The organism is Streptomyces sp. NPDC048604, assembly GCF_043199435.1.
GTDB lineage: Bacteria > Actinomycetota > Actinomycetes > Streptomycetales > Streptomycetaceae > Streptomyces.
Map to the genome: position 1 here is coordinate 230687 of NZ_JBICVX010000001.1, position 55158 is coordinate 285844.

Sequence of the window (55158 nt, forward strand, 5' to 3'; positions counted from 1 at the left end):
GATCACGGTCGCGGTGTCGGCGGCGGCCATCAGTGCCTGGCCGGACAGGCCCCCGCCCTCCCGGGCGAGCCGGTCGGACCAGGGGAGCCGCAGGACCGCCTCGCCCGCTTCGGTGGAGACCACCGACAGGCCGAGATCCAGTACCCAGGGCGCGAAGTTGTCGGCGAGGACCTGCTGCGCGGCGGCGAGTGTCAGTGGCTGGTCGTTTCTCACCCGGTCATTGTGGGGTCCGGGCGGCCGGGCTGGACAGAGCGTGGCGGCGCGGCCTGCTGTAGCCGGGCAGACAGCCGCTGAGGGTGCGCAGCGCGTAGTGCGAGCGGGACTTGACGGTGCCGGCCGGGATGCCGAGGTCGTCGGCCGCCTCCTTGACGGTGAGCCCGTGGAAGTAGATCCGCTCCAGGACCGCGCGGTGCTCGGGGCTGAGTCCGCGGACGGCGGCGCGTACGTCGAGCGCGGCGACGGCGGACTCGGTGGCGTCGGCCGGGTCGGGGGTGGCCGCCAGCGCGTCGTCGCCGATCTCGGCGGGCCGGGCCAGCCGGGAGCGGCGGGCGTCGATGGCGAGCCGGCGGGCCACGGTGAACAGCCAGGGGCGCATCGACTCGTACGGGCCGTGGAAGGCCTCGGGGTGGAGCCAGGCCCGGACCAGGGTCTCCTGCACCAGGTCCTCGGCGCGCTGCCGGTCCCCGTAGGTCAGGCCGAGCAGAAAGCCGTGCAGGGCGGTCCCGTGCTCGCGCTGCAGTTCTTCCAGGGCCCGTTCGTCGGTCGTCGCCGTCGTCATGCTCACACCTCTTCCTCCCTCGGCCTCCGGCCGGGGGACCCCGCTCGGCGGCTCGTCGTTCCGCGCCGTATCCGAACGCATCCCGACGGGAAGCGACAGGCGGCGCACAGCGGTCTGCGCCGAGCGGTCGCACCGAGCGACGAATGGTGCGATGAACGGTCAACCGGAGGCGTCGGGTCCGTTCCGGTGCGATTCAGGGCTTGTGCGGCCTTGACCCTTGACTGCCCGAAATTCCCGTGCAGAGCTAGATCGGCGGAATGTAAGTCGGATTGTCATACCGCAACGGTCATCGTCACGGTGACCGCCACCGTCGAGCCCACGGAGCCCGCACGATGTCCCAGCGCACCCGACCCGGCGCGGTCGCCGTCGCCGCCCTGCTCCTCGCCGCGGCGACCGGCTGTGCCGCCGACGACCGCCCGCCGCGGTCCCCCGCCGCTCAGCAGGACACCGAGCGCCCCGGCGTCCCCTCGGCCGCCGCCGGCGGCGCCTCCGCCGAAGCCGGCTTCACCCTCGTCGCATCCGGCGACGTCCTGCCGCACGCCTCGATCATCCGCCAAGCGGCCGCCGACGCCCACGGCTCGGGCTACGACTTCCGGCCCATGCTGGCCGGCGTCGAGCCCCTCGTCTCCCGCGCCGGCCTGGCGCTGTGCCACATGGAGACGGTGTACGGCGAGAAGGGCGGCCCCTACACCGGCTACCCCGCCTTCAAGTCCCCGCCCGAGGTCGCCGCCGCGCTCCGGGCCACCGGCTACGACGGCTGCTCCACCGCCTCCAACCACACCCTCGACGACGGCGCCGCCGGGATCGCCCGCACCCTCGACGCCCTCGACCGGGCGGGGGTCGCGCACGCCGGCTCCGCCCGTACCGCGCAGGAGGCCGCCCGGCCCACGCTGCTGAAGGCCGGCACCGCCACGGTCGCCCATCTCGCCTACACCTACGACACCAACGGTTATCCGCTCCCGCAGGGGCAGCCCTGGGCGGTGAACCTGCTCGACGAGCAGCGGATCGTCGCCGACGCGCGGGCCGCCCGCAAGGCCGGCGCCGACATCGTCGTCGTCTCCCCGCACTGGGGCTCGGAGTGGCAGACGGCGCCCGACGAGCGGCAGCTCGCCCTCGGCCGCGCGCTCACCGCATCCCGCACCGGCGGCCGGCCCGACATCGACCTGATCATCGGCACCCACGCCCATGTCCCCCAGGCGTACGAGAAGGTCAACGGCACCTGGATCGTGTACGGGATGGGCGACCAGATCGCCGGCGACATGGTCAACCACTCCGGCGCGCACGACCCGCGCGGCAACCAGAGCACCCTCGCCCGGTTCACCTTCGCCCCGCCCCGGACGCCCGGCGGGCGCTGGGAGGTCGGCCGGGCCGAGTTCGTGCCGCTGTGGTTCGACACCGCGGCCGGCCGGGCCGTCAACCTGAACGCCGCCATCGAGGACGGCGCCCCGCTCACCGCCGTACGCGACCGGATCCGCGAGGTCGCCCTCTCCCGCGGCGCGGCGAAGGACGGTCTGACGATGGGCCGGTAGAGCCGTCCGGCCGCGTTCGTGCTCCGCGCGGGTGGATTCGGGGGCCCGGCCGGTGTCGCGGGGGCCGTCGGGGCGACGGCCGTGCGAGCCATTGGTCATGAAAAAGGATCAGATGCCCACGGGTCGGCGGCCGGTGCTGCGCCTCCTCGCCGCGCTCGGGGCCACCGCCACCGTCGGAGTCTTCGCGGCGGACCGCCTCGGCGCGCCCGATCGGTCCGCCCCCACGGCCGGGACCCCGCCCCGCCCCACCCCCGCGCCCGCCGCGGGTCCCGCTGCGGGGCCTGCCGGGCGGCCCGTCCCCGGGGCCCCCGCGGCCGCCCGGCTGGGGCCGAGCACGTACCGGCTGCAGCCCATGACCGCCGCCGCGCCGCCGGCCTACCGCAAGGCCCTGCCGCCGATCCGCCGCAGGCCCTTTCTGCGCCTGTCCGGCGTCGGCCGCTCGATGGTGCTCACCTTCGACGACGGGCCCGACCCGCGCTACACCCCGGAGATCCTGCGCACCCTGCGCAGGTACGACTGCCGGGCGATGTTCTTCGTCTGCGGCGAGATGGCCGTCGAGAACAAGGACCTGCTGCGGGAGATGGCCGACGACGGACATGTGGTCGGCAACCACTCCTGGTCGCACCCGCTCATCCCGAAACTGGCCCCGTCCCGGATCCGCGACGAGCTCGGCAGCACCAGCGAGGTCGTCGAGAAGACCCTCGGCGCGGCCCCGCTCTGGTACCGCGCGCCCTTCGGCGCCTGGAACCGGCACTCCTTCGAGATCGGCGCCGAACTGGGCATGGAGCCGCTCGCCTGGACCGTCGACACCCTCGACTGGAAGGAGCCCGGCACCGGCACCATCGTGGACCGGGTCCTGGACGGCGCCGCCCCGGGCGTCGTGGTGCTCTCGCACGACGCGGGCGGCAACCGCTCGCAGAGCGTCGCCGCCCTCAAGCGGTACCTGCCCGAACTCCTCGACGCGGGCTATCGCATGACCGTGCCCCGGCGCTAGGGGGTGCCTCGCCGATCAGGCCGGATCAGGGAGCGGCGTCTGGTGCGTGCGATCGCAAGGCGGAGGAGGGAGGCAACGCGGAGCGTTGACGACTGACGACAACGCGGCGAGCGTGCGTGCCAGACGCCGCGAGCCCGGCATGATCGGCAAGACACCCCCTACGACTTGGTGGCGCCGGCGGTGAGCCCGGAGACGAGGTGGCGCTGGACGATGCCGAACACGACCGCGGCCGGGGCGGCGATGAGCACGGCCGCGGCGGTGAGCGAGCCCCAGTCGGCGGTGTACTGGTTGACGAAGGTCTGCAGACCGCCGGCGAGCGTGAGGTTCTCCTCGCCGGTCATGAACGCGGAGGCGTAGGCGACCTCGGCCCAGCCGGTGATGAAGGTGTAGAACGCGGTGACCGCGAGGCCCGGCTTGGCCAGCGGCATGATCAGCCGCCAGAAGGTGCCGAACGGGCTGAGCCCGTCCACCCGGCCGGCCTCGTCGATCTCGGCCGGGATGCCGTCGAAGTAGCCCTTCATCATCCAGGCGCAGAAGGGCACGGCGACGGTGAGGTAGGTGACGACCAGGCCGACCGGCTGGTTCAGCAGGCCGAGGCTCGCCAGCAGGTTGTACAGCGGGACGATGAGCACCGCGACCGGGAACATCTGGGTGATCAGCAGCATCCACATCAGCGGGCGCAGGCCCGGGAAGCGGAAGCGGCTGACGGCGTAGCCGGTGGTGGCGGAGATGAACACGCCGATGACGGTGGTCAGTCCGACGACGAGCAGCGAGTTGCCGAGCCAGGCGAGGAACTGGGTGTCGCCGATGACATGGGTGTAGTTGCCGAGCGTGAAGTTCTTCACCAGGGAGGTGTCGAAGGCGTCGGTCTTCGGCTTGAAGGACGTGATCACCAGCCACAGCGGCGGGAAGACCGCGACGACCGTGGCGAGGATCAGCGTGAGGTGCAGGCCGGCGGAGGCCAGCGGCGAGCGCTCGCCGCGCGCCCGCACCTTGCGCGGAGGGGTCATGGTCTCGTCGCTCACCACTGGTCTCCCTGCTTCTTGAGCGCGCGGCGGTAGACGACCGCGAACAGCGACAGGAGGAGCAGGATCACCACGCCCCAGGCGGCGGAGGCCGCGAAGTCGCGCGGGCTGTTGATGAAGGAGACCCGGTACGCGTACGTCACCAGGATCTCGGTGGAGTCGCCGGGTCCGCCTCGGGTCAGGAGGAAGATCACCGGGAACATGTTGAAGGTCCAGATGGCGCTGAGCAGGATCACCGTGGAGGCGACCGGGCGCAGTCCGGGCATGGTGATGTGCCGGAAGCGCTGCCAGGCGCTCGCGCCGTCCATCTCGGCGGCCTCGTACAGCTCGCCGGGGATGGACTGCAGGCCGCCGAGGACGGCGACGAGCATGAAGGGCACGCCGAGCCAGACGTTCACCGCGATCACGGAGACCTTGGCCCAGGTGGGGTCGTTCAGCCAGGCGATGGCGTCGATCCCGCCGCCCTGGAGCAGCTTGTTGAACAGGCCGTTTCGCTCGTTGAAGAGCAGCCGCCAGGTGAAGACGGAGACGAAGGCGGGCACGGCCCAGGGCAGGACCAGGGCCATGCGGTAGAAGCCGCGGCCCTTGATCTTGCGGTTGAGCATGTTGGCCAGGACGAGTCCGAGGCCGAAGGAGAGGGCGACGCAGACCACGGTCCACACCAGCGTCCAGCCGAGCCGGTCCCAGAAGACCTCGTCGGTGAGGACCGCCTTGTAGTTGTCGAGACCGACGAACTCGTAGGTGGCCGGGATGTGGTTGACGCCGATCGTGCGCTCGACGTTCGCCTCGTTGGCGTTCGTCAGCGACAGGTAGACGCCGCGCACCAGCGGATAGCCGATGATCACGCCGATCACGGCCACCACCGGGGCGACCATGCTCCACGCGTACCAGTGGGTGGACAGCGCGCGGCGCAGCCTGCCCGGGTGCTTGTCAGTGCGGCGGCCGCGGCCGCGGGCGCTGTGCGCGCCCGCGGCCTTCGCCACCGACTGGCTGGTGTCGACAGCCATGGGTCGGTCAGCCCTTCTCACTCTTTACTTGTAGTCCTTGAGGAGCTTGCGGTACGCCTCGCCGGTGTCGGCGGCCGCCTTCTCCGGAGTGGTCTTGCCGCCCAGGACGTTGGCCATCTGCAGCTTGATCGGCTCGAAGAGCGAGTTGCCCTGCGGGATCCAGGGGCGCTCGACGGCCTTGTCGACGGCCGGCTTGAAGAACTGCACCATCTCGTTGCCGGAGACGGTCGGCTGGGCGTAGACCGAGATGCGGGTCGGCAGCAGGCTGAGCTTCTCGGTCGTCTGCTGCTGGACCTTGGCCGAGCTCATGTACTTGGCGAACTCGTACGAGGCGTCCAGGTTCTTGGAACCGGCGTAGACGGAGAGGTTCCAGCCGCCCTGCGGGGAGCCCTGCTTGGCGCTGCCGGCCGGGACCGGGGCGATGCCGAGGTTCTTCGGGTCCTTGAACTCGGCGCCGGCGCGGGAGTCCTGGATGGCCCACGGGCCGTTCAGCATCATCGCGACCTTGCCGGACTTGAACGCGTTCTGCATGTTGTTCCAGCCGTCGGAGGCGTCGGTGATCGCCGCCTTCGAGTCGACCAGGTCCTTGATGGTCTTGTACGCCTTGACGCCGGACGGGTCGCCGATGCTGACCTTCTTGTTCTTGGCGTCGACCATGTCGCCGCCCTCGCCGTACAGGAAGGAGAGGAACCAGTACGGGTCGTCGCCGCGCAGGTAGAGACCGGACTTGCCGGGGAACTTGGCGCTGATCTTCGCGGAGGCGGCCTTCAGCTCCTCGATGGACTTCGGGGCCTCGGCGACACCGGCGTCCTTGAGCATCTTCTTGTTGTAGAAGAGCGCCATGGTGTCGATGACCTGCGGGACCGCGTAGGTCTTGCCGTCGAACTTGGTGGAGGCCGCGGCCTGCGGCAGCCAGTCGTTCGAGGTCTCGATGGCCGGGGTCTTGTCGAGGGGGGCGAGGTAGCCGAGGCTGGCGAAGTCGGCGACCCAGGCGACCTCGGTGCGCATGACGTCGGGGGCGCCGGAGTTGCCGCCGGCGGCGTTCTTGAACTTGGCGTTGGCCTCGCCGAAGGGAACGTTGACGTACTTGACCTTCACCTTGGGGTGGAGCTTGGTGAAGCCCTCGGCGAGCGCCTGGTACGTGCCCTTCTCGGCCTCGTTCGAGGTGTCCCAGTAGGTGACGGTGCCGGAGAGCTCGCCCGAGCTCTTCTTGGCGTCGTCCTGGCCGTCGCCGCTTCCGCACGCCGCAACGGTCAGGCCCAGGGCCGCGACCAGCGCGGTGGCCGCTATGCCACGCCGCATGTGAACTCCTTCAACAGATCCCGGGGGGAAGAGGGGCGAAGACCTGACCTCTGCGACCGCTCCCTCGCGGCGCTCCGGGTTGCCAGGAACGTAACAGGGATGAAAACGAGCCGAAAGAGCTTGCGAGAACTTTCTGCAAGGGCAGCGGATCGTTACATCCACGTGTCCTTACAGTTGCCGACGGGTCGCTTGACACCCCGTCCCGACTGCGCCGATGCGCCCTTGCCGAGGCGGCCGGGGCTCTGAAAGGCTTTTCACAACAGCTTGCAGGACCGTTTCACGACCGCCCTGACCTCGTTGGACGTCTCGGCGCTCGTCATCCGACCACGCGAGAGGGACACCGCACATGGCCCAGGAGCTCACCTCCCCGTCGCCGGCACCGCTTGCAAGCCCTTGCGGCGACCGTTCCAGAGGCGCAGCGCAGTGGTGGCGGGACGCCGTGATCTACCAGGTGTACGTCCGCTCCTTCGCGGACGGCGACGGGGACGGCGTCGGCGATCTTCGCGGGGCCCGGGAGCGGCTGCCGCACCTGGCCCGGCTCGGCGTGGACGCGGTCTGGCTGACGCCGTTCTACGCCTCCCCGCAGGCCGACGGCGGCTACGACGTGGCCGACCACCGGGCCGTCGACCCGCTCTTCGGCGACCTGCAGGACGCCGCCGACCTGGTCGGGGCCGCGCACGGACTCGGCCTGAAGGTGATCGTCGACGTCGTCCCCAACCACACCTCCGAGCGGCACCCCTGGTTCGAGGCCGCCCGGCGGGGCCCCGGCCCGGAGCGCGACCGCTACGTCTTCCGGCCCGGCCGCGGCCCCGGCGGAGCCGAGCCGCCCAACGACTGGGAGTCCGTCTTCGGCGGCCCGGCCTGGACCCGGGTCGCCGACGGCGCCTGGTACCTGCACCTGTTCGCCCCCGAGCAGCCCGACCTGAACTGGCACGACGCCGAGGTCCGCGCCGACTTCGACGCGGTGCTCCGGTTCTGGCTGGATCTGGGCGTGGACGGCTTCCGGATCGACGTGGCCCACGGCATGGTCAAGGCCGAGGGCCTGCCCGACATCGGGCACGGCCGGCAGGCCAGCCTGATCGGCGCCCAGCGGCTGCCGTTCTTCGACCAGGACGGCGTCCACGAGATCCACCGCGGCTGGCGGCGGCTCCTGGAGTCGTACGGCCCCGACCGCATCGGGGTCGCCGAGGCGTGGGCCCCGACGCCGGAGCGGCTCGCCCTGTACGTACGGCCCGACGAACTGCACCAGGCCTTCAACTTCCAGTTCCTGAACTGCCCCTGGGACGCGACGGCGCTGCGCCGCGTGATCGACGACTCACTGCGCGCCACCTCCGCCGTCGGCGCGCCCACGACCTGGGTGCTCTCCAACCACGACGTGGTCCGCCACCGCACCCGGTACGGCGGGCTCGCCCGGGCCCGGGCGGCGGCGCTGCTGATGCTGGCGCTGCCCGGCTCCGCCTACGTGTACCAGGGCGAGGAGCTGGGCCTGCCCGAGGTCGCCGACCTGCCGGACGAGCTCCGCCAGGACCCGGCGTTCTGGCGCGGCGACGGGCAGGACGGGCTGCGCGACGGCTGCCGGGTGCCGCTGCCGTGGACGGGCACAGGCCCCTCGTACGGCTTCGGGCCCGGCGGCGCCTGGCTGCCGCAGCCGTCCGCGTGGGCGGGCCTGAGCGTCGAGGCGCAGAGCGGCGACCCGGCGTCCGTCCTGGAGCTGTACCGCCGGGCCCTCACGCTGCGGCGGGCGCATCCGGCGCTCGGCGCGGGCGAGGACGTGGAGTGGCTGCCGGCCCCGGAGGGTGTGCTGGCGTTCCGGCGGACCTCGGCCGCGGGCGACGTGTTCGTCGTCCTGAACACCGCCGCGAAGCCGGAGGAGGTGGCGCTGCCGCTGCCGCGGCGCGTGCTGCTCACGAGCGGCGGCGACGCCCCGGAGGACTCCGCCGCCGATGCTCGGCTCGTCCGGGTTGCCCCCGATTCCTGCGTGTGGTGGGCAATCTGACGTGCGACCGGTACAGTCCAACCCCATGACCGCGCGGCTTTCCGACATCGCAGCCCAGGCGGGGGTCAGTGAAGCCACGGTCAGCCGCGTACTCAACGGCAAGCCCGGTGTGGCTTCGGCCACCCGCGAGTCCGTGCTTGCCGCGCTCGACGTCCTCGGTTACGAGCGGCCGGTCCGGCTGCGCCGGCGCAGCGCCGGCCTCGTCGGGCTGATAACCCCCGAACTGGACAACCCGATCTTCCCCGCGCTCGCGCAGGTCATCGGGCAGGCCCTGACCCGGCAGGGCTACACCCCCGTCCTCGCCACGCAGACCCCCGGCGGGTCCACCGAGGACGAGCTCACCGACATGCTGGTGGAGCGGGGCGTCTCCGGGATCATCTTCGTCTCCGGACTGCACGCCGACACCACCGCCGACATGGGCCGCTACGACCAGCTGCGCGGCAAGGGCGTCCCGTACGTCCTCATCAACGGCTTCTCCCCCAAGGTGCAGGCCCCGTTCGTCTCGCCGGACGACCGGGCCGCGATGCAGCTGGCGGTCACCCACCTCGCGGCCCTCGGCCACACCCGGATCGGGCTCGCGGTCGGGCCGAAGCGGTTCGTGCCGGTGCTGCGCAAGATCGAGGGCTTCCGGCGGGGCATGAAGGAGCGCCTGGGGCTGACCCCGGAGGAGTCCGAGGAGCTGATCCAGCACTCGCTGTACACCCTGGAGGGCGGCCAGGCCGCGGCGGGCGCGCTGATAGGGCGGGGCTGCACGGCGATCGTCTGCGCCAGCGACATGATGGCGCTCGGCGCGATCCGCGCGGCCCGCGAGAAGGGCCTGCGGGTGCCGAAGGACGTCTCGGTGGTGGGTTTCGACGATTCGCCCCTCATAGCGTTCACGGACCCGCCGCTGACCACCATCCGGCAGCCGGTGCAGGCGATGGGCCAGGCGGCGGTACGGGCGCTGCTCGAGGAGGTCGGGGGCACCCCGGCCCCGCACAGCGAGTTCGTCTTCATGCCGGAGCTGGTGGTTCGCGGATCAACTGCCTCGGCCCCCTCGCCGGAACGGGGAAACCCCTGATAGAACCGTGGTTCCGTCTCCACCTGGAGACGGACCGCGTGCGCCGGGAACCCGTCGGAGGGATGATCGGTCGTAGGGCGTGAATCTGGCAGACTCTCCTCCTATGGGTGAAACGACCGTGAAGCGTTCGGCAGGCCGCGAGCCGGCCCCTCTGTCACCCCCGTCACCCATCACGACCGGTGCCGGAGTGCGGGCCCGGCTGCGCGCACCACGACGTCCCCGGATCTGGTTCGAGATCCTTCTGATCCTGGTCAGTTACTGGACGTACTCGCTGATCCGCAACGCCGTGCCGGAGCAGAAGGCGCAGGCGCTGAAGAACGCCGACTGGATCTGGCAGGTGGAGAAGTCGCTCGGGCTGGCCTTCGAGGAAGCGGTCAACCACGCCGTGAACTCGGTGACCTGGCTCGTCGTGTCGATGAACTACTACTACGCCACCCTGCACTTCGTCGTCACGATCGGTGTGCTGGTGTGGCTGTACCGTCGGCAGCCGGGCCGTTACGCGGCGTCCCGCACGGTCCTGTTCGCCACCACCGGTGTGGCACTGGTCGGTTACTACCTGTATCCGCTCGCACCGCCCCGGCTGATGAACGGGCAGAGCTTCGTCGACACCGTGCTTGTGCACCAGACCTGGGGCTCGATGGCCTCGGGCAACCTCAAGCACATGTCGAACCAGTACGCGGCGATGCCGTCGATGCACATCGGCTGGTCGCTCTGGTGCGGACTGATCATCTTCTTCCTGGCCTCCGCCCCGTGGGCGCGGATCCTGGGCCTGCTCTACCCGGCGGCGACGCTGGTGGTCATCGTGGCCACCGCCAACCACTTCTGGCTGGACGCGGTCGGCGGCATGATCTGCCTGGGCTTCGGCTTCCTCGTCTCGTACCTCTGGTACGGCGCGCTCCCGCAGCGGCTGCCGAAGCAGGTGGAGAGCAAGCGGGTCCAGGTGTCCGGGGGCGCTCCGGCGCCCGAGGCGAAGCCGGGCGCGGACCGGGACTCCGAGCCGGAGCGCATCGGCTCCGGCCGGTGACGACCGCTCACGCCCGGTAGAAACAGCCCCGCTCACGCCCCGTAGAACAGCTCCTCCACGACCGCGCGGGCGCGCCGGGTGATGCGGCGGTAGTCGTCGACCATCTCGCCGACGTGGCCCGGCTCGTACCCGAGGTAGCGCCCCACCGCGGCCAGCTCGCGGCCGTCGGACGGGAAGGTGTCGCCCGGGCGGCCGCGGACCAGCATCACCGCGTTGCGCACCCGGGTGGCCAGGACCCACGCCTCGTCGAGGATCTGCGCCTCGTCGACCGGGATCAGGTCAGCGGCGTGCGCGGCGGCGAGCGCCTCGCGGGTGCGGGTCGTGCGCAGTCCGGGCAGCCGCCAGCCGTGCTGGAGCTGGAACAACTGGATCGTCCACTCCACGTCCGACAGGCCGCCGCGGCCCAGCTTGGCGTGCAGGGTCGGGTCCGCGCCGCGCGGCAGCCGCTCGCTCTCCATGCGGGCCTTGAGCCGGCGGATCTCGCGCACGGCCTCCTCGCCCAGGCCCTCCATCGGGTACCGCAGCGGGTCGATCAGCTCCACGAAGCGCGCGCCGAGGTCCGGGTCGCCGGCCATCGGCTCGGCGCGCAGCAGCGCCTGCGCCTCCCAGACCAGCGACCAGCGCCGGTAGTACGCGGTGTACGAGGCGAGGGTGCGGACCAGCGGGCCGCTCTTGCCCTCCGGGCGCAGATCGGCGTCGATGAGCAGCGGCGGGTCGGCGGTGGGCAGCTGGAGCAGCCGGCGCATCTCCTCGACGACCCGGTTGGCGGCCCGCGCCGCCTCCTGCTCGTCGACGCCCTCGCGCGGCTCGTGCACGAACAGCACGTCCGCGTCGGAGCCGTAGCCCAGCTCGTGGCCGCCGAAGCGGCCCACGCCGATGACCGCGAAGCGGGTGGGCAGCTCCTCGCCCCACTCGACGGCCACCGCGGCCCGCAGCGCGCCGGCGATGGTGGCCGCGTTCAGGTCGGTGACCGCGTTGCCGACCCGGTCGACCAGGGCGCCGGGGTCGGCCTCGCGGGGGCTGTCCTCGGTGCCGTACGAGCCGATGAGATCGGCCGCGGCGGTACGGAACAGCTCACGGCGGCGCACCCCGCGGGCCGCCGCGACGGCCTGCTCGGCGTCGTCGGCGCGGCCGACGGCGGCGAGGACCTCCTGCTCCAGATGGTCCCGGCCGCGCGGCTTCAGGCCCTCCGGGTCGCCGAGCAGCGCGACCGCCTCCGGGGCCCGCAGCAGCAGGTCGGGGGCGAGCCGGCCGGCGGAGAGCACGCGGGCCAGGTTCTCCGCCGCGGCGCCCTCGTCGCGCAGCAGCCGCAGGTACCAGGGCGTCTTGCCGAGCGCGTCGGACACCTTGCGGAAGCCGAGCAGGCCCGCGTCCGGGTCGGCGGAGTCGGCGAACCAGCCGAGCAGCACCGGCAGCAGCGTCCGCTGGATCGCGGCCTTGCGGGACACCCCCGCGGACAGCGCCTCCAGGTGGCGCAGGGCGGCGGCGGGGTCCGCGTACCCGAGGGCTTCGAGCCGCTGGCCGGCGGCGGCCGTGCTGAGCCGGATCTCACCGGGGGCGAGCTGGGCGACCGCGTCGAGCAGCGGCCGGTAGAACAGCTTCTCGTGCAGCCGGCGGACGAGGGAGGCGTGCCGCTTCCACTCCTTGTTCAGCTCCGCGACCGGGTCGGTGCGCAGGCCGAGGGAGCGGCCGAGCCGGCGCAGATCGGCGTCGTCCTCGGGCACGAGGTGGGTGCGGCGGAGCCGGTACAGCTGGATGCGGTGCTCCATGGCCCGCAGGAAGCGGTACGCGTCGTCGAGCTGGGCGGCGTCGGCGCGGCCCACGTAGCCGCCGGCGGCGAGCGCGCCGAGCGCGTCGAGGGTGGTGCCGCTGCGCAGCGTCGCGTCGCTGCGGCCGTGCACCAGCTGCAGCAGCTGGACGGCGAACTCGACGTCCCTGAGGCCGCCGGGGCCGAGCTTGAGCTGGCGGTCGAGATGCGCGGCGGGGATGTTGTCGACGACCCGGCGGCGCATCTTCTGCACGTCGGGGACGAAGTTCTCGCGCTCGGCGGCCTGCCAGACCAACGGCGAGACGGCCTCGATGTACGCGGCGCCCAGCTCCGGGTCGCCGGCCACCGCGCGGGCCTTCAGGAGCGCCTGGAACTCCCAGGTCTTGGCCCAGCGCTGGTAGTAGGCGAGGTGCGAGCTGAGGGTGCGCACCAGCGGACCGTTGCGGCCCTCGGGGCGGAGGTTGGCGTCGACCGGCCAGATGGTGCCCTCGACGGTGGTGTCGGAGCAGATCCGCATCAGATGCGAGGCCAGCCGGGTGGCGGCCTGCATGGCCTTGTGCTCGTCGGCGCCGTCGGCCGGCTCGGCCACGAAGATCACGTCGACGTCGGAGACGTAGTTGAGCTCGTGGCCGCCGCACTTGCCCATCGCGATGACCGCGAGCCGGCACTGGGCGGCGTCGGCGGGCGCGTCGGCACTGGCGAGGGCGAGCGCGGCGCGCAGCGTGGCGGTGGCGAGGTCGGCGAGCTCGGCGGCCGTCTGGGCGACGTCGGCGGTGCCGCAGACGTCGCGGGCGGCGATGGCGAGCAGACAGCGGCGGTAGGCGACCCGCAGCGAGACGGGGCCGTCGGCGCCGGCGAGGCCCTGCTCGAACTCGGCGACCCCCGGGTTCAGGTCGGCGGCCTCGTACGTGACCAGGGCCTGCCAGTCGAGGGGGTGCCGGGCCAGGTGGTCGGCGAGCGCCTCGGAGGCGCCGAGCACGCCGAGCAGCCGGTCGCGGAACGGCTTCGCGGACAGCAGGGTGGTGGTGAGGGTCTGCCGCTCGTCCTCGGGCTGCGCCTCGACCAGCCGGACCAGGCCGTGCAGGGCCAGGTCGGGGTCGGCGGTGCCGCCGAGGGCGTCCAGCAGGACGGAGTCGTCGCGCAGCGCGGCCAGCTCGGGCAGGTCGAGCAGCCGCCCGGCGCGGGACGGGTCGGTGAAACCGTGCCGCAGCAGCCGGGTGAACGTGCTGCTCCTGCGCCCCGGTCCCGTCATCCCGCCGCTCCCTCCGCCGCGTCGCATCCTGCGGAAACGAGCCTATCCGCAGCGATGAGTCCGCGCCGCGAGCGGAGTCTCCCCTAAGACAGGACTGCCGCAGGACCGACAACAGATGAGAGGAACCGCCATGGACCCCCGGAGCACGGAACTGGATCCCCGCTACAGCGCTCCGAAGGCCGGGGCGCTGCCCTGGTCGCGCGCGCGGGAGGGGCTGGCGGCGGCGGAGGTGTACTGGCTGTCGACGGTGCGGCCGGACGGGCGGCCGCATGTGACGCCGCTGATCGCCGTCTGGTCCGGCGAGGCGCTGCACTTCTGCACCGGCCCGGACGAGCGCAAGGCCCGCAACCTGGAGCAGAACCCGGAGGTCGTGCTGACCACGGGCTCCGACCGGCTGGACGAGGGCCTGGACCTGGTCCTCGAGGGCGAGGCGGTCCGCGTAACGGACGAAACACGGCTGCGCGGGCTCGCGGCGGCGTGGACGGACAAGTACGGGCCGGACTGGCGTTTCGAGGTGCGGGCCGGCGCGTTCGTGGGGGACGGTGGGACCGCCGTGGTGTTCGCGGTCGCCCCGCGCACGGTGTTCGGCTTCGCCAAGGGCGACCCGTTCGGCCAGACCCGCTGGCGCTTCTGAGGAGACCGATGAACTGGACGCTGGAAGTGGTGACGGTCCCCGTCACCGACGTCGACCGGGCGAAGGAGTTCTACGCCGACCGGGTCGGCTTCAAGGTGGACCTGGACGACGAGTACGCCCCGGGCATGCGGATGGTCCAGCTGACCCCGCCCGGCTCCCGGTGCTCGATCGCACTGCTCTCCGGCATGCCGGAGATCCCGGGCGCCGGCTCCACGGAGCCGGGCTCCCTGCACGGCCTCCAGTTGTGCGTCACCGACATCGAGGCGGCCCGCGCCGAACTCGTGGACCGGGGCGTGGCGGCCGGCGCGATCCGGCACGTGGGGCCGACGGGCTGGGAGGACGGCAAGGGCGAGACCTGGAACTCCTTCATGACCTTCGCCGACCCCGACGGCAACACCTGGGTCGTCCAGGAGGCCCCGTCGGAACTCTCGGAACGCTGACCCGAAACCGGCCCGCGCCGCGCCCGGTCCGCCGGAGTCACTCCGCCGCGAACTCGGGTGCAGCAACAGCCGCGTGGTGACCACGGATTCGGTCTTCACCGCGGCAGTCTCGACGCCCCACCCGGCCCGGTCAACGCATTTCGCCTACAGCACCGGCAGGTTCTTGCGGAGTTCGAAGGCGGTGACCTCGGAGCGGTACTCCTCCCACTCCTGCTTCTTGTTGCGCAGGAAGAAGTCGAAGACGTGCTCGCCGAGGGTCTCGGCGACCAGTTCGCTCCGCTCCATCAGGGAGATCGCCTCGCCGAGGTTCTGCGGCAGGGGCTCGATGCCCATGGCGCGGCGCTCGGCGTCGGAGAGGGCCCAGACGTCGTCGTCGGCGCCGGCCGGGAGTTCGTAGCCCTCCTCGATGCCCTTCAGGCCGGCGGCGAGCAGGACCGCGTAGGTCAGGTACGGGTTGGCGCCGGAGTCGATGGAGCGGACCTCGACGCGCGAGGAGCCCATCTTGCCGGGCTTGTACATGGGGACCCGGATCAGCGCGGAGCGGTTGTTGTGGCCCCAGCAGATGTACGCGGGGGCCTCGCCGCCCGAGCCGGCGGTGCGGCCGGAGCCGCCCCAGATGCGCTTGTACGAGTTGACCCACTGGTTGGTGACGGCCGCGATCTCGGCGGCGTGCCTCAGCAGGCCGGCGATGAAGGAGCGGCCCACCTTGGAGAGCTGGTACTCCGCGCCGGACTCGTAGAAGGCGTTGCGGTCGCCCTCGAAGAGGGAGAGGTGGGTGTGCATGCCCGAGCCGGGGTACTCGGAGAACGGCTTCGGCATGAACGTGGCCTGCACCCCCTGCTCCAGCGCGACCTGCTTCATGACCAGACGGAACGTCATGATGTTGTCGGCCGTCGACAGCGCGTCCGCGTAGCGCAGGTCGATCTCCTGCTGGCCCGGCGCGCCCTCGTGGTGGCTGAACTCCACGGAGATGCCCATGGATTCGAGCATCGTGATGGCCTGGCGGCGGAAGTCCATGCCCACGTTCTGCGGGGTGTGGTCGAAGTAGCCGGAGTTGTCGGCGGGGGTGGGGCGTGAGCCGTCGAGCGGCTTGTCCTTCAGGAGGAAGAACTCGATCTCGGGGTGGGTGTAGAAGGTGAAGCCCAGGTCCGAGGTCTTGGCCAGCATCCGCTTCAGCACGAAACGCGGGTCGGCGTAGGACGGCGAGCCGTCCGGCATGAGGATGTCGCAGAACATCCGCGCCGTGCCGGGGGCCTCGGCCCGCCACGGCAGGATCTGGAAGGTACCCGGGTCGGGCTTGGCGATCATGTCGGACTCGTAGACGCGGGCGAAGCCCTCGATCGCCGAGCCGTCGAAGCCGATGCCCTCGTCGAAGGCCTGTTCCAGTTCGGCGGGGGCCACGGCGACCGACTTGAGGAAGCCGAGCACGTCGGTGAACCACAGGCGCACGAAACGGATGTCGCGCTCCTCGAGCGTACGGAGGACGAACTCCTGCTGCTTGTCCATCTACGTTCCTACCCATCCTTGCTGGTCAGGCCGCCTGCTCCCACCGCCTTGGGGCTCACCGGGGGGCACCTGAGCATCCCACCACATGGTTTCGTGCACGTTGCACACCCATACTGCCTGTTCAGATGTGGCGCAGGTAACGGGGGACGGGCCGAATGCCCCTCGGATGCCCCTCGGGTCGCCCGGTCCGTTCCCGCCCACCCTGCCGTCGGAGCGGCCCGGACCACTACGATCTCGGCCCATGGGGGTCACGCGGCACGGCCGCAGCCCACGTCACGCGCGTCCCATGGCACTGCTGAGTGCCGTGGCGGCGCTCCTCGGCGTTCTCCTCGTCTGCCCGGACCTGGTGCCGACCGCGGCGCACCACGACCGCGCCGCCGGCGCCCCGACGTCCGCGCGGGCCCTGACGGCGGTCGGACCGGCCGCCGCGCACGAGTACGTCTGCCCGTACGACCGCGGCGACTGCCGGCTGCTGCCGGCCCTCGGCTCCGCGGTGCTGACGGCTCCGCCGACGGACCCGCCGCTCCAGGCGACGGACCCGGCGACGGGCGCCCGGGCGGGGGACGAGGGCGGCCGGACGCTCCCCGCCGGCGCGCGGCCGCGCGCGCCGGACCTGCACGTCCTCCAGGTGCTGAGGTCCTGAGCCGGACCCGTTGTCGCCGGACCGTTCGTCCCGCACGCACACCGACCCGTTTCCCGTCACGAAGAAGGACGTACCCCCATGGCTGCCAACCGCTCCGCCACCGCCGACCGCCGCGCCCGAATAGAGGAGATGCGCCGCGCCGAGCAGGCCCGCGAGCGCCGCAACCGCATCCTGACCCTGAGCATCGCCGGCGTGGTCGTCCTCGGCCTCGTCGGCTTCGGCGGCTGGGTGCTCAAGAAGGAGGCCGACGAGAAGTCGGCCCGGGAGGCCCTCGCCAAGGCCCCCGTGCAGGCCGAGAAGAGCTGGGACGCCAAGAAGCTCGGCCGCAACCACGTGACCACGCAGGTCACGTACCCGATGAAGCCCGCGGTCGGCGGCGACCACCACCAGGTCTGGATGAACTGCGACGGCGACGTCTACAAGGCCCCGGTCCCGGAGATGAACGCCGTGCACTCGCTGGAGCACGGCGCGGTCTGGGTGACGTACAACGACAAGGCCCCGGCCGGGGACCTCAAGAAGCTCGAGGCGAAGGTCGACAAGACGCCGTACACCCTGATGAGCCCGGTGAAGGACCAGGCCGGGGCGATCATGCTGTCCGCCTGGGGCAAGCAGGTCACCGTGGACGGCGCCGACGACCCGCGCGTGGACCAGTTCTTCACCAAGTACGTGCAGGGCCCGCAGACCCCCGAGCCGGGCGCCGCGTGCACCGGCGGCATGGGCGGGCAGGGCCAGGGCGGCGCCGGGGTGGGGCAGTGACCGTCACCCGTACGCAGTGGGCCGCGGCCGCCGCGGTGTTCGTGGCACTGCTGTTCGCCGGGTACGCGACGGTCAGCACCGCCTGGGGCGGCGAGCCTGCGGCACAGGCGACGCCGGCCCGGGAGTCGGCGGACGCGGGCTTCGCCCGTGACATGTCGGTCCACCACCAGCAGGCGGTGGAGCTGTCGTTCCTGGTGCGTGACCGCACGCAGGACGAGGAGGTGCGCCGGCTCGCGTACGACATCGCCAACACCCAGGCCAACCAGCGCGGCATGATGCTGGGCTGGCTGGACCTGTGGGGGCTGCCGAAGGTGGAGTCCGGCACCGAGCCGATGGCCTGGATGGACACGTCCGGAGGCGAAAATGGCGGTCAGCACGGCGGCGGGCACTCCGGCCACGGATCCGGGGCCGCCCCGAAGCAGCAGGAGGGCGCGCTGATGCCGGGCATGGCCACGCCCGCCGAACTGGAGCGGCTGAACAAGCTGAGCGGCAAGCAGGCGGAGATCCTCTATCTGCAGCTGATGATCGACCACCACAAGGGCGGTGTGCACATGGCCCAGGGGTGTGCCGACCGGTGCACCGTGGACGTCGAGCGGAAGCTGGCGCAGGGCATGGTCGACGCCCAGCAGTCGGAGATCGGTCTGATGACGGAGCTGCTGAAGAAGCGGGGCGCGGCGCCGCGCCCCTAGCCGTCGGCCGGTCCGGCCACGGCAGGCCCCGTCACGGAAGGCCCCGCGACAGAAGGCCCCCGCCACCGCGGCGATCCGCTGCGGTCGCGGGGGCCGCGGCGTCCACGGACAATGGTCAGTGCTCGGGGACGTCCGCACGCGGTTCCACGTCGACGGAGGTACGCACCCCATGACCACGGCGAAGGACATCATGCACTCCGGGGCCCAGTGGATCCCCCGGCACGAGACCCTGGACCGGGCGGCCCAGATGATGCGCGACCTGAATGTGGGCGCGCTGCCGGTCGCCGACGAGAACGAGCGCCTGTGCGGCATCATCACGGACCGCGACATCGTCGTCCGCTGTGTCGCCATGGGCCACGACCCGGCGAAGATGACCTGCGGCGACATGACGCAGGGCACGCCGCGGTGGATCGACGCGGGCTCCGACGTCTCCGAGGTGCTGACGGAGATGGAGGGGCACCAGATCCGCCGGCTGCCGGTGATCCAGGACAAGAAGCTGGTCGGCATGATCAGCGAGGCCGATCTGGCCCAGCACCTCTCGGACGAGCAGCTGAAGTCGTTCTGCGAGGCCGTCTACGCGCGGGCCTGATCCGCGCCGCTCCTTCCTGCGCCCTGCGGCGCAGCACTCTGCTCCAGGACCGCCCGGGCCACCGCGTCCGGGCGGTCCAGCATGACCAGGTGTCCGGACGGCTCGACCGCCTCGAAGCGTGCCCCCAGCCGCCGGGCCAGGGCGCGCTGCCGGGCGCCCCAGCGGGGTGAGCCGTCGGGGGCGGCCAGGACGGTGACGGGCAGGCCGGGCGGCAGGGGCGCGCGCTCGCGCAGCGCGAGGAGTTCGGCGGCGACGGCCCGGTAGTGCGCGTTCTCCAGGAGGGCGCCGGTGGTCACCCGTGAGGTCGTGTAGCAGCGGCGTACCAGCGCGGCCGGCGCCGGGTCGCCGCCGGAGTGCCGGGAGAGCCGTACCGAGGCGCGGCGGGCGAGCGGGCCGAGCGCGGCGGGCACGCCGGCGGCCGACAGGACGGCGCCGAGGCCGCGGGCGGCGGCGGTGCGCAGGGCGGGCGCGGCCGGGACGTGGGCGTGCTCCTCGACGGACGAGTCGACGAGGACCAGCCCGGCGGTGCGGTCCGGGTGCAGCCGGGCGAACGCCTCCGCGTGGAAGCCGGCGAGGGAGTGGCCGACGACGGTGGCGGGCCCGGGCAGCCCGAGGGCGTCGAGCAGCCCGGCGATCCGGTGCGCCTCGCCGGCGGCGGTGGGGGCGGCCGGGGCGGGGGCGGACAGTCCGTGGCCGGGGCGGTCGAAGCGGACGATGGTGCGCCGCGGGGCGAGCAGCGGGACGACCGGGTCCCAGTCGAACCAGCTCAGCGCGAGCCCGGCCCCGAGCACGCAGACCGGGCCGCTCCCCTCGACGACGACGTGGTGGGCCACTCCCCCGACGCGTACGAAGCGCTCGCCGCTCATCGCGCCGCCGCCAGGTGTCTTCGGGCGGGTCCAAGGTGCGTGGCGGTGTACTCGGAGCGGGCGAGGACGGCGAGCCAGACCGCGACGGCCAGCAGCTGGAGCCGCTGCCCGGCGCCGAGGCCCCAGGTGCCGTGCCCCGCGTCGAACGCGGTGATCGCCGCCAGCGTCCAGACCGTGGACAGGAGCGCGAGGACGACGAGCGCCGGTCCGGTGCGGGCGAGCAGTGGCCGGTCCCCGTACCGGCGGGCCGCGACGGTCAGCGCGAGCATCGCGACGAGCGCGCCGGCCATCGCGAGAGCGGAGCTGACCGCGTGCGCCTCATGGCTGAAGGGGACGAGCCCGGCGGCCTCGCGGGCGGCGCACGCCGCGTCCACGGTGGGCGGGCAGCTCAGCGGCAGCCGCGAGTCGGCGGCCGTGGCCGCCCCGAACAGCGCGAGCCCGAGCCAGCCGGTCACCGACCAGGGCCGCCCCCGGGACCTCAGCAGCCCCCAGCAGGCCCCGGCGAGCAGCAGCAGCCCGGACACCAGGTCGGCGGTCCGGAACACCGCCCCGTACGGCTGGTCGGCGGCGGCCAGCTCCGAGACGTACGAGCGCACCGGGTCGAGCCCGGAGCGCACGGCGAGCTCGGGCACCCACGCGCTGTACGCGAGCGCGCCGAGCAGCAGCAGCGCGGCGATCACGCGCGGGGCTTTCCTGGACACATGGGGTGAACGGCCGGACACACCGGAGAGTTCCGAGGCGCGAAGAGGGTGCGAATCCTGTGTCCCACACGGGACCCGAGACATAGCGTCGGTTTGACGATTACACTGGGCGGCGTGCCTCAACTACGCCTCGCACTGAACCAGATCGACTCGACCGTCGGCGATCTCGCCGGGAACGCCGAGGCGATCGTCCACTGGACCCGGCACTCCGCCGAGCAGGGCGCGCACCTGGTCGCGTTCCCCGAGATGGTGCTGACCGGCTACCCCGTCGAGGACCTGGCGCTGCGCCCGTCCTTCGTCGAGGCCTCCCGGGAGTCCCTGCGCGCGCTGGCCGCCCGGCTCGCCGAGGAGGGGCTCGGGGAGCTGCCGGTGATCGTCGGCTATCTGGACCGCTCCGAGAAGGACCTGCCCCGGCTCGGCCGGCCCGCCGGCTCGCCGGAGAACGCCGCCGCCGTGCTGCACGGCGGCGAGGTGGTGCTCCGCTTCGCCAAGCACCACCTGCCGAACTACGGCGTCTTCGACGAGTACCGCTACTTCGTGCAGGGCGACACGCTGCCGGTGGTCCGGGTCCGCGGCGTCGACGTGGCGCTCGCGATCTGCGAGGACCTGTGGCAGGACGGCGGCCGGGTGCCGGCCGCCCGCAGCGCCGGCGCGGGCCTGCTGATCTCGGTCAACGCCTCGCCCTACGAGCGGAACAAGGACGACTCGCGGCTCGAACTGGTCCGCAAGCGCGCCCAGGAGGCCGGCTGCACGCTGGCGTATGTGGCGATGACGGGCGGCCAGGACGAGCTGGTCTTCGACGGCGACTCGATCGTCGTCGACCGCGACGGCGAGGTCCTCGCCCGGGCCCCGCAGTTCGCGGAGGGCTGTGTGCTGCTCGACCTGGACCTGCCGGCCGCCGCGCAGGACGCGCCCGCCGGCACCGTCGACGACGGGCTGCGCATCGAGCGGGTGATGCTCTCCGAGGAGCCGGTGCCGGCGTACCGACCGGAGCTGACGGGCGGTCACGCGGACCGGCTGGACGACGACGAGGAGGTGTACTCGGCGCTGGTCGTGGGCCTGCGCGCGTACGTCGCCAAGAACGGCTTCTCGTCCGTCCTGATCGGCCTGTCCGGCGGCATCGACTCCGCCCTGGTCGCCGCGATCGCCTGCGACGCGCTCGGTCCCGAGCACGTGTACGGCGTCTCCATGCCGTCGAAGTACTCCTCGGACCACTCCAGGGACGACGCGGCCGAACTGGCCCGCCGCACCGGGCTCCACTTCCGCACCGTGCCCATCGCGCCGATGTTCGACGCGTACATGGACGCGCTCGGTCTGACCGGGCTCGCGGAGGAGAACCTGCAGTCGCGGCTGCGCGGCACGCTGCTGATGGCGCTCTCCAACCAGGAGGGCCACATCGTGCTCGCGCCGGGCAACAAGTCCGAGCTGGCGGTGGGCTACTCGACGCTGTACGGCGACTCAGTCGGCGCGTACGGGCCGATCAAGGACGTCTACAAGACGACCGTGTTCCGGCTGGCCCGCTGGCGCAACCGGGCGGCCGAGGAGCGCGGCCACGTCCCGCCGATCCCGGAGAACTCCCTCGTCAAGCCGCCGAGCGCGGAGCTGCGCCCGGACCAGGTGGACACCGACTCGCTGCCGGACTACGGCGTCCTGGACCGGATCCTGGAGCTGTACGTGGACCGGGACCAGGGCCGGGAGGCGATCGTCGCCGCCGGCTTCGACGAGGAGCTGGTGGCGCGGACGCTGCGGCTCGTGGACACCGCCGAGTACAAGCGGCGGCAGTACCCGCCGGGCACGAAGATCTCCGCCAAGGGCTTCGGCAAGGACCGCCGGCTCCCCATCACCAACCGGTGGCGGGAACACGCCTGACGGGGTGTGAAACGCTCACAGCCGCACACGGGCGGCGACCGGGAGATGGTCGCTGTCCGTGCGGGGCAGGGTCCAGGAGGACACCGGCTCGACGCCCTTGACCATGATCTGGTCGATCCGGGCCATCGGGAACGCGGCCGGCCAGCTGAAGCCGAAGCCGTCGCCGGCCGCGCCCTGGGTGGAGCGCATCTGGGACGTCACGGCCTTGAGCGAGCGGTCGTTCATGGTGCCGTTGAGGTCGCCGAGCAGGATCACCCGCTTCACCGGCTCGCCCGCGATGGCCTCGCCGAGGTGGTCGGCACTGCCGTCGCGCTGGCCCGCGGTGAAGCCCGAGTCCATCCGGACCCGTACCGACGGCAGGTGGGCGACGTAGACGGCGACCTCGCCCTGCGGCGTGGAGACCACCGAGCGCAGGGCGCGGGTCCAGCCCATCTTGATGTCGACGGGGCGGGTGCCGTGCAGCGGGTGCTTGCTCCACACGCCCACGGTCCCCTCCACCGCGTGGTGCGGGTAGGCGTCGGCGAGGGCCTTCTCGTACACCCCCACCATGTGCGGGGCCAGCTCCTCCAGGGCCACCACGTCCGCGCCGGAGGCGGCGAGCTCGCGCGCGGTGTCCTCGGGGTGCGGGTTGTCGGCGTTGACGTTGTGGCTGGCCACGGTGAGGTCGCCGCCGGCGCCGGACTTGTCGTCGAGCAGCAGCCCGCCGAACAGGTTGAGCCAGACCACGGCCGGCAGCAGCAGGGCGATCAGCGCGGTCGCGGAGCGGCGCATCAGGGCGAGCACGAGCAGCAGCGGGACGAAGACGCCCAGCCACGGCAGGAACGTCTCGGTGAGGCTGCCGAGGTTGCCGACCCTGTTGGGGATCTCGGCGTGGAACGCCATCAGCAGGGTGATCAGCACGGCGCACAGCGCGAGCACGATGCCGCGCCGCCAGATCCCGGGGTCGTGGCGGAGCCGGAGGCCGAGGGACCGGAACCGAGGACGGGGGCGGTCGTCCCTCGCCTCGCCGTTCCCCGTGTCCGTCATGTCCACTCGCGCCATCACGCCGTCCTCACTGCCTTGCGTCTGCGACCCGCCGTCGACACTAGGCGATGACAGGTCGGTCGTACGGCCACGAGGACGACGGAACGGCGTGGCGGGGTTCCTGCAGGTGGCGCGGGTGGAACGGCTGTGACAGAACACGCACATTCGTACGCTCCGGACGCGCGCTCCGCGCGTTCGGCGCGCTCCGCGCAAATCAGCGCCGGGGGCGCACTCCGTCGAGGATCGCGTCGACGACCGAGGCGGGGAAGTCCGGGGAGAGGTCGGCGGCGGGCTGGAGGACCGTACGGAGCAGCAGCGGGCCGACGAAGAGGTCGTTGACCAGCTCCAGGTCGAGGTCGGCGCGGATCTCGCCGGTCTCGACCCCGCGGCGCAGCGCGTCTATGCCGAGCCGGCGGCGCGGCTCGATGGCGATGCGGTGGTACTGCTCCCAGAGCTTGGGATAGAGCTGCATCTGGGAGAACACGTTCCGCAGCAGCGCGGAGCGCTTGGCCAGACCGCGCTCGCGCATCGACTCCAGCATGACGACCAGGTCGTCGCGGACGGAGGTGCCCGGCAGGACCGGGTCCGGCGGCTCGATCGACCGGACGACGTCGACGAAGAGCTCCTCCTTGCCCTGCCAGCGGCGGTAGATCGTGGCCTTGCCGACGCCGGCGGTGCGGGCGATCCGCTCGATGGAAAGCCCGGCGAGCGGTACGCCCTCCTCGAGCAGAGCGATCACGGCGTTGACGATCGCCTGCTCGGCCGCCTCGCTGCGCGGGCGGCCGCGCTTGGCCTGGCCGGCGGCCTGGCCGGCGGGCGGGCCGGCGGGCGGGCCGGCGGGCGGCTCTTCTTCCAGGGTCACGTTCCGCTCCGCCTCTCCGCCGTGGTTCCCGCATGTCCGTGGTCGTTCACGCCGCACTGCCGCCGCATCGCTGCCGTCGCGTCACTGCCGCACCGATTCTCCCGCCTCTTCTCCCGCCGCCGTCGGCCGCCCCGGCGCCGAGGCGGTCCCGGGGCCGTCGGCGGCCGGTCGGCCGGGCAGGTAGCGGGCCACCACCAGCGCGCCGAGCACCGCCACGCCCGCCGAGGCGAGCGCGGTGACGTGCATGGCGTCCACGAAGGCGGAGTACGCGGGCTGGACCAGCGCCTTCCCGGCCGGGCCGAGCTTCTCCGCGACGCCGAGGGTGGCCTCGATCGACTCGCCGGCCGTCTCCCGCAGGCCCGCCGGAACCGCTCCGAGGCTCCCCTCGATCTCCCCGCGGTACGCGGTGGAGAGCACCGAGCCGAGGACGGCGACGCCCAGCGCCCCGCCGACCTGCCGGAAGGTGTTGTTGATCGCGGAGCCGGCGCCGGCCTTCTCACGGGGCAGCGACTGCATCACGGAGACCGTGACCGGCGTCATGATGTGCGCCATGCCCGCGCCCTGGAGGAAGAAGACCACCTCCATGAGCCACACCGGGGTCGACGTGTCGAAGAGCGCGAAGGCCCCGAGCCCGGCGGCGAGCGCGAGCATGCCGGCCGTGCACACCACCTTGGCCCCGAAGCGCTCCACGACGAGCCGGGCCCGGGGCGCGAAGACCGTCTGGGCGATCGCCAGCGGCAGGATCAGCAGCCCGGACTGCAGGGCGCTGTAGCCGCGGACGCTCTGCAGGTAGAACGCGGAGAAGAAGGTCACGCCCATCAGGGCGAAGAAGACCAGGGCGATGGCGGCGACGGCGGCCGAGAAGGCGGGCCTGCGGAAGTACGCCATGTCGACGGCGGGGTGGTCGCTGCGCAGCTCGTGCAGCACGAACAGCACGAGGACGGCCAGTCCGCCGAGAGCCGGGACGAGGACCTCGGCGTCCGTGAAGCTCGCCAGCTCGCCGCCGCGGATGATCCCGTACACCAGCAGGACGAGGCCGAGCACGGACAGCAGGACGCCGGTCAGGTCGATCCGGCCCGGGTTCGGGTCCTTGGAGTCCGGCACCAGCCAGGCCATCAGCACCAGCGCGAGCAGCACGACCGGCACGTTGACCAGGAAGATCGAGCCCCACCAGAAGTGCTCCAGGAGGATGCCGCCGGTGATCGGGCCGATGGCGATGGCCAGGCCCACGCCGCCGGCCCAGATGCCGATGGCGCGCGGCTGCTCGTCGCGTTCGAAGACGTTGATCAGCACGGCGAGCGTCGCGGGCATCACGAACGCCCCGCCGATGCCCATAACGGCTCGGTACACGACCAGCTCGCCGGGCGTGCCGGACAGCGCGGCCAGCGCGGAGCCGACGCCGAAGAGGGCGATGCCGAAGAGCAGCACCTTCTTGCGGCCGAGCCGGTCGCCCAGGAGTCCGGCGGTGAACAGCAGACCGGCGAAGACCAGGGTGTACGAGTTGATCGCCCACTCCAGCTCGCTCTGGGTGGCGCCCAGGCCGGTGGGGGCGGGGGCGGCGATGGTCTTGACCGCCACGTTCAGGATCGAGTTGTCGAGGACGACGATCAGCAGGCTCAGCATGAGGACGCCGAGGATCGCCCAGCGGCGGCGGTGCGCGGGAGTGTCGGGCATGGGCCCATCGTAGCGTCATTTCGATACGAGACCGTCTCGTATAGAAATCTTTTGCCTCGGGTGGCCGGCTCGCCGTCCGGCGGGGTGTCCGGCTCCGGGATGTGAACAGCACCACTGTCGCCCCGTGCCGCCGCCCTTCCCCCGCCGCCGCGCGAAGTGCCACCATGGATCTGGTCCGGGGACGCCGTCAGGGCGCCTCGAGATGACGAAGGAGCCGTTCACCATGACGCTTCAGGCTGCCCAGAAGGCCCCCGACAGCAGCAAGGCGCTGTACGGCGGCAAGGGCACGCGCCGCATCACCGTCCACGACATCGCCGCCGCCAAGACGCGCGGCGAGAAGTGGCCCATGCTCACCGCCTACGACGCGATGACCGCGTCGGTCTTCGACGAGGCCGGCATCCCGGTGATCCTCGTCGGGGACTCGATGGGCAACTGCCATCTCGGCTACGAAGACACCGTGCCCGTCACGATGGACGAGATGACGCTCCTGTCCGCCGCCGTCGTCCGGGGCACCAGGCGCGCCCTCGTCGTCGGCGACCTGCCCTTCGGCTCGTACCAGGAAGGGCCCGTCCAGGCCCTGCGCAACGCGACGCGGCTGGTCAAGGAGGCGGGCGTCGGCGCGATCAAGCTGGAGGGCGGCGAGCGCTCCCTGCCGCAGACCGAGCTGCTGGTCCAGTCCGGCATCCCGGTCATGTCGCACCTGGGCCTGACCCCGCAGTCCGTGAACACCATGGGCTACCGGGTGCAGGGCCGCTCCGACGAGGCCGCGCACCGGCTGATCCGGGACGCGAAGGCGGCGCAGGACGCGGGCGCGTTCGCGCTCGTCCTGGAGCTCGTCCCGGCGGAGCTGGCGGCCGAGGTCACCCGTTCGCTGCACATCCCGACCATCGGCATCGGCGCCGGCGCCGGCACCGACGCGCAGGTGCTGGTGTGGACGGACATGGCCGGCCTGACCGGCGGCAAGGTGCCGCGGTTCACCAAGCAGTACGCGAACCTCCGGGCCACCCTCGGTGACGCCGCGAAGGCGTTCGCGGAGGACGTCGCGGGCGGGGCCTTCCCGGCCGAGGAGCACACCTTCCACTAGACCGCCGCGGTACGGACGACGGCCCGCCGACTTCCCCCATCGGCGGGCTGTCGGCCGTCTGCCCCCGCCTGTCGGTCTCCTGTAGGCGGCTTGTCGGTGGATTGTCGGTGGCGGCTGGTCCCATGGGGCCATGACGCGATCACACACCAACGCCGTCGAGGTACGGGGCCTCGTGAAGCATTTCGGCGAGACGAAGGCGCTGGACGGCATCGACCTCGACGTCCGCGAGGGCACCGTCCTCGGGGTGCTCGGCCCGAACGGCGCCGGCAAGACCACCCTCGTCCGCTGCCTGTCCACGCTGCTCGTCCCGGACGCCGGGACGGCCTTCGTGGCCGGGTACGACGTGGTGAAGCAGCCCCGGCAGCTGCGCCGCACCATCGGTCTGACCGGCCAGTACGCCTCGGTCGACGAGAAGCTCTCCGGCTGGGAGAACCTCTACATGATCGGCCGGCTGCTCGACCTGTCCCGGGCCGACGCCCGCCGCCGCGCCGACGCCATGCTGGAACGGTTCTCCCTCACCGAGGCCGCCAAGCGCCCGGCGATGCAGTACTCGGGCGGCATGCGCCGCCGGCTGGACCTGGCGGCCTCGATGATCGGCAGCCCGGCCGTGCTGTACCTGGACGAGCCGACCACCGGCCTCGACCCGCGTACCCGCAACGAGGTCTGGGACGAGGTCCGGCGGATGGTCGCCGAGGGCGCGACGGTCCTGCTGACCACGCAGTACATGGAGGAGGCCGAGCAGCTCGCGAGCGAGCTGACGGTCATCGACCGGGGCCGGGTCATCGCCAAGGGCGGCGTCGCGGAGCTCAAGGCCCGCGTCGGCGGCCGCACCCTGAAGGTCCGGCCGGCCGACCCGGCCGAGCTGCCCGCCATGGCCGCGGCGCTGCGCGAGACCGGGCTGGACGGGGTCGCCGGCGCGACCGCGGTCCCGGACGAGGAGGCGCTGTACGTCCCGATCCTCAGCGACGAGCAACTGACCGCGGTGGTGGGCCTGTTCGGGGCGCGCGGCTTCGGCATCACCGACATCGGCACCCATCTTCCCAGCCTCGACGAGGTGTTCCTCGCCCTGACCGGCGAGAAGACCGCCGTCTCCGACCCGGTCGCCCAGGAGGTCGCCGCATGAGCACCACGACCACGCTCCCCCAGTCCCCGACGAGCACGGCGGGCGGCCCCGCTCCCGAGAAGCGGCGCGCCCCGGCGGGCGAGGGCCGGATCGGACTGCGCGCCAATCTGCGGCACATCGGCGCGCTGGTCCGGCGCAACGCGCTGCAGATCAAGCAGGACCCGGAGTCGATGTTCGACGCCGTCTTCACGCCGATCATCTTCATCCTGCTCTTCGTGTACGTCTTCGGCGGCGCGATCGCGGGCAAGGGCAACAACGACGCGTACGTCAACTACGTGACCCCCGGCCTGATGGCGATGATGGGCATGAACATCGCCATGGCCGTCGGCGTGGGCATCAACGACGACATCAAGAAGGGAGTCATGGACCGGTTCCGGACGATGCCGATCGCCCGGTCCTCGGTGCTCGTCGCGAAGATCGTGGTCGAGATCGGCCGGATGCTGGTCGCCACGGCGATCCTGCTCGGCATGGGCTTCCTGCTCGGCATGGAGATCCACACCTCGTTCCTGCACCTGTGCGCGGCGGTCGGTCTGTCGATGGTGTTCGGGGCCTCGCTGATGTGGATCTTCATCCTGCTGGGTCTGTCGCTGAAGACGGCGCAGGCGGTCCAGGGCATGGCGATGCTGGTGCTGATGCCGCTGCAGTTCGGCTCGTCGATCTTCGCGCCGCCGACGTCGATGCCGGGCTGGCTGAAGACCTTCACCGACTACAACCCGCTGTCGAACCTGGCGGACGCGGCCCGGAACCTGGTCAACGGCGGACCGGTCGCGCACTCGGTGTGGATGACGCTGGGCTGGGCCCTGGCGATCACCGTGATCACGGCGCCGGTGGCGGTGGCGAAGTTCCGCAACAAGACGTGACCGTGACGGCGGTGTTCAGGACTCGGCAGCACTCCGTCTGATCGCGTCGGCGCGGTCGAGCAGGGCGGCGGCCTCCGCGAGGGAGAGGCCGCCGCCTTCGGCGTACCGGGCCTCGAACGCGGCCTCGCCGAGCCGCTCGCGGGCCAGCGCGGTCGCGACGGCCAGGTTCTCCTGCTCCTGGGGCGCGAGCAGATACCCCCCGGGCCCGAGGGCGGCGGCCGCGCCGAGGAGTGGGGCCGCGAACGGGGCGCAGGACCCGCCGAGCCCGGCGAGCGCCCAGGCGGCGTTGACCAGGTGGGCGGCCGGCATCTGCGGGGCGACCATCAGGGACAGCCCGCCCAGGGAGCGGTGGTACGCCTGGTGGACGAGGGTGAAGGCGGAGTCGTACGCGCCGTCGACGTTGTCCAGCCAGCCGAGGCCGCCGAGGGTGAAGCCCTCGAAGATCGCGAAGGTCTCGGAGTTGAACTCGCCGATCAGCGCCTGGAAATGGGCGCGGGCCTCGGCGGTGCGCCCGGTGCGGCCGAGGAGCACGCCGAGGTAGCTGCGGGCGACGACCACCGCCTCGAGTCCGCGGCCGTGCTCGCCGTCGACGATCTGCCGCAGGATCTCCTCGCCCTCGGCGCGGCGGTCGGTCTCCACGAGCATGCAGGCGTGCCGGGCGCGCAGCAGGGCGGTCTGCGACTGCGCGCCGAGCCGCTCGGCGTGGCCGACGGCGGCGGCGAAGTCCTCGGCGGCGCCGGCGAACTCCAGCCGCCGCTCGCGCGCCTCGCCGCGGGAGGAGAGCGCCTCGGCGACGCCCCAGGAGTCGCCCAGGCGGAGGAAGAGCTTCAGGGCCTCGTCCGCGTCGACGACCGCCTCGCCGGCCCAGTCGGCCCGGTTGGCCAGGATGTTGGCGCGCAACTGGAGCGCGTTGGCCAGCTCCCACTCGAACCCGTGCTCGCGGCAGGCGGAGACGGTGACGTCGAGCGCGTGGCGCGTCCGCGCCTGGTCGCCGGTGAGGAGCACGGCGACCAGCGCGAAGGCCCCGGGCAGCCGGCAGGTCTGCGGAAGCCCGGGCGGATAGACGGCGACGATCTCGTTGAGCCGGTGCAGCCCCTCGGGGCTGGTCCAACGCGCCGTGTCGTGGTTCATGTTGAGCAGCTCGACGAGCCGCACGCCGCGCCGCGCCTCCCAGCGGCGCGCCTCGTCCAACGGCGGCGGGGCCGCGGTCACGGGCGCGTCGAGCGGGACGACGGGCGCGGCCGGCGCGGCGAACGGGTCGGGCCCGAGCTCGGCGGCGGCCCCGGCCCAGTGCCGGGCATCGGCACGCAGATCCCGCATCTGCCAGTACCAGAGCAGGGTGTGGACGAGCATCAGCGCCTCGTCCTCGTCCCGCGCGGCGACGGCCCGCCGCAGCGCGGTCCGCAGGTTCTCGTACTCGGCCCGGATCCGCGCGAGCGCCGGCGCCTGGCCGGGCCCCCGCAGCTCGGGGTCGGCGGCCCGTGCCAGTTCCCGGTAGTGCACGAGGTGCCGCCGCTCGGCGTCCCCCCGGTCCCCGGCCTCGTCGAGCCGCTCGGCCCCGTACTCGGCGACGGTCTCCAGGAGCCGGTACCGCATGGCGCCGGTGACGGGGTCGGGTGCGGCAACGACGAGCGATTTGTCGACAAGTGCACCGAGGAGGTCGAGAGTGGCGGGGGTGGCCGGGGTGGCTGACGCAGTCGTGCAGACCGCTTCCGCGGCGGCGAGGTCGCAGCCGCCGGAGAAGACCGACAGGCGGCGCAGGACCAGGCACTCGGGGTCCGTCAGGAGGTCCCAGGACCAGTCGACGACCGCGCGCAGGGTCTGCTGGCGGGGCAGGACCGTGCGCGCGCCGGTGGTCAGGAGGCGGAAGCGGTCGTCGAGGCGGTCGGCGATCTGGCGCGGGGTGAGCAGGCGCAGCCGGGCCGCGGCCAGTTCGACGGCGAGCGGGAGACCGTCCAGACGGCGGCAGATCTCCGCGGCCGCCTCCGGGTCCTCGTCCACCGCGAAGCCGGGGCGGACGGTCGCGCCGCGCTCGGCGAACAGCCGGAGCGCCGTCGCCTCCGGCAACGGCTCCACGGGGCGTACCACTTCGCCCGGGACGCCCAGGGGCTCGCGGCTGGTGGCCAGGATCGTCACATCGGGGCAGTGGGCCAGGAGCGTCTCCGCCAGCGCGGCCGCCGCCGCCACCAGGTGCTCGCAGTTGTCGAGGACGAGCAGGAGGCGCAGGTCGGCGCAGTGCTCCAGGAGCAGGCCCAGCGGGTCGGTACTGCGCAGCTCCTCGGGAAGCGCCGCGCGGACCACCGTCTCCCGCGCCCCGAGCGCGCCGAGCGCGGCCTCGACGACCGCGTCGGGGTCGGTCACCGGGGCGAGTTCGGCCACCCAGACGCCGTCGTCCCATGCCCCCGTCCGGGACTCGGCGCGCGCCGCCTGGACCGCGAGGCTGGTCTTCCCGGCGCCGCCGGCGCCGAGGAGGGTGATCAGGCGGGCCTGCCCGAGGTCCGTGCGGAGCCGGGCGATGTCGTCCTCGCGGCCGACGAAGCTGGTGAGACGGGCACGGAGATTGCCGACGGGACGCGGGGCGGGTGGTGCGGGGGCGGGTGCGGCAGGTGGTGGCGGTGCGGCGGAAGGTGTTGGCGCGGCGTGCGGTGTCGGCGCGCCAGGCGTCTCCGGTGCCGCTGCCGGGCGGTGCGGCTCGCTCGGGGAGAGCAACTCGGCGTGCAGGGCGCGCAGTTCGGGGCCGGGGTCGGTGCCGAGTCCGTCCGCGAGGAGCCGGCGCACCGACTCGTACCCCTCCAGTGCCTCCGCCGGGCGGCCCGCCGCGCGCAGCGCGCGCAGGCGGAGCGCCTGCAGGGGCTCGTCGAGCGGATGCTCCGCCGTCAGCGCGGCGAGCTCCGCCAGCGCCGGCTCCGCGTCGCCGCGCGCCACGGCCGCCTCGGCGCGGGCGCGCCGGGCCGTCCGACTGCGGGCCTCCCAGCGCGCGGCCTGCACCGTACGGTCGGGAAGGTCCGCGAGCACGGGCCCGCGCCACAGCCCCAGCGCCTCGTCGAGCAGCCGTCCCGCGCGCTGCGGGTCGCCGCCGGCCGCGGCCTCCCGTACGCCCTCGCCGACCAGCCGGTCGAACCGGAACAGGTCCACGTCGTCCGGCGCGGCCACCAGCCGGTAGCCGCCCTCCGCCGAGGCGACGGCGCCGTGCCCGAGCGCCCGGCGCAGCCGGCCGACCAGCGCCTGCAGCGCGGCGACCTCGTCGGCGGGCGGCCCGGCGTCCCAGACCTCCGCCACCAGGGCGCCGACCGGTACGACCCGCCCGGCGCGCAGGGCGAGCGCGGTCAGCAGGGCCCGCAGCCGGGGCCCGCCCACCGGGACGGGCGTCCCGTCGGCGGCGTGGACCTGGGTCGGCCCGAGGACGGAGTAGCGCACGGGCCCATTCTCTCCGTCGGCACCGCTGTATTTGGCATGAGGTCGCCAAAGGGATCCGCCGCGGGAACCCGGCGGCCCTCGCGGCACGTTCGACCGGCAACACAGCACACGACAGATCCAGCTCCCCAGAGGGTCCGACCGACCCACCGACCGCCCGCCCGAGCGAAAGGAAGCCGCCCATGTCCACCTCCGCCACCGCGCGCCGGCACGAACGACGGATCAGCCCGGTCTTCCTGGCGATCCTCGCCGTCATGGGCGTCGGCGGCTGGGCCGTGTGGACGGGCTTCGCCGCCTCCTCCGGGTTCTCGGTCTTCGTCTTCGTGTCCGCCGCGTGGGTGGTCTCCCTCTGCCTCCACGAGTACGCGCACGCCCGCACCGCCCTGCACAGCGGGGACCTCACCGTGGGCGCGAAGGGCTATCTCACGCTGAACCCGATGGCGTACACGCACGCCGTGCTCAGCGTCATCCTCCCCCTGCTGTTCGTGATCATGGGCGGTATCGGCCTGCCCGGCGGCGCGGTGTTCATCGAGCGGCACCGCATCCGCGGCCGCTGGAGACACAGCCTGATCTCGGCCGCGGGCCCGCTGACCAACGTGCTGTTCGCAGTGGTCTGCACGGCGCCGTTCTGGCTGGACGCCCTCGACGGCGTGCCGCTCGCCTTCCGGTACGCGCTCGCGTTCCTCGCGATGCTCCAGATCACGGCGGCGCTGCTGAACCTGCTGCCGGTGCCGGGCCTCGACGGCTACGGGGTGATCGAGCCCTGGCTGAGCGAGGGCCTCCGGAGGAAGATCGAGCCGATCGCGCCGTACGGCTTCTTCGTCGTGATCGCGCTGCTGTTCGTCCCGGCGGTCGGCGGGGCGTTCTTCGACGGGATGGACGCGCTGCTCCAGTCCCTCGGGGTGCACCCGTTCGACCGGTCGTGCGGCTGGGAGCTGTACCGCTTCTGGGACGGCGCGCCGGAGGTCTGCGGGGTGTCCTGAGCCCGGGGCGGGGCCGCGGACCTCAGGATTCGGCGGCGAGCTTCGCCCGCCGGATGTAGTACCAGGTCATGTTGGAGGAGAGGCCGGCCAGCAGCACCCAGATCACGCCGAGCCAGCTGCCCGAGGCAAAGGAGACGACGGCCGCCACGACCGCGAGGAGGCAGACGGCGAGGGCGTACAGAGCGAGGCGGGGCATGGGGGTCGGCTCCTGTCCGGGTACGGCGGCGGTGCGATGCTGCCGGTCCAGTGTCCCCCATGCCCCGTTCCGGCCCGACATCGGCCGGGCCGTGGGCCGCGGCTCAGACGTCGGTGATCCGCAGACCCGCGTGGGCCTTGTAGCGCCGGTTGACGGAGATGAGGTTGGCGACGAGCGACTCGACCTGGTGGGCATTGCGCAGCCGGCCGGCGAACACGCCGCGCATGCCGGGGATGCGGCCGGCGAGCGCCTGGACGAGGTCGGTGTCGGCGCGCGACTCGCCGAGCACCATCACGTCCGTGTCGATCTCCTCGATCGAGGTGTCCTGGAGCAGCACGGCGGACAGGTGGTGGAAGGCCGCGGTGACCCGCGACTCCGGCAGCAGCGCGGCGGCCTGCTCGGCGGCGCTGCCCTCCTCGGGCTTCAGGGCGTAGGCGCCCTTCTTGTCGAAGCCGAGCGGGTTGACGCAGTCGACGACGAGCTTGCCGGCGAGTTCCTCGCGCAGCGACTCGAGGGTCTTGGCGTGGCCGTCCCACGGCACGGCGACGATCACGATGTCGCTGCGCCGGGCGCACTCGGCGTTGTCGGCGCCCTCGATGCCGAGGCCGAGTTCGGCGGCGGCCGTCTCGGCGCGCTCGGCGGCCCGGGAGCCGATGATCACCTTCTGCCCGGCGCGGGCGAGCCGGTAGGCGAGGCCACGGCCCTGGTCGCCGGTGCCGCCGAGGACGCCGACGACGAGCCCGGAGACGTCCGGGAGGTCCCAGGGGTCCTTGGCGGGGGCCTTCTGCGCACTGTCAGTGGAAGTCATGGCCCCGACATTACTGGCCGGTCGGCCGGTTCCCGTACGGGTGAGCCGCCCCGAACCGGCGGCACAGGCGCCGGGCGGGCGGCAGGATGCGGTGCCATGGATGCCGTACGCGTCGCGTTGCTGCGTGAAGTGCTGGCCGGGACGGAGTGGCCGGCGGCGGCCCGGAGGTTCGCCGGGGCGCTGCGTTCGTCGGTGCTGCCGCACGGCGGCGGACTGCTGCTGGTGGGCACGGCGGCGTACGAGCCGTGGCACCTGGCCGCGCATCTGGTGGACGAGGCGGCGTGGTCGGGCCGCCCGGAGCTGACGCCGACCCTGGTCCGGCACCGGGTGCGGCCGGGCGACCCGGCGCACCTGGCGGTGGGCCTGGGCCGGCTGGAGGCGGCCGGCCGCGGCTCGACCGTCCTGGTGGTCGCCCCCGCCAGCCCGGACGCCCCCGTCCTGGAGCGCGTCCACGACGCCCGGCGCGCCGGCGCGACGGTGCTGTCCCTGGACGGGGGCGACCCGGAGCTGCGGGGCCTGGCCCACGAGGAGCTCACGGTGGCGGCGGACACCGCCGAGCTGGACCTGGACACCCTCCAGCACCTGGTGAGCGCCGCCACCGGCGAGAACGGCCACCCTGCGGGCCGGCGCCGCACCTTCCGCGACCGTCTCTCCCGGCTGGCCGACCGCCTGACGTCCCCACCGCCGCCCCGCTGGTGAGGGCCCGGTCAGCGGCTCTCGTCGTCGTTCTTCCGGCTGTCGTGCCAGGCCGGGTCGGTGTCCCACTCCAGGTTCCGTTCCTGGGCCGTCTGCATGGCGTGGGAGGCCTCCTCCCGCGTCGCGTAGGGGCCGAAGCGGTTCTTGGCCGGGCAGTCCGGGCCCTCCTCGACCTTCTTGTGCTCCAGGCAGTAGAACCACTCGCCCGGCTTGCCGGTCGTGCGCCTCTTGAACAGGGACATCTCCCGCTCCTTCATCCGTCTCTCTGACGCCATGCTGCCCCACCCCGGCTGGTTAGACTCGCTGCATGTCTGGCCAGTCGCTGCTCGTGCCCGGGGAGCTCTCCCCCCACCGCTCCGTCCCCGGAGCCATCCGCCGTCCCGAGTACGTCGGGAAGCCCGCCCCCACCCCGTACACCGGCCCCGAGGTGCAGGACTCCGACACCGTCGAGCGGATGCGCATCGCCGGCGGCATCGCCGCCCGGGCGATGGCGGAGGCGGCCAAGCACATCGCCCCCGGCGTCACCACCGACGAGCTCGACCGCGTCGCGCACGAGTACATGTGCGACCACGGTGCCTACCCCTCCACCCTCGGCTACCGCGGCTTCCCCAAGTCGCTGTGCGCCTCGGTCAACGAGGTCATCTGCCACGGCATCCCCGACTCCACCGTGCTCCGCGACGGCGACATCGTGAACCTCGACGTCACCGCGTACATCCACGGCGTCCACGGCGACAACAACGCCACCTACCTCTGCGGCGACGTCGACGAGGAGTCCAGGCTCCTGGTGGAGCGCACCCGCGAGTCCCTGAACCGGGCGATCAAGGCCGTCAAGCCCGGCCGCCAGGTCAACATCATCGGCCGGGTCATCGAGTCGTACGCCAAGCGTTTCGGCTACGGCGTCGTCCGGGACTTCACCGGTCACGGCATCAACTCGTCCTTCCACTCCGGTCTGATCGTCCCGCACTACGACTCGCCCCACCACACGACCGTCATCCAGCCCGGCATGACCTTCACCATCGAGCCGATGCTGACCCTCGGCACCCACGAGTACGACATGTGGGACGACGGCTGGACGGTCGTCACGAAGGACCGCAAGCGGACCGCGCAGTTCGAGCACACCCTCGTCGTCACCGAGAGCGGTGCGGAAATCCTCACGTTGCCGTAGGCCCTCCGCGGGGTACCTTCGTTACCGACAGGCCGTCGGGAACTGGTTGACTTAGGCAAACCTAAGTAGCAGGATCATCACCGGTTCCCGTCCCGACGACCGCCCGGTTCCGGAGGCATGCCTTGACCACGCCCTTCTCCACGCTGATCCGCACCGCGTCGCAGCAGCAGCACACCGAGGCCGAGTCGTCGGGCTTCATGACCGACCTGCTCGGCGGCCGCCTCGGCGTCGAGGCGTACGCGCGCTACACCGAACAGCTCTGGTTCGTGTACCGCGCCCTGGAAGAGGGCGCCGAGGCGCTGCGCGCCGACCCCGTCGCCGGGCCGTTCATACGGCCCGAGCTCTTCCGCACCACGGCGCTGGAGCAGGACCTGGCGCATCTGCGCGGCCCCGACTGGCGCGCCGGCGTCTCCCCGCTCCCGGCCACCACCGCGTACGCCGACCGCGTCGGGGCCTGCGCCCGCGACTGGCCCGCGGGGTACGTGGCCCACCACTACACCCGCTACCTCGGCGATCTCTCCGGCGGCCAGATCATCCGCGACCGCGCCGAGCGCACCTGGGGCTTCGCCCGCAAGGGCGACGGCGTCCGCTTCTACGTCTTCGACGACATCGCCAACCCGGCCGCCTTCAAGCGGGGTTACCGCGAGCTCCTCGACGGCGTGAACGCGGACGACCTGGAGCGGCAGCGGATCGTCGACGAGTGCAAGCGCGCCTTCGACTACAACGGGGCCATGTTCCGGGAGCTGGCGGACGAGTTCCGGATGAGCGCGTAGGGGCCCGGCCCACGGCCCGGGCCGGCGCCCTCACGCGGCGCCCGGTCCCCGCCGTCCGCCCCGGCCCGCCCGCTCCACGAGGAGCCAGCCCGCAAGCGCCATCCCCACCGCCGCCGGCGCGCTCACATGCACGGCTATCAGCAGGGCCGTACGGCCCTCGAGCAGGCCGCCGAAGCCGACCATCGACAGGCCCAGGACGCCCAGCAGTGCCAGCGTGATGCCCAGGGCCGCCACCGGGCCGCCCTCGCCCGTGGCCGGCGCGGCCGTGGCGGGCCGCTCGAAGCGGCGGAAGGCGGCGACCAGGCCGGCCGTGAGCAGCGCCGCGGCCGCGATCCGCAGGGGCGCCTGTACCCACCATCCGGCCGTCGCCGGGGCCGGAAGCCGCGCGCCGAGGGCCAGCAGCGCCCCGTACACGCCGAGCATCGCCGACAGGTGCCACAGGAACGCCGTCATCGCGATCCCGTTCGCCGCCACGACCTTGCGCCAGACGCCCGCCCGCGCCGCGAACCGGGCTCCGGGGCCCCGGAGCAGTTCGACCGCGCCGACCAGCCACAGGCCGTGGCAGAGCAGGGCCAGCGTCGGCGGGGCCATGTTGGAGACCTTCTCGCCGGGCATCCCGACCATCGACAGCGGGTACGGGCCGAAGGCCACGAGCAGCCCCGCGCCGGCGAGGCCGGCGACCGCGAGGGCGCCGGGCAGCCGGATCATCCCGTCGGCCCGCAGGAACCCGAGCTGATGCACCGCCAGCCAGACGAACGCGAAGTTCAGGAACTCCACGTACGGCACGTCCGCCGCGAACCGCAGCACGTCCACCGCGGCCGCCGCGGCCACCAGCGCGGCGAACGCGCCCCAGCCGTACCGCTCGTGGAGCTTCAGGAGCGGCGGGGTGAAGGCGACCATCGCCAGGTAGATGCCGATGAACCACAGCGGCTGGGCGACGAGGCGCAGCGCCACCCCCGTCAGGCCCCGGTCCCCGCCGAGGAGTTGGACGACCAGGGCGAGGGCGCCCCACACGCCGATGAACACCATCGTGGGCCGCAGCAGCCGCTGCAGCCGGGCCCGGAGGAACGCCGCGTACTGGGGGCGGGAGCGGTGCGCGATCGCGTGCGAGAAGCCGCCGACGAAGAAGAACACCGGCATCACCTGGAACACCCAGGTCACGATCTGGAGTTCCGGTACGACCGCCAGCAGGTTGCCGACCGCGCCGTCCGCCGTGACGGCGGCCATCAGCCAGTGCCCGAGCACCACGACGCCGAGCGAGGCGACCCGCAGCAGATCGACGTACCGGTCCCGTGTCGCCGGAGTGTTGGCGGCGAGTTCGCGCGCGCTGATTCCCATGCGGACACCGTGCCGCGCCCGCCCGACGTCCCGTCAGGGCTCGGATACTCATCCGGGGCCTGAGTACGCCGTCACAGCCGTCTCGATTCGGTCATACCAGCACAACACGGCTATTGCGTAGTTAATATCCTTTGTCCCGTCTTTTGGGAATTCGGCTTTCCTTTTCGGGTATTCCGATCCCCTCCCCCGTGATGTCCGTCACGCGACCACGGAGCACCAGGCGACCGTGCCGCCCTCGACGCCGTGCACCGCAAGGCAGTTAGGGCCTCTTCCGCCCCGCCGTAAATGATCGAAATCAATTGATCAGGGAATTCGCGTCTTGTTTCCCGGCGCATTTCTCGCCTACGTTCGCGTCGACCCGGACGGATCGCCGAATCCTGCCACCGTCCGTAAAAACACCGAGCACGCACCCGTCGGCAGGAGCGGGGGACCCACGAATGCGCCGGCGCGGAATCCGCGGCGGCTTGGGGTGAAGCCGCCGTGTGCGGCCGGGCAGCTCCAGCCCGAACCCGACAGCTCACCCCGAAGGCGCCGGAGAGGAACCACCATGCCCGCATCCGGTAAGCACCGCCGCCCCAAGCGACGTCCCCTGCGCCGTGGCATCGCCATGGCCGGCACCGGCGGCGCCGCGCTCGCGCTGCCGCTGATCCCGACCGGCGCCCAGGCCGCCACCCCCCAGCAGGCCCCCGCGGCCCCCGCCGCCGTCGGGAAGATCGCGGCCGCCGTTCCGCAGGCCGCACCGAAAGCCGCGCCGAAGACCTACACCGTCGTCCGCGGCGATTCCCTTTCGGTGATCGCCGAGGAGCAGCGAATTTCCGGCGGCTGGAAGAGCCTCTACCGGAACAACCGGGTCGCCGTGGGTGACAATCCGTCACTCATTCACCCGGGTCTGCGTCTTTCCCTCGGAAAGAAGGCCGTCGCCGCCCCCGCCAAGCCGAAGGCGTCCGCCTCCGGCGAGCGCGCCGACCGCTCCGCCAAGCGCGCCGCCCCGGCCAAGGCCGCCCCCGCGAAGGCCGCCGCCCCCGCGAAGACCGTCGCCCGCGACGCCGCGCCCAAGTCCTACACGAACACCCTCGACGGCTGGATCAACGAAGCCCTGGACGTCATGGCCAAGCACGGCATCCCGGGCTCGTACGACGGCATCCACCGCAACATCATGCGCGAGTCCTCCGGCAACCCCCTGGCCATCAACAACTGGGACTCCAACGCCGCCAAGGGCACCCCGTCCAAGGGCCTGCTCCAGGTGATCGACCCGACGTTCCAGGCGTACCACGTGCCGGGCACCTCCATGGACCCCTACGACCCGGTCGCCAACATCACCGCGGCCTGCAACTACGCCGCCGACCGGTACGGCTCCATCGACAACGTCTTCGGAGCGTACTAGGGGTACGTACCGGGGCACACCGGGAGCGATCAGACGGTCAGGGTGCGTTCCAGGCGCACCCGGCCGCCCAGCTCGATCACTCCGTCAGGGCCGGGGGCCGTCAGAAGCTGCGAGCCCCGGCCCTGGGTGATGTTCAGCGCCCGGCCCAACTGTGCGGTGAGCAGCAGGGCGGCCGCGCCGGTGGCCTCGTCCTCGTCGATGCCGTCGCCGCGCCCGGGGAAGCCACGGGCGCGCACCCGGCCCGCGGCCTCGTCCTCCCACGCCCAGGCGTAGATCCACTCACCCGGCTCGGGGATCTCCAGTGCGTCGACCTCCCCGGCCGAGGCGTACCGCCGCAGGGTGCGCGGCGGGGCCCACTCCGCCCGGGCCTCGATCCAGGTGAACTCGCCGTCCCCGCGCACCCACACCTCGCCGGCCGGCGGCCGGACGACCTCCAGGTCGAGCAGCCAGGCCGCGCCGACCAGGGGGTACCCCGCGAACGGCAGCCGCAGGCCGGGGGTGTAGATGTCGACGATCCCGCGCTCGGGGTCGTCGACGAACACCGTCTCGCTGAAGCCGAGTTCCTTGGCCAGCGCCTGCCGGGACGCCTCGTCGGGGTGGTCGCGCCCGTCGCGTACGACGCCGAGGGCGTTGCCGTACCGGCCGTCGCCGGCGCAGAAGACGCGCAGGACGTCGACGTCCGTGGCGCGGTCGGCGGAACCGGAACGGCTAAGAGCGGTCGTGTTCATGGCGGAATTCAAGCATCAGGGCGTCCCACTCCGCCGCTCCGCCGGGAATCGGCCAGGCCGGCGTGGGCGCCTCGCTGTACTCGACGGCGATCATCGCGCCGCCGTGCGACCGGGCCAGCGCCTCGCGGAACGACCCCGCGTCCGGCGGGAGCGCCGCCAGCCGCTTCTCGTAGTGGACGGTCGTCGCCGTCCGCACGACGTCGCGCGTCTCGTCGTCCTCGCCGCGCGTCAGCACCACCGACTCGGGCTCCATGTCCTCCGCCAGCGCCGCCACGGCCCGGTCGTGGCCGTCGAGGATCGCCCAGCCGTCGAGGGCGGACAGCCACCAGAGCAGCACGGGCGGCAGCGCGCCCTCGCGGGCCCGGCGGCGGTACGCCTTGACCCTCGGCGCGTCCGGCGCGGAGAGCGGGCGCAGCGGGACGACGCCGTTCCAGCCCTTGTCCCAGTCGACGTACGCCTCGGGCCAGGTGCGCAGGAGTTCGTGCCGCCATGAGCCGTGCGGCAGGGTGGGGCTCTCCCCGAGCAGCCACCGGCCGTCGTGCAGCGGGCCGCCGGGGCCGGAGGGCCAGCAGGCCCGCGTAGGCGTGCGGCCGGTCAGCCTGGCGCCTCGACTCGTCCGCGCGCAACGGCGGAAGGGGCGAGCGGTAGCCGGGCCGCACTCGCAGCGCCACTCCCCCGCGGTCGGCGTCGACCCGCCCGAGGAGCAGCGCCCGCCCGTCCTGGCGCAGCAGCATCCGCCGTCCGTCCGCCGCTTCCATCCTCAGCGGCGGCGGTCCGGGCCGGCCGGTCACGGTCAGGGCCAGCCCACCGGGCAGCGTCTGGCGGGAGATCTGCGCTCGACTCATGGACCGTCACGCTAACAGCGCCTCAAACCAGGACAGAACAACCCGCTTGACCGACCGTTGACTCTCCCATGGCACGGTCATGAGAGCCCTGTGACCGAGCCGTGTCCGCTCCGGCCGACCTGAGAGCTGAATCACTGGACGGACGGGTATGACCGAGGTAAGGGTGAGCTAAGTTAGGCCCGCCTCACCGTCCCCGCACGCCCGTGCCCCACTCCCCAGGAGCCCCTATGCGAGCCGTCCGCCTGTCCGTCGTCACCGCCGCCGCCACCGCGGCCGCTCTGACCGCTGTCACGGGCTGCGCCGAGAAGAGCGACGCGAAGGGCGGTGCGCACGGCGCGGTCACCGTCGTCGCCAAGGACGACTCCTGCGAGGTCTCGGACAAGGAGTTCCCGGCCGGCCACGTCGAGCTGGCCGTCGAGAACAAGGGCAGCAAGGTCACCGAGGTCTACATCCTCTTCCCGGACGACCGCATCGTCACCGAGCGCGAGAACATCGGCCCCGGCACCAAGGCGAAGATCACCGCCGAGGTCAAGGCCGGCGACTACGAGATCGCCTGCAAGCCCGGCATGAAGGGCGACGGCATCCGCCAGAAGGTCAAGGTCACCGGCGGCGGCGCGGTCGCGAAGCGCTCCCCCGAGATGGACGCCGCGGTCGCCGCGTACCGGCAGTACGTGCAGACCCAGGCCGACGAGACGCTGCCGAAGGTGAAGGTCTTCACCGACGCCGTCCGCGCCGGGAACATCGAGGCCGCCAAGAAGGCGTACGCCGACTCCCGCATCGGCTGGGAGCGCACCGAGCCGGTCGCCGAGTCCTTCGGCGACATCGACCCGAAGGTCGACGTCCGCGAGGATGGCCTGGAGGCCGGCCAGGACCCGGCCAAGGACTGGACCGGCTGGCACCGCCTGGAGAAGGCGCTCTGGCAGGACAAGAAGATCGGCGACCGCGAGAAGCAGCTCGCCGACCTCCTCGACAAGGACCTGGCCGACTGGGTGAAGCGGGTCGGCAAGGCCGAGATCACCCCGACGTCCATGGCCAACGGCGCCAAGGAGCTCCTGGACGAGGTCGCCACCGGCAAGGTCACCGGCGAGGAGGAGCGTTACTCCCACACCGACCTGGTCGACTTCAAGGCGAACGTCGAGGGCGCGCAGAAGTCCTTCGAGCTGCTGAAGCCGGTCGCCGCCAAGAACGACCCGAAGCTGGTCGCCGAACTGGACAAGCAGTTCGCCGCCCTGAACACGCTGCTCGACAAGTACCGCACCGACAAGGCCTCGTACGTCTTCACCTCGTACGAGAAGGTCGGCAAGGAGCAGCGCAAGGAGCTCTCGGACGGCGTCAACGCGCTGGCCGAGCCGCTGTCCAAGCTCGCCGCCGCGGTTGTGAAGTAGGGGGCACCCCACGATGACCGAGACCACCGGATACACCGACAGCGCTGAAAGCCCAGAAAGCACCGACAGCGCCGAGTCGACCTCTCCCTCCCGGCGCAGTGTCATCGGCTGGGGCGGTGCCGGGCTCGCGCTCGGTGCCGCCGCGGCCGGCGGCGCCGTCGCCCTGACCCGCGAGGGGAGCGACACGCAGCTGGTCGCCGCCGACGGCGGGGCCGTGCCCTTCCACGGGAAGCACCAGGCCGGTATCACCACCGCCGTCCAGGACCGGCTGCACTTCGCCGCCTTCGACGTGAAGACGACGGACCGGGCCGAGCTCGTCCAGCTGCTGAAGGACTGGACCCGCGCGGCCGAGCGGATGACGGCCGGTCACGAGGTCGGCGAGGGCGCGTACGGCGGCCTGCCGGAGGCGCCGCCGGACGACACCGGCGAGGCGCTCGGCCTCAAGCCGTCCCGGCTCACCCTCACCATCGGCTTCGGCCCCTCGCTCTTCGACGAGCGGTTCGGGCTGAAGGACCGGCGGCCCGAGGCCCTGATCGACCTGCCCAAGTTCCCCGGCGACAACCTCGACCGGGCCCGCAGCAACGGCGACATCTGCGTCCAGGCCTGCGCGGACGACCCGCAGGTCGCCGTGCACGCCATCCGCAACCTGGCCAGGATCGGCTTCGGCAAGGTCGCGGTGCGCTGGTCGCAGCTCGGCTTCGGCAAGACGTCCTCGACGACCCCCGACGCCCAGACCCCGCGGAACCTGTTCGGCTTCAAGGACGGCACCCGCAACATCGCCGGCACCGACAGCGCCCGTCTGGACAAGCACGTCTGGGTGTCCGGCAAGGCGGCGCAGGGCCCGGCGGCGTGGATGGACGGCGGCTCGTACCTGGTCGCCCGCCGTATCCGGATGAACGTCGAGACCTGGGACCGCACCCCCCTGCAGGAGCAGGAGGACATCTTCGGCCGCGACAAGAAGGAAGGCGCGCCGGTCGGCAGGGCCAAGGAGCACGACGAGCCGTTCCTGCCGGCGATGAAGCCGGAGGCGCATGTCCGGCTCGCGCACCCGGACTCCAACAACGGGGCGACGATCCTGCGCCGCGGCTACTCGTTCACCGACGGCACGGACGGTCTCGGGCGTCTGGAGACCGGTCTGTTCTTCCTCGCGTACCAGCGGGACGTGCGCACCGGCTTCGTGCCGGTGCAGACCTCGCTGGCCCGTGCCGACGTGCTCAACGAGTACATCCAGCACGTCGGTTCGGCGCTGTTCGCGGTGCCGCCGGGCGTCCGGGGCAAGGACGACTGGTGGGGCCGGGCGCTGTTCTCGTAGCGGTGGCGCTCGCTCGCAACTCAAGGAGGGGACCGACGTGTTCGGGAACTATCTGATCGGCCTGCGCGAGGGCCTGGAGGCCAGCCTGGTCGTCTGCATCCTCATCGCGTACCTGGTGAAGACCGAACGCCGGGACGCGCTGAGGCCGATCTGGACCGGCATCGCGGTGGCCGTCGGCGTGGCGCTGGCGTTCGGCGCGGGGCTCGAGTTCGGCTCGCAGGAGCTGACGTTCGAGGCGCAGGAGGCGCTCGGCGGCTCGCTGTCGATCCTCGCGGTGGGCCTGGTCACCTGGATGGTCTTCTGGATGCGGCGCACCGCGCGGCATCTGCGGTCCGAGCTGCACGGGAAGCTGGACGCGGCCCTGCAGATGGGCACCGGCGCGCTGGTCGCCACCGCCTTCCTGGCCGTCGGCCGGGAGGGCCTGGAGACCGCGCTGTTCGTGTGGGCGTCGGTACGGGCCTCCTCGGACGGCACCCACGCGCCGCTGACCGGGGTGCTGCTCGGGCTGCTGACCGCGGTGTTCCTGGGCTGGCTGTTCTACCGCGGCGCGCTGAGGATCAACCTGGCGAAGTTCTTCACCTGGACCGGCGGGCTGCTGGTCCTGGTCGCCGCGGGCGTGCTCGCGTACGGCGTGCACGATCTGCAGGAGGCGCGTTTCCTCGGCGGTCTCGAGAACAAGGCCTTCGACGTCTCGGCGACGATCCCGCCGGACAGCTGGTACGGCACGGTGCTCAAGGGCGTCTTCAACTTCCAGCCCGATCCGACGGTGCTTCAGGTCACGGTGTGGGCGCTGTATCTGATCCCGACGCTCGCGCTGTTCCTCGCCCCGGTAGGGTTCGGACGTCCGGTGCGGGTGGAGGAGCAGAAGGCCGATGAGAAGGCGGAGGCCGGCGACGGCGGTCGCGGCGACAGCGGTGCTGGCGCTGACGGCGAGCGGCTGCGTGACGGTGCACGGCGAGCTGGAGCTCGTCCCGGCGGTGACGAAGGCTGAGGCCGAACAGGCCCTGAAGGACTTCACCGCCGCGTACAACGCGGCCGACAAGGCGTACGACCCGGCCCTGGACGCGGGCCGGGTCACCGGGCCGCTGGGCGCGATCAACCAGGCGGGTCTGAAGGCCCGCTCGGTCACCAGTCCGGGCGGCAACCCGAAGCACCAGCCGCTGGAGCTGACGGACGCGAAGTTCGTCATCCCGAAGAAGGCGGGCTGGCCGCGCTGGTTCGTCGCGGACACCGACTCCAACCGGGACCGGGGCGCGCGGCGGGCCGGCGACCGCTGGCTGCTGGTGTTCGTGCGCAACGGGGCCGAGCAGTTGTGGGAGGTCGCGCACCTGGCGATCCTCTCGCCGGACGAGGTCCCGGCCTTCGAGCAGAAGGACGGCTACGCGGTGCCGGTGGCCGCGAACGACGCGAAGCTGGCGGTCTCCCCGAAGGACATCGGCGGGCGGTACGTCACGTATCTGAAGTCGGGCGAGCCGAAGATGTTCGCACCCGGCCCGCACACCACGACGTGGCGGCAGTCGCGGGAACGCAACGCCAAGCGCCTGGGGATGGCGACGCAGTACGTCGACCAGACCATGGACGACGGCGACAACGCGCCGCTGGCCCTTCGGACCGAGGACGGCGGGGCGCTGGTGTTCTTCGCCATCCGCTTCTTCGAGCGGCAGACGGCGGCGCGGGGCTACCGGCCGAAGGTCGACCCGGACGTGAAGGCGCTGATGACCGGCGAGGTCACGAACACGGTCACCAAGGAGTGGGTGTCGAACCAGGCGGCGCTGGTGAAGCCGGCGGCGCAGGCGGCCTCGAACGACGCGGTGACGATAGCGGGCCGGCTGCAGGGCGTGACGGCCGCGAAGGGCTCGTAGCGGGTCCCGTACGGGAGAGGGGCGGCCGCGGCCGCCCCTTCTGCGTGTCCTACCGCCGCACCGGCCAGGCCGGTTCGTGGTGCTCCGCGTCCTCGGAGGCGGCGCGCTCGTCGGCGTACCGGGCGCAGGCGTCGGTGAGGGCTTCCAGGAGCGTCAGCGGGTCGGGCAGGGCGTGCTCCGGGCCGCGTACCCACTCCACCGTGCGGTCGTCGCCGGGCAGCCGGGCGGGCGGGACCAGGACGTAGCTGCCGCGGCAGTGCCAGCGCATGCCGGGATGCTCGTCCATGGTCTCGGGGTGGCAGTCCAGCTCGCAGGGCCACCACTCGTCCTCGTCCTCGGGGGTGCCCCGGGTGGCGGTGAAGAACAGCATGCGGCGCTCGTCGGCGGGCAGTTCGTCCTCGGCGACGGCCGCGCCGGACTCGGCCACCGGGCCGACCTCGACGCCCTCGGCGAGCAGCCGCTCCAAAGCGGCGCGACCGGCGTCCAGCGGAACGTCCAGGACGTCGTGGACCATGCCGGTCGCGGTGATGAAGTTGGCCTCGGGCTCGCCCAGCGCCCAGCGCTCGATCTGGGCCCGGTCCGTCGTGGACTGGGTCTGCCAGGCGAACGAGACGGGATGGCGGGCGGGCGTGGGACAGCCGATGCGCTCGCAGGAGCAGCGGTAGCCGACGGGGTACGCGGCGGGGGCGAGCGGCAGTCCGGCGGCGGCGGTGGCGAGGAGCAGGCTCTCGCGGCGGCCGGCATCGTCGGCGGCGGTGCGCCGGGAGCGTCGGCGCAACCACTGCGCGAGTTTGCTCTCCGTGCCGCGGTAGCGGCCGATGCCGTCGCCCATCTATCCCCTCACACCTGTGCTCGTCCCGGCGCACGCGGGGGTCCCACCGCGTGTCGAAGCAGTCGAGGCCGCGGTCGAGGCGGTCGACGCTGCTGCCATCGTCCCACCATCCTGCGCCCCGGGTGACCGGAGTCCCCAACCGGGGTACGCCTCACCGGTGCCGGACGCGGCGCCGCCGGGCCCGCCGGGCCCGGCGGGTGACCATCGACACACTCCCGGAGCCGTCAGGGGCGGGGGCTCAGGCCGCGCAGGACGTGGGTGAGCAGCGCGTCGGCGTAGTCGTGCGTGAGCGGGCGGCCGCGGTACTGCCAGCGCTGGGAGAGCGGGGCGGTGAGCAGTTCGGCGGCGATGCGGACGTCGACGTCGGGGGCGATGTCGCCGTCCTCGCGGGCGGCCTCCAGGCGGCGGACGTAGTGGGCGAGCTGGGGCTCCATGAGCAGCTCGGTCATCTGGGCGGCGAACTCGGGGCTGACCAGGCCCTCGGCGGCGAGGGCGCGGGTGGGGCCGTCGTACTTGGGGTCGTTCAGCTCGTCGACGGTGGCGCGCAGCACGTACCGCAGGTCGGCGGCGAGGTCGCCGGTGTCGGGGATGCCCGAGTCGGCGTCGCCGCCGAGCGCCTCGTTGGCCTGGGCGGCGAGGTCGAGGAAGGCGTCGAGGAGGACCGCGGCCTTGGAGGGCCACCAGCGGTAGATGGTCTGCTTGCCGACTCCCGCGCGGGCGGCGATGCCCTCGACGGTGGTCTTGGCGTAGCCCGTCTCACTCACCAGGGCGAGGGCGGCGTCGAAGATGGCGCGGCGGGAGCGCTCGCTGCGGCGGGAGGCGTCGGGGGCCTTGGCGGCGGGCCGGGCGGCGGCGGGCTTGTCGGTCTTCATGACCCCAGCCTTCAACGAGACGCCCCGTCTCGTCAAGTGGGAGATCCTCTACCCGCAATGATCCACCGTGTAGTACAGAGTTCGTCCGGATCACCCGAACGGTTCACTGCGCGCACGCCACCGTGGGCGGACCATGGCTCCACGCACACACCGTGCGCTCCGTTGTCCGTGAGGAGCCCTCATTGCGCTCATCGCCGCGCGTGGCATCGCCCCGCCGTTATCTGATGTGCCCACCCGCGCACTTCAAGGTGACGTACTCCATCAACCCGTGGATGGACCCCGCGAAGCCGGTCGACCTCAGGCTCGCCCTCACCCAGTGGGAAGACCTGCGGGACCGCTATCTGGCCCTCGGCCACACCGTCGAACTGCTCGACCCCGACCCGGACCTGCCCGACATGGTCTACGCCGCCAACGGCGCGACCGTCGTGGACGGCCGGGTGCTCGGCGCGCGGTTCGCCCACCCCGAGCGGACCGCCGAGGCGGCCGCCCATCTGGCCTGGTTCCGCGCCCACGGCTACGCGGAGATCCGCGAGCCGGAGCACGTCAACGAGGGCGAGGGCGACTTCGCGGTCACCTCCTCGTACCTCCTGGCCGGCCGCGGCTTCCGCTCCAGCCCGCTCTCGCACTCCGAGGCGCAGGAGTTCTTCGGCCGTCCGGTGATCGGGCTCGACCTGGTGGACCCGAGGTACTACCACCTGGACACCGCACTGTGCGTGCTCGACGACGCGGCGGACGAGATCGTGTACTACCCGGGGGCCTTCTCCCCCGGCAGCCGCGCGGTCCTGGCCCGGCTCTTCCCCGACGCCCTGATCGCGAGCGAGGAGGACGCCGCGGAGTTCGGCCTCAACGCGGTCAGCGACGGCCGGAACGTGGTCCTCCCGCAGACGGCGACCGGCCTGTTCGGCCCGCTGCGCGAGCGCGGCTTCGAACCGGTCCCGATGGATCTGGGCGAACTGCTCAAGGGCGGCGGCAGCGTGAAGTGCTGCACGCAGGAGCTCCGCCCGTAGGTCCCGAGGGGCGACGTCACCCCTCCGGGGGCCAGGCGTCGCCCCACTCCGCGTCCCGCGCCGCCTTGTACAGCGCGCCGTGCCGCTTGGTCACGGTCGTCCGGGACAGCCCCTCGTCCTCGGGCCCGCACAGGTCGAGCAGCACCTGCCCCTTGCGGATCTGCGGCCTGCGGGTCACCCGGGAGAGCGCCGGGGCGACCGGGAACCTGGTCGCCGCGACATAGCTGAACTTCTCGTCCTCGTACGCCAGCGAGCCGCCCTTCACCTGCCGGTGCAGCGACGACCGGCTCACCCGCGCCGCGAAGTGGCACCAGTCCCGGCCCCGTTCGATCGGGCAGGCCCCGTTGTGCGGGCAGGGCGCGGCGACGCTCAGCCCGGCCCCGATCAGCAGCTCGCGTGCGGCGATGATCCGCTCGTACCCGTCCGGGGTGCCCGGCTCCACGATCACGACCGCCTGCGCCGCGCGCGCCGCCTCGGTCACCACCGCCGTCCGGTCCGCCTCGGTCAGCTCCTTCAGCACGTACGAGATCGTCACCAGGTCCGTCTCGTCCAGCCGCATGGCCGAGCCGATCCGGGCCCGCCGCCACTCCGCCTCGAAGACCCCGGCGGCCAGTTCCCGGCCCAGCGCGAGCGCGGGCTCGGCCCAGTCCAGGACGGTGGTGCGCGGACCGCCCTGCGGCTCGTCCTCCCAGGCCTCGGCGACCGCCCAGCTCGCCGCGCCGGTGCCGCCGCCGATGTCGGTGTGGGCGCCCGGCCGCCAGTCGGGGGCGGCGGCGCGCAGCGCGTCGAGCGCCGACCTGACGGCCTCGAAGGTGGCGGGCATCCGGTACGCGGCGTACGCGGCCACGTCGGAGCGGTCCCGCAGCACGGGCGCGTCGGTCGGGGTGGTACCCCGGTAGCTGGCGATCAGCCGCTCCACGGCCTGGGCGGCCTGGCTCGGCGGCAGCCCGTCGAGCAGCGCGGCAAGGGAGGACCGCAGGACGTCGGCGGTACGGGGTGAGGCGTTCACCACCGCATTTTAGGCGCTCCGGATGGCCGGATCGGGACCCGCTCATTGGCCGGACCCCGGCCTTACGGCCCCCAAACGATTGCTAGGCTGGCCGCCGTTGTCGGGGAGGGGGCAGAGCTGTCCAGGCGTGGTGACTTCAGCAGATTCGGATTCGGCCGTTTCACGAACGGTGGGTCCGGCGGTCCCGGCTTCGGTTCGAGCCTCGGGGCGACGCCGCGCGAGCGGTTCGTCCGGATGAGCATGCTCGGCGGGCTCGGCATCCTCCTCCTGCTCCTGCTGCTCTCCATGTGCGACGCCGGAGACGCCGCGGAGAAGGCCCAGAAGAAGAAGCCGGTGAAGGTCTCGGGTCCGGCGACCAAGCTCACCGTCCCCGACGGCTACGACACCGCCCTCGGCTGGGAGGCGGCCGACGCCTCCCCCGAGTACGCGGTGGCGCAGTCCAACGGCCTCGTCGGCTATGTGGAGCGGGCCGGCCAGTTCCAGTACCGGCTGCGCGCCGTGGACGCGAAGACCGGCGCGACCAAGTGGACCGGCGACCCGTGGCGGCCGCTGTCCGCCCCGGGCAGCTTCCCTCGGCTCCTGTCGGTGTCCAAGGGCGACCGCCAGTACTTCGTGGCCTGGTCGTACGGCAGCACCGCCGGCGAGGGCCTGAACTCGACCGGGACCTTCGTCTCCCTCGACGTCTACGACACCACCGACGGCAACCGCCGCCGGGTCGAGGTCCCCTGGTCCGACGCGCCCGTCGTCACCGGCACCGGCCCCGGCATCCTGATCGCCGACGGCAAGGCGAAGAACACGGTCGTCGACCCGGAGACCGGCGAGATGACGTCGACCCCGGCCGACAAGCTGGGCTACCCGGGCGGCTGCACCAACTGCCGCACCCTGACCGAGGTCCTCGGGGTCACCGACAAGGGCCTGCTGGTCAGCGGCGCGCGGGAGTTCTGGGTCCGCAACAGCTGGTTCAGCCGTACGGTCGCCCCGCGCGGCGCGGACGCGACGAGCGGTCTGCCGACCGCGGTGACGTCCAAGCACGTGCTGGCCCGCTGGCACCACGCGCCCAAGACGCCGAAGGCGGCGACCCACGAGATCTGGGCGGTGCACGCGCTCGACACGGGCAAGATCGTGGTCCAGGCGGAGTGCCGCCGGCCGACGATAGCGCCGAGCGAGTACCCGGCGGCCGCGGTCTCCCCGGACGGACGCTTCCTGGTCTCCGGCGCCCTCGCCTTCGACCTGGAGGAGAAGACCGGCTACTGCTTCGAGGACCCCGACGGCAGCAACCGGCTCACCCTGGTCTCCGTCGGCAACGAGGGCATCGTGTACGGCGCGGCCGGCGCGCGCAGCGCCCGGGACGCCCTCGCGGGCGCGGGCGCGCCGCTGACGGTCGACATGTTCACCGGCGAGCCGGAGCTGCTCGAGCCCAACATGCGGCTCCCGCAGACGGAGACGCTGGGCATCGGCCTGTTCCGCTGGACGGACGCGAAGGACCGGCGGCACCTGATCGCGTACCGCATCAAGGAGTAGGACGCTCAGGGAGTAGGACCGCTCCGTGAGCCGTACCGCTCACGGAGCAGTACCGCTTACGAAGCAGCCGTCCCCGCCGTCTTCCGGGGCCGGCACAGCAGCAGGAAGCAGCCGAGGGCGGCGAGCGCGCAGCCCAGCTGGACCACGGCCATCGGGACGGCCGTGGTCTCGCCCGCGATGCCGACCAGCGGCGAGACGAGCGCGCCGATCAGGAACGACGAGGCGCCGAGCAGCGCGGAGGCGGAGCCCGCGGCGTGCGGGGTGCGCATCAGGGCCAGCGCGTTGGTGTTCGGCATCGCGAGGCCCATCGCGGACATCAGCACGAACAGCCCGGCGGCGATCCCGGCCAGGCCCGGCTCGCCGAAGACGCCCGCGGTCATCAGCACCAGCGCCGCCGCGGCCAGCGTGATCACCGTGAGCCCGAAGCCGAGCGCCTTGTTCAGGCTGATCCGGCCGACCAGCAGCTTGCCGTTGATCTGGCCGACCGCGACAAGGCCGATCGAGTTGAGCCCGAAGAGCAGGCCGAAGGTCTGCGGCGAGGCCCCGTAGATCTCCTGGACGACGAACGGCGAGGCCGTGATGTACGCGAAGAGCGCGGCGAAGGCGAGCCCGCCGGCCAGCATGTAGCCGGTGAACACCCGGTCGGCGAGCAGGCCGCCCATGGTGCGCAGGGCCTGGCCGACGCCGCCGGCGTGCCGCCGCGCCGGTGGCAGGGTCTCGTGCAGAAAGCGCCAGACGACGATCGTGAGCAGCACCCCGATGACGGCGAGCACATGGAAGACGCCGCGCCAGTCGGTGATCCGCAGGATCTGGCCGCCGATGAGCGGGGCGACGATCGGGGCGACGCCGGAGATCAGCATGAGGGTGGAGAAGAACCGGGCCATCTCGACGCCGTCGTACAGGTCGCGGACCACGGCCCGGGCGATCACGATGCCGGCCGCGCCGGCCAGGCCCTGGAGCAGCCGGAAGGCGACGAGCACGTCGACGCCGGGGGCGAAGGCGCAGGCCGCGGTGGCCACCACGTACACGAGCATGCCGACGAGCAGCGGCCGCCGCCGGCCCCACTTGTCGCTCATGGGGCCGACGACGAGCTGGCCCAGGGCCATGCCGGCCAGGCAGGCGGTCAGGGTGAGCTGCACCGTCGCGGCGGGCGCGCGGAGCGCGTCGGTGACCTGCGGCAGGGCCGGCAGGTACATGTCCATGGACAGCGGAGGGAGGGCGGTCAGCCCGCCGAGGACGAGGGTGACGAGCAGTCCCGCCCGCCGGGCGGCGGTGACGGGACCGCCGGTTATCTCCTCTTCGGCCGTGGTGGCCCGACCGCGCTCCGGCATCCGTTACTCCATGTCGTTGAACCGTGAAACCTTCCTCATGTTAGGCGGGCCGCAGGCCCGGGTTCCCGGCCTCGGTCACGAACGAGGCGGCCGTCGCGATCGGCGCACCGGGCGTGGTCACCCTGGGGACCGTGCGGAAGTCCGCGCGGGCCTGCTCGGCGCCGAGCTCGACGGTCACGTAGCCGCGCCGCCCGTTGTAGAACTTCATGTGCGGGTTGGCGGTCGTCAGGGCGTCGTGGTTGGCCGGCCGGTCGGAGCCGTCCTTGCCGCTGCTGATGGAGGTGGCGACGATCTCGGTGCCGACCGTCCGGGAGCCCGGGTCGTCGAAGTCGGCCTTGATGTCGAGCCCGTAGCCGACGTGGACGTCCCCGGTGAGCACCATCAGGTTGGCGACGCCGGCCGCGGCGGCCCCGTCCAGGATCCGCCGGCGGGAGGCGGGGTAGCCGTCCCAGGAGTCCATGGAGAGCTTGAAGTCGGGCGTGGGCACGTTCCGCCGCCGCGCGAAGACGACCTGCTGCGGGACGACGTTCCACAGGGCCTGCGAGCCGCGCCAGCCGTCGAGCAGCCAGCGCTCCTGGGTCGCGCCGGTCATGGTGCGGCTCGGGTCCTCGGACTCGGGGCCGGGGACCTGCCAGCCGTCGCCGTACGCCTGGTTGGAGCGGTACTGGCGGGTGTCGAGGATGTCGAACTGGGCGAGCCGGCCGAAGCGGAGCCGGCGGTACAGCTGCATGTCCGGGCCCTGGGGCTGCTGCGGGCGGCGCAGCGGCTGGTTCTCCCAGTACGCGCGGTAGGCGGCGGCCCGGCGCAGCAGGAACTCCTCCGGCGGGACGTCGTTCTCCGGGATGTCGCCGGCGTAGTTGTTCTCGGTCTCGTGGTCGTCCCAGGTGACGACGAAGTTGTGCGCGGCGTGGGCGGCGCGCAGGTCGGGGTCGGATTTGTAGAGGGCGTAGCGGAGCCGGTAGTCCTCGAGGGTGAGCGTCTCGCGGTTGAAGTGGGCCGGCAGCCGGCGGTCGGTGTAGGCGCGGGCGCCGCCGGTGGCGGTGACGGCGTACTCGTACAGGTAGTCGCCGAGGTGGAAGACGGCGTCGAGGTCCTCCTGGGCGAGGTGCCCGTACGCGGTGAAGTACCCGTCGTGGTACGCCTGGCAGGACACGGCGGCGAGCTTCAGGGCGGCCGGCCGGCTGCCCTCGGCGGGCGCGGTGCGGGTGCGGCCGACGGGGCTGGTCCAGTCGCCGACGCGGAACCGGTAGAAGAAGCGGCGGCCGGACTCGAGGTGCGGCACCTCCACGTGGACGGTGTGCTGGAACTCCGGATGGGCGGTGGCCCGGCCGCGCCGGACGACGCGGGCGAACCGCTCGTCGTGCGCGAGCTCCCAGTGCACGGACACCCGCCGGCGGGGCAGTCCGGCGTCCGGTTCGTAGGGCCGCGGCGCGAGCCGGGTCCAGAGCAGGACGGAGCCCGGCAGCGGGTCGCCGGACGCCACGCCGAGCGTGAACGGGTCCTCGGAGATCCGCCGCCCGTCGAACTCGGCCGCGGCGGCCGCGCCGGCGGACGGAAGCTGGACGGCGAACGCGAGGGCGGCGGCGGCGCCGGTGGCGGTGAGGAATCTGCGGCGGCCGAAGTGCTGTGCGGCGGCGCGGAATTCGGGATCGTGACGATGCACGGAAGTCATATGCCCCTCCCCAGACGGCTGCGATGTGACGCATTGGAGTGGCGTGGGACGTCCCTGGGTTGTCGGGTACAGAACATCCGCGTGTCGGACGGATGAGTGTTCCGTGCACCGATCTCCCGTACGCTGCGCGCCCATGAGCATCGCAGTGGTGACGGGAGCGGGTTCGGGCATCGGCCGCAGCGTGGCCCTGGCCCTGGCGGAGGCCGGCTGGCAGGTGGCCCTGGCGGGCCGGCGGCGGGAGCCGCTGGAGGAGACGGCGCGTCAGGCGGCGGGCGAGACCCTGGCGGTCCCGACGGACATCACGGACCCGGGTCAGGTCGGGTCCCTGTTCGAGGCCGTCCGGGCGGCCTTCGGCCGGGTGGACCTCCTCTTCAACAACGCGGGTTCCTTCGCGGGCGGGGGCACCCCGCTGGAGGACCTGTCGTACGAGACGTGGCGTCAGGTGGTGGACGTGAACCTGACGGGCTCGTTCCTGTGCGCCCAGGCCGCGTTCCGGGCGATGAAGGAACAGGACCCGCAGGGCGGCCGGATCATCAACAACGGCTCGATCTCCGCGCACGTGCCGCGCCCGAACTCGGTGGCGTACACGGCGACCAAGCACGCCATGACGGGCCTGACCAAGTCCCTCTCGCTGGACGGCCGCCCGTACCGCATCGCCTGCGGCCAGATCGACGTCGGCAACGCGGCCACGGAGATGACGGCCCGTATGCAGACCGGCATCCTCCAGCCGAGCGGCCGGCTGGAGGTCGAACCGGTGATGGACGCGGGCGACGTGGCCCGCACGGTGGTGCACATGGCGGCGCTGCCGCTGGAGGCGAACGTTCAGTTCGCCACGGTCATGGCGACGACCATGCCGTACATCGGAAGGGGCTGACCCAGGCCGGCCCGACAGGCCCTCAGGCCTCTCAGACCCCTCCGGCCTGCCCGGTCTCGAACCGCGAGACCTTCCCGCCGTCGACGGTGAACCGCCA

52 protein-coding genes and 1 riboswitch (2 of these 53 only partly in view) are annotated in these 55158 nt (G+C 72.6%); of the genes, 27 read left to right on the forward strand and 25 right to left on the reverse strand.

Annotated elements, in window-relative coordinates:
• Positions 1-213, reverse strand: the 5' portion of a protein-coding gene (locus tag ACGFMM_RS00950; protein WP_393641881.1) for a PaaI family thioesterase. The gene continues 213 nt to the left of window position 1, outside the view; 213 of the gene's 426 nt are visible here — the first part of the coding sequence; the start codon lies at positions 211-213; its stop codon lies off the left edge, out of view.
• A gap of 4 nt (positions 214-217) precedes the next feature.
• Positions 218-778: a sigma-70 family RNA polymerase sigma factor gene (locus ACGFMM_RS00955; RefSeq protein WP_393641883.1), complete on the reverse strand. Its 561-nt coding sequence runs from the start codon at positions 776-778 to the stop codon at positions 218-220.
• 332 nt (positions 779-1110) lie between these two features.
• On the opposite strand from ACGFMM_RS00955, the gene ACGFMM_RS00960 reads away from it, so the two are divergent.
• Both ACGFMM_RS00960 and ACGFMM_RS00965 read left to right on the forward strand, forming a co-directional pair.
• On the forward strand, positions 1111-2307 hold the full coding sequence (locus tag ACGFMM_RS00960) for a CapA family protein (protein WP_393641884.1): 1197 nt from the start codon (positions 1111-1113) through the stop codon (positions 2305-2307).
• Between the two features lie 97 nt (positions 2308-2404).
• The gene (locus ACGFMM_RS00965; protein ID WP_393641886.1) at positions 2405-3301 is read left to right on the forward strand and encodes a polysaccharide deacetylase family protein; all 897 of its coding nucleotides are present in this window, start codon (positions 2405-2407) and stop codon (positions 3299-3301) included.
• Positions 3302-3459: 158 nt separating this feature from the next.
• Here the strand turns inward: ACGFMM_RS00965 and ACGFMM_RS00970 are convergent, their stop codons facing one another.
• Genes ACGFMM_RS00970 through ACGFMM_RS00980 form a run of 3 tightly spaced genes read right to left on the reverse strand, consistent with a single transcriptional unit; the run spans position 3460 to position 6635 of the window.
• Positions 3460-4311 carry a sugar ABC transporter permease gene (locus ACGFMM_RS00970; RefSeq protein ID WP_393642780.1) on the reverse strand — a complete coding sequence of 284 codons (852 nt, stop codon included), beginning with the start codon at positions 4309-4311 and terminating at the stop codon, positions 3460-3462.
• 11 nt (positions 4312-4322) lie between these two features.
• Entirely contained in the window at positions 4323-5333 is a 1011-nt protein-coding gene (locus ACGFMM_RS00975) for a carbohydrate ABC transporter permease (RefSeq protein ID WP_393641888.1), read from the reverse strand.
• A gap of 24 nt (positions 5334-5357) precedes the next feature.
• The gene (locus ACGFMM_RS00980; RefSeq protein WP_393641890.1) at positions 5358-6635 is read right to left on the reverse strand and encodes an extracellular solute-binding protein; all 1278 of its coding nucleotides are present in this window, start codon (positions 6633-6635) and stop codon (positions 5358-5360) included.
• A 346-nt stretch (positions 6636-6981) separates the two neighbouring features.
• On the opposite strand from ACGFMM_RS00980, the gene ACGFMM_RS00985 reads away from it, so the two are divergent.
• The 3 genes from ACGFMM_RS00985 (at position 6982) to ACGFMM_RS00995 (ending at position 10715) form a co-directional block, all read left to right on the forward strand.
• Positions 6982-8631: a glycoside hydrolase family 13 protein gene (locus ACGFMM_RS00985; protein WP_393641892.1), complete on the forward strand. Its 1650-nt coding sequence runs from the start codon at positions 6982-6984 to the stop codon at positions 8629-8631.
• A gap of 25 nt (positions 8632-8656) precedes the next feature.
• Positions 8657-9691 carry a LacI family DNA-binding transcriptional regulator gene (locus ACGFMM_RS00990; RefSeq protein WP_393641893.1) on the forward strand — a complete coding sequence of 345 codons (1035 nt, stop codon included), beginning with the start codon at positions 8657-8659 and terminating at the stop codon, positions 9689-9691.
• A gap of 103 nt (positions 9692-9794) precedes the next feature.
• The gene (locus ACGFMM_RS00995; RefSeq protein WP_393641894.1) at positions 9795-10715 is read left to right on the forward strand and encodes a phosphatase PAP2 family protein; all 921 of its coding nucleotides are present in this window, start codon (positions 9795-9797) and stop codon (positions 10713-10715) included.
• 32 nt (positions 10716-10747) lie between these two features.
• Here ACGFMM_RS00995 and ACGFMM_RS01000 read toward each other — a convergent pair whose 3' ends face one another.
• Positions 10748-13735, reverse strand: coding sequence for a bifunctional [glutamine synthetase] adenylyltransferase/[glutamine synthetase]-adenylyl-L-tyrosine phosphorylase (locus ACGFMM_RS01000; protein WP_393641895.1), 2988 nt, complete (start codon positions 13733-13735; stop codon positions 10748-10750).
• A 130-nt stretch (positions 13736-13865) separates the two neighbouring features.
• Here ACGFMM_RS01000 and ACGFMM_RS01005 point away from each other — a divergent pair, with 130 nt between their 5' ends.
• Both ACGFMM_RS01005 and ACGFMM_RS01010 read left to right on the forward strand, forming a co-directional pair.
• Positions 13866-14369 carry a pyridoxamine 5'-phosphate oxidase family protein gene (locus ACGFMM_RS01005; RefSeq protein WP_393641897.1) on the forward strand — a complete coding sequence of 168 codons (504 nt, stop codon included), beginning with the start codon at positions 13866-13868 and terminating at the stop codon, positions 14367-14369.
• 8 nt (positions 14370-14377) lie between these two features.
• Positions 14378-14809 (forward strand): VOC family protein, encoded by a 432-nt coding sequence (locus tag ACGFMM_RS01010; RefSeq protein ID WP_393641899.1) that lies wholly within the window; start codon positions 14378-14380, stop codon positions 14807-14809.
• 144 nt (positions 14810-14953) lie between these two features.
• On the opposite strand, the gene glnA is transcribed toward ACGFMM_RS01010, so the two are convergent.
• Positions 14954-16315, reverse strand: a complete 1362-nt coding sequence (gene glnA, locus ACGFMM_RS01015) for a type I glutamate--ammonia ligase (protein WP_393641901.1) — start codon at positions 16313-16315, stop codon at positions 14954-14956.
• A gap of 286 nt (positions 16316-16601) precedes the next feature.
• Between glnA and ACGFMM_RS01020 the strand changes: the two genes are divergently transcribed.
• From ACGFMM_RS01020 to ACGFMM_RS01035, 4 genes are all read left to right on the forward strand, one after another.
• Positions 16602-16958: a hypothetical protein gene (locus tag ACGFMM_RS01020; protein ID WP_393641902.1), complete on the forward strand. Its 357-nt coding sequence runs from the start codon at positions 16602-16604 to the stop codon at positions 16956-16958.
• Positions 16959-17036: 78 nt separating this feature from the next.
• Positions 17037-17714, forward strand: a complete 678-nt coding sequence (locus tag ACGFMM_RS01025) for a DUF3105 domain-containing protein (RefSeq protein WP_393641904.1) — start codon at positions 17037-17039, stop codon at positions 17712-17714.
• The gene (locus ACGFMM_RS01030; RefSeq protein ID WP_393641906.1) at positions 17711-18403 is read left to right on the forward strand and encodes a DUF305 domain-containing protein; all 693 of its coding nucleotides are present in this window, start codon (positions 17711-17713) and stop codon (positions 18401-18403) included. Before ACGFMM_RS01025 ends, ACGFMM_RS01030 begins: the two co-directional genes overlap by 4 nt.
• A 169-nt stretch (positions 18404-18572) precedes the next feature.
• The gene (locus tag ACGFMM_RS01035; RefSeq protein ID WP_393641908.1) at positions 18573-18992 is read left to right on the forward strand and encodes a CBS domain-containing protein; all 420 of its coding nucleotides are present in this window, start codon (positions 18573-18575) and stop codon (positions 18990-18992) included.
• Here the strand turns inward: ACGFMM_RS01035 and ACGFMM_RS01040 are convergent.
• Together ACGFMM_RS01040 and ACGFMM_RS01045 are read right to left on the reverse strand one after the other, a co-directional pair.
• Positions 18977-19858: an alpha/beta fold hydrolase gene (locus ACGFMM_RS01040; RefSeq protein ID WP_393641910.1), complete on the reverse strand. Its 882-nt coding sequence runs from the start codon at positions 19856-19858 to the stop codon at positions 18977-18979. The two genes, ACGFMM_RS01035 and ACGFMM_RS01040, sit on opposite strands and share 16 nt — an antisense overlap.
• Positions 19855-20538, reverse strand: a complete 684-nt coding sequence (locus ACGFMM_RS01045) for a DUF998 domain-containing protein (protein WP_393641912.1) — start codon at positions 20536-20538, stop codon at positions 19855-19857. Before ACGFMM_RS01045 ends, ACGFMM_RS01040 begins: the two co-directional genes overlap by 4 nt.
• Positions 20539-20673: 135 nt before the next feature.
• Between ACGFMM_RS01045 and ACGFMM_RS01050 the strand changes: the two genes are divergently transcribed.
• Positions 20674-22428, forward strand: coding sequence for an NAD+ synthase (locus ACGFMM_RS01050; protein WP_393641914.1), 1755 nt, complete (start codon positions 20674-20676; stop codon positions 22426-22428).
• A 15-nt stretch (positions 22429-22443) separates the two neighbouring features.
• On the opposite strand, the gene ACGFMM_RS01055 is transcribed toward ACGFMM_RS01050, so the two are convergent.
• The 3 genes from ACGFMM_RS01055 to ACGFMM_RS01065 form a co-directional block, all read right to left on the reverse strand.
• A complete protein-coding gene (locus ACGFMM_RS01055; RefSeq protein ID WP_393641915.1) occupies positions 22444-23454 on the reverse strand; it encodes an endonuclease/exonuclease/phosphatase family protein in 1011 nt (336 codons plus the stop codon).
• Between the two features lie 211 nt (positions 23455-23665).
• Entirely contained in the window at positions 23666-24313 is a 648-nt protein-coding gene (locus ACGFMM_RS01060) for a TetR/AcrR family transcriptional regulator (protein WP_393641917.1), read from the reverse strand.
• Between the two features lie 81 nt (positions 24314-24394).
• Positions 24395-25987 (reverse strand): MFS transporter, encoded by a 1593-nt coding sequence (locus ACGFMM_RS01065; RefSeq protein ID WP_393641919.1) that lies wholly within the window; start codon positions 25985-25987, stop codon positions 24395-24397.
• 223 nt (positions 25988-26210) lie between these two features.
• Here ACGFMM_RS01065 and panB point away from each other — a divergent pair, with 223 nt between their 5' ends.
• The 3 genes from panB (at position 26211) to ACGFMM_RS01080 (ending at position 29054) form a co-directional block, all read left to right on the forward strand.
• A complete protein-coding gene (gene panB / locus ACGFMM_RS01070) occupies positions 26211-27071 on the forward strand; it encodes a 3-methyl-2-oxobutanoate hydroxymethyltransferase (protein ID WP_393641920.1) in 861 nt (286 codons plus the stop codon).
• A gap of 130 nt (positions 27072-27201) precedes the next feature.
• A complete protein-coding gene (locus tag ACGFMM_RS01075) occupies positions 27202-28194 on the forward strand; it encodes an ATP-binding cassette domain-containing protein (protein ID WP_393641921.1) in 993 nt (330 codons plus the stop codon).
• The gene (locus tag ACGFMM_RS01080; RefSeq protein WP_393641922.1) at positions 28191-29054 is read left to right on the forward strand and encodes an ABC transporter permease; all 864 of its coding nucleotides are present in this window, start codon (positions 28191-28193) and stop codon (positions 29052-29054) included. Before ACGFMM_RS01075 ends, ACGFMM_RS01080 begins: the two co-directional genes overlap by 4 nt.
• A 15-nt stretch (positions 29055-29069) precedes the next feature.
• Here ACGFMM_RS01080 and ACGFMM_RS01085 read toward each other — a convergent pair whose 3' ends face one another.
• A complete protein-coding gene (locus ACGFMM_RS01085) occupies positions 29070-32471 on the reverse strand; it encodes a BTAD domain-containing putative transcriptional regulator (RefSeq protein WP_393641923.1) in 3402 nt (1133 codons plus the stop codon).
• A gap of 179 nt (positions 32472-32650) precedes the next feature.
• Here ACGFMM_RS01085 and ACGFMM_RS01090 point away from each other — a divergent pair, with 179 nt between their 5' ends.
• Positions 32651-33451: a site-2 protease family protein gene (locus ACGFMM_RS01090; RefSeq protein WP_393641925.1), complete on the forward strand. Its 801-nt coding sequence runs from the start codon at positions 32651-32653 to the stop codon at positions 33449-33451.
• Between the two features lie 22 nt (positions 33452-33473).
• Here the strand turns inward: ACGFMM_RS01090 and ACGFMM_RS01095 are convergent, their stop codons facing one another.
• A complete protein-coding gene (locus ACGFMM_RS01095; protein WP_393641926.1) occupies positions 33474-33647 on the reverse strand; it encodes a hypothetical protein in 174 nt (57 codons plus the stop codon).
• Between the two features lie 103 nt (positions 33648-33750).
• Positions 33751-34455 (reverse strand): NADPH-dependent F420 reductase, encoded by a 705-nt coding sequence (npdG, locus tag ACGFMM_RS01100; protein ID WP_393641927.1) that lies wholly within the window; start codon positions 34453-34455, stop codon positions 33751-33753.
• Between the two features lie 96 nt (positions 34456-34551).
• Between npdG and ACGFMM_RS01105 the strand changes: the two genes are divergently transcribed.
• Complete coding sequence (locus ACGFMM_RS01105) at positions 34552-35154, forward strand: hypothetical protein (RefSeq protein WP_393641928.1); 603 nt, start codon at positions 34552-34554, stop codon at positions 35152-35154.
• Between the two features lie 8 nt (positions 35155-35162).
• Here the strand turns inward: ACGFMM_RS01105 and ACGFMM_RS01110 are convergent, their stop codons facing one another.
• On the reverse strand, positions 35163-35393 hold the full coding sequence (locus ACGFMM_RS01110; RefSeq protein ID WP_393641930.1) for a hypothetical protein: 231 nt from the start codon (positions 35391-35393) through the stop codon (positions 35163-35165).
• 65 nt (positions 35394-35458) lie between these two features.
• Between ACGFMM_RS01110 and map the strand changes: the two genes are divergently transcribed.
• Together map and ACGFMM_RS01120 are read left to right on the forward strand one after the other, a co-directional pair.
• Entirely contained in the window at positions 35459-36316 is an 858-nt protein-coding gene (gene map / locus ACGFMM_RS01115; protein ID WP_393641931.1) for a type I methionyl aminopeptidase, read from the forward strand.
• Between the two features lie 122 nt (positions 36317-36438).
• Positions 36439-37089 (forward strand): heme oxygenase (biliverdin-producing), encoded by a 651-nt coding sequence (locus ACGFMM_RS01120; RefSeq protein ID WP_393641933.1) that lies wholly within the window; start codon positions 36439-36441, stop codon positions 37087-37089.
• Positions 37090-37119: 30 nt separating this feature from the next.
• Here ACGFMM_RS01120 and ACGFMM_RS01125 read toward each other — a convergent pair whose 3' ends face one another.
• A complete protein-coding gene (locus tag ACGFMM_RS01125; RefSeq protein ID WP_393641935.1) occupies positions 37120-38427 on the reverse strand; it encodes an acyltransferase in 1308 nt (435 codons plus the stop codon).
• Positions 38428-38785: 358 nt separating this feature from the next.
• Positions 38786-38971, forward strand: a riboswitch (cyclic di-AMP (ydaO/yuaA leader).
• 3 nt (positions 38972-38974) lie between these two features.
• Between ACGFMM_RS01125 and ACGFMM_RS01130 the strand changes: the two genes are divergently transcribed.
• Positions 38975-39811: a transglycosylase SLT domain-containing protein gene (locus ACGFMM_RS01130; protein WP_393641937.1), complete on the forward strand. Its 837-nt coding sequence runs from the start codon at positions 38975-38977 to the stop codon at positions 39809-39811.
• A 29-nt stretch (positions 39812-39840) separates the two neighbouring features.
• Here ACGFMM_RS01130 and ACGFMM_RS01135 read toward each other — a convergent pair whose 3' ends face one another.
• Both ACGFMM_RS01135 and ACGFMM_RS01140 read right to left on the reverse strand, forming a co-directional pair.
• The gene (locus ACGFMM_RS01135) at positions 39841-40539 is read right to left on the reverse strand and encodes a PhzF family phenazine biosynthesis protein (protein WP_393641939.1); all 699 of its coding nucleotides are present in this window, start codon (positions 40537-40539) and stop codon (positions 39841-39843) included.
• A complete protein-coding gene (locus tag ACGFMM_RS01140) occupies positions 40520-40876 on the reverse strand; it encodes a hypothetical protein (RefSeq protein WP_393641941.1) in 357 nt (118 codons plus the stop codon). The genes ACGFMM_RS01135 and ACGFMM_RS01140 overlap by 20 nt, the downstream gene beginning before the upstream one ends.
• A gap of 735 nt (positions 40877-41611) precedes the next feature.
• Between ACGFMM_RS01140 and efeO the strand changes: the two genes are divergently transcribed.
• From efeO to ACGFMM_RS01160, 4 genes are read left to right on the forward strand one after another with little or no spacing between them, the layout of a single operon-like run.
• Complete coding sequence (gene efeO / locus ACGFMM_RS01145) at positions 41612-42769, forward strand: iron uptake system protein EfeO (protein ID WP_393641942.1); 1158 nt, start codon at positions 41612-41614, stop codon at positions 42767-42769.
• Between the two features lie 13 nt (positions 42770-42782).
• Complete coding sequence (gene efeB / locus ACGFMM_RS01150) at positions 42783-44081, forward strand: iron uptake transporter deferrochelatase/peroxidase subunit (RefSeq protein ID WP_393641943.1); 1299 nt, start codon at positions 42783-42785, stop codon at positions 44079-44081.
• Positions 44082-44118: 37 nt separating this feature from the next.
• Positions 44119-45072, forward strand: coding sequence for an iron uptake transporter permease EfeU (efeU, locus tag ACGFMM_RS01155; RefSeq protein WP_393641944.1), 954 nt, complete (start codon positions 44119-44121; stop codon positions 45070-45072).
• The gene (locus ACGFMM_RS01160) at positions 44954-45943 is read left to right on the forward strand and encodes a hypothetical protein (protein WP_393641945.1); all 990 of its coding nucleotides are present in this window, start codon (positions 44954-44956) and stop codon (positions 45941-45943) included. The genes efeU and ACGFMM_RS01160 overlap by 119 nt, the downstream gene beginning before the upstream one ends.
• A 49-nt stretch (positions 45944-45992) precedes the next feature.
• Here ACGFMM_RS01160 and ACGFMM_RS01165 read toward each other — a convergent pair whose 3' ends face one another.
• Entirely contained in the window at positions 45993-46775 is a 783-nt protein-coding gene (locus ACGFMM_RS01165) for a bifunctional DNA primase/polymerase (protein ID WP_393641947.1), read from the reverse strand.
• A gap of 224 nt (positions 46776-46999) precedes the next feature.
• A complete protein-coding gene (locus ACGFMM_RS01170) occupies positions 47000-47647 on the reverse strand; it encodes a TetR/AcrR family transcriptional regulator (protein ID WP_393641948.1) in 648 nt (215 codons plus the stop codon).
• Positions 47648-47829: 182 nt separating this feature from the next.
• On the opposite strand from ACGFMM_RS01170, the gene ddaH reads away from it, so the two are divergent.
• Positions 47830-48654 carry a dimethylargininase gene (ddaH, locus tag ACGFMM_RS01175; RefSeq protein ID WP_393641950.1) on the forward strand — a complete coding sequence of 275 codons (825 nt, stop codon included), beginning with the start codon at positions 47830-47832 and terminating at the stop codon, positions 48652-48654.
• A 16-nt stretch (positions 48655-48670) separates the two neighbouring features.
• Here ddaH and ACGFMM_RS01180 read toward each other — a convergent pair whose 3' ends face one another.
• A complete protein-coding gene (locus ACGFMM_RS01180) occupies positions 48671-49663 on the reverse strand; it encodes a small ribosomal subunit Rsm22 family protein (protein WP_393641951.1) in 993 nt (330 codons plus the stop codon).
• A gap of 234 nt (positions 49664-49897) precedes the next feature.
• Here ACGFMM_RS01180 and ACGFMM_RS01185 point away from each other — a divergent pair, with 234 nt between their 5' ends.
• A complete protein-coding gene (locus ACGFMM_RS01185; RefSeq protein WP_393641953.1) occupies positions 49898-51184 on the forward strand; it encodes a hypothetical protein in 1287 nt (428 codons plus the stop codon).
• 56 nt (positions 51185-51240) lie between these two features.
• Here the strand turns inward: ACGFMM_RS01185 and ACGFMM_RS01190 are convergent, their stop codons facing one another.
• Entirely contained in the window at positions 51241-52515 is a 1275-nt protein-coding gene (locus ACGFMM_RS01190) for a Bcr/CflA family multidrug efflux MFS transporter (protein WP_393641955.1), read from the reverse strand.
• A gap of 40 nt (positions 52516-52555) precedes the next feature.
• Positions 52556-54187, reverse strand: coding sequence for an alkaline phosphatase D family protein (locus ACGFMM_RS01195; RefSeq protein ID WP_393641956.1), 1632 nt, complete (start codon positions 54185-54187; stop codon positions 52556-52558).
• 133 nt (positions 54188-54320) lie between these two features.
• Here ACGFMM_RS01195 and ACGFMM_RS01200 point away from each other — a divergent pair, with 133 nt between their 5' ends.
• Positions 54321-55061: an SDR family oxidoreductase gene (locus ACGFMM_RS01200; protein ID WP_393641958.1), complete on the forward strand. Its 741-nt coding sequence runs from the start codon at positions 54321-54323 to the stop codon at positions 55059-55061.
• 31 nt (positions 55062-55092) lie between these two features.
• Here ACGFMM_RS01200 and ACGFMM_RS01205 read toward each other — a convergent pair whose 3' ends face one another.
• Positions 55093-55158, reverse strand: partial view of a nuclear transport factor 2 family protein gene (locus ACGFMM_RS01205; protein WP_393641959.1) — the 3' end only. 267 nt of this gene lie beyond the right edge of the window; the window shows 66 of its 333 coding nt (coding positions 268-333); its start codon lies off the right edge, out of view — the gene reads right to left on this strand; it ends in the stop codon at positions 55093-55095.

Excerpts from the sequence above, each read along its gene's own strand:
- ACGFMM_RS00960 (WP_393641884.1), top strand. The coding sequence starts at position 1,111 with ATGTCCCAGCGCACCCGACCCGGCGCGGTCGCCGTCGCCGCCCTGCTC.
- map (WP_393641931.1), top strand. The coding sequence starts at position 35,459 with ATGTCTGGCCAGTCGCTGCTCGTGCCCGGGGAGCTCTCCCCCCACCGC.
- ACGFMM_RS01000 (WP_393641895.1), bottom strand. The coding sequence starts at position 13,735 with ATGACGGGACCGGGGCGCAGGAGCAGCACGTTCACCCGGCTGCTGCGG.
- ACGFMM_RS01035 (WP_393641908.1), top strand. The coding sequence starts at position 18,573 with ATGACCACGGCGAAGGACATCATGCACTCCGGGGCCCAGTGGATCCCC.
- ACGFMM_RS00975 (WP_393641888.1), bottom strand. The coding sequence starts at position 5,333 with ATGGCTGTCGACACCAGCCAGTCGGTGGCGAAGGCCGCGGGCGCGCAC.
- ACGFMM_RS01165 (WP_393641947.1), bottom strand. The coding sequence starts at position 46,775 with ATGGGCGACGGCATCGGCCGCTACCGCGGCACGGAGAGCAAACTCGCG.
- efeO (WP_393641942.1), top strand. The coding sequence starts at position 41,612 with ATGCGAGCCGTCCGCCTGTCCGTCGTCACCGCCGCCGCCACCGCGGCC.
- ACGFMM_RS01130 (WP_393641937.1), top strand. The coding sequence starts at position 38,975 with ATGCCCGCATCCGGTAAGCACCGCCGCCCCAAGCGACGTCCCCTGCGC.
- ACGFMM_RS00990 (WP_393641893.1), top strand. The coding sequence starts at position 8,657 with ATGACCGCGCGGCTTTCCGACATCGCAGCCCAGGCGGGGGTCAGTGAA.
- ACGFMM_RS01195 (WP_393641956.1), bottom strand. The coding sequence starts at position 54,187 with ATGACTTCCGTGCATCGTCACGATCCCGAATTCCGCGCCGCCGCACAG.
- ACGFMM_RS01010 (WP_393641899.1), top strand. The coding sequence starts at position 14,378 with ATGAACTGGACGCTGGAAGTGGTGACGGTCCCCGTCACCGACGTCGAC.
- ACGFMM_RS00955 (WP_393641883.1), bottom strand. The coding sequence starts at position 778 with ATGACGACGGCGACGACCGACGAACGGGCCCTGGAAGAACTGCAGCGC.
- efeB (WP_393641943.1), top strand. The coding sequence starts at position 42,783 with ATGACCGAGACCACCGGATACACCGACAGCGCTGAAAGCCCAGAAAGC.
- ACGFMM_RS01020 (WP_393641902.1), top strand. The coding sequence starts at position 16,602 with ATGGCACTGCTGAGTGCCGTGGCGGCGCTCCTCGGCGTTCTCCTCGTC.
- ACGFMM_RS00965 (WP_393641886.1), top strand. The coding sequence starts at position 2,405 with ATGAAAAAGGATCAGATGCCCACGGGTCGGCGGCCGGTGCTGCGCCTC.
- ACGFMM_RS01095 (WP_393641926.1), bottom strand. The coding sequence starts at position 33,647 with ATGCCCCGCCTCGCTCTGTACGCCCTCGCCGTCTGCCTCCTCGCGGTC.
- ACGFMM_RS01200 (WP_393641958.1), top strand. The coding sequence starts at position 54,321 with ATGAGCATCGCAGTGGTGACGGGAGCGGGTTCGGGCATCGGCCGCAGC.
- ACGFMM_RS01160 (WP_393641945.1), top strand. The coding sequence starts at position 44,954 with ATGAGAAGGCGGAGGCCGGCGACGGCGGTCGCGGCGACAGCGGTGCTG.
- npdG (WP_393641927.1), bottom strand. The coding sequence starts at position 34,455 with ATGACTTCCACTGACAGTGCGCAGAAGGCCCCCGCCAAGGACCCCTGG.
- ACGFMM_RS01075 (WP_393641921.1), top strand. The coding sequence starts at position 27,202 with ATGACGCGATCACACACCAACGCCGTCGAGGTACGGGGCCTCGTGAAG.
- panB (WP_393641920.1), top strand. The coding sequence starts at position 26,211 with ATGACGCTTCAGGCTGCCCAGAAGGCCCCCGACAGCAGCAAGGCGCTG.
- glnA (WP_393641901.1), bottom strand. The coding sequence starts at position 16,315 with ATGGACAAGCAGCAGGAGTTCGTCCTCCGTACGCTCGAGGAGCGCGAC.
- ACGFMM_RS01190 (WP_393641955.1), bottom strand. The coding sequence starts at position 52,515 with ATGCCGGAGCGCGGTCGGGCCACCACGGCCGAAGAGGAGATAACCGGC.
- ACGFMM_RS01005 (WP_393641897.1), top strand. The coding sequence starts at position 13,866 with ATGGACCCCCGGAGCACGGAACTGGATCCCCGCTACAGCGCTCCGAAG.
- ACGFMM_RS01080 (WP_393641922.1), top strand. The coding sequence starts at position 28,191 with ATGAGCACCACGACCACGCTCCCCCAGTCCCCGACGAGCACGGCGGGC.
- ACGFMM_RS01110 (WP_393641930.1), bottom strand. The coding sequence starts at position 35,393 with ATGTCCCTGTTCAAGAGGCGCACGACCGGCAAGCCGGGCGAGTGGTTC.
- ACGFMM_RS00995 (WP_393641894.1), top strand. The coding sequence starts at position 9,795 with ATGGGTGAAACGACCGTGAAGCGTTCGGCAGGCCGCGAGCCGGCCCCT.
- ACGFMM_RS01125 (WP_393641935.1), bottom strand. The coding sequence starts at position 38,427 with ATGGGAATCAGCGCGCGCGAACTCGCCGCCAACACTCCGGCGACACGG.
- ACGFMM_RS01170 (WP_393641948.1), bottom strand. The coding sequence starts at position 47,647 with ATGAAGACCGACAAGCCCGCCGCCGCCCGGCCCGCCGCCAAGGCCCCC.
- ACGFMM_RS01105 (WP_393641928.1), top strand. The coding sequence starts at position 34,552 with ATGGATGCCGTACGCGTCGCGTTGCTGCGTGAAGTGCTGGCCGGGACG.
- ACGFMM_RS01025 (WP_393641904.1), top strand. The coding sequence starts at position 17,037 with ATGGCTGCCAACCGCTCCGCCACCGCCGACCGCCGCGCCCGAATAGAG.
- ACGFMM_RS01090 (WP_393641925.1), top strand. The coding sequence starts at position 32,651 with ATGTCCACCTCCGCCACCGCGCGCCGGCACGAACGACGGATCAGCCCG.
- ACGFMM_RS01185 (WP_393641953.1), top strand. The coding sequence starts at position 49,898 with ATGAGCATGCTCGGCGGGCTCGGCATCCTCCTCCTGCTCCTGCTGCTC.
- ACGFMM_RS00985 (WP_393641892.1), top strand. The coding sequence starts at position 6,982 with ATGGCCCAGGAGCTCACCTCCCCGTCGCCGGCACCGCTTGCAAGCCCT.
- ACGFMM_RS01135 (WP_393641939.1), bottom strand. The coding sequence starts at position 40,539 with ATGAACACGACCGCTCTTAGCCGTTCCGGTTCCGCCGACCGCGCCACG.
- ACGFMM_RS01055 (WP_393641915.1), bottom strand. The coding sequence starts at position 23,454 with ATGACGGACACGGGGAACGGCGAGGCGAGGGACGACCGCCCCCGTCCT.
- ACGFMM_RS00980 (WP_393641890.1), bottom strand. The coding sequence starts at position 6,635 with ATGCGGCGTGGCATAGCGGCCACCGCGCTGGTCGCGGCCCTGGGCCTG.
- ACGFMM_RS01040 (WP_393641910.1), bottom strand. The coding sequence starts at position 19,858 with ATGAGCGGCGAGCGCTTCGTACGCGTCGGGGGAGTGGCCCACCACGTC.
- ACGFMM_RS00970 (WP_393642780.1), bottom strand. The coding sequence starts at position 4,311 with ATGACCCCTCCGCGCAAGGTGCGGGCGCGCGGCGAGCGCTCGCCGCTG.
- ACGFMM_RS01065 (WP_393641919.1), bottom strand. The coding sequence starts at position 25,987 with ATGCCCGACACTCCCGCGCACCGCCGCCGCTGGGCGATCCTCGGCGTC.